The following is a 55794-nucleotide window of genomic DNA, read 5'->3' on the forward strand; positions in this document are numbered from 1 at the left end:
GCTGGCCAGTTGCTGTTGCAGTTGGGCGATTTCGGCCTGCTGCTCGCTGCTGGGGCTGTCGAGTTTTTCCAGCTTGCGTAGCTGGGCCTTGAGCATGGCGGCTTCGATCTTGGCTTTTTTCAGCGCCTCGTCCTGGCCGGCGGGAGCAGCGGCTGGCGGTGTGCTGGGCGTGCTGGCCTGGGCGGCCTGCAGGGCCTGTTCGGCCGCCTGGGCCGCAGCGCGTAGCTCGCTGACCTGGTTCTGCAGCTCGGCGGTGTCGTGGATGGCCAGCTGTTTTTCCGCTTTTTTCAACGCCACCTGAGCCATGCTCGCGGCAATCTTCAGGCGCTTGAGTTGCTCATCGGCAGGTGTGGTCTCGGCTGCCGGTGCAGGGCTGGCGGCTTGGGCTGCCTTGGCCTTGGCTGCACGTTCTGCGCGTGCCTGGCGTTCGGCTTCCTTTTGCTCTTCGGCACGGCGCAGGCGTTCCTGACGCTGCTCAAAGCGCTGTTTGGAGTGTTCGGCCTTGAGTTGCTTTTGTTCCAGCTCGCGGATTTCCGCTTTGGCCGCGCGGTAGTACTGCACCAGCGGGATGCTCGAAGGGCAAACATAGGCACAGGCGCCACACTCGATGCAGTCGAACAGGTTGTGTGCCTTGAGCTGTTCATGCTGTTGGCCGAGGGCAAAGAAATGCAGTTGCTGCGGCAACAGGCTGGCCGGACAGGCGTCGGCGCATTCGCCGCAACGAATACACGGCAATGCGGGCGGCGCTGGCGGCAGTTCCTCGCGGGTGACGGCCAGCAGGCAGTTGCTGGTCTTGATCAGCGGGACATCCAGAGAGGGCAGGCTAAAGCCCATCATCGGCCCGCCCATGATCAGGCGGTCGAGGCGCTGCTCTGCCAGACCGGCAAAGGCCAGCAGTTCGCCAACCGGGGTGCCGATCAGCGCCTGCACATTGCCCGGGCGCGTCAGCGCTTCGCCAGTGAGGGTGGTGACGCGCGAGATCAGCGGCTTGCCCAGTACCACGGCATCATGGATGGCAACACAGGTGCCGACGTTCTGGCAGAGCATGCCGATATCGGCAGGCAAGCCACCGGATGGCACTTCTTTGCCGGTGAGGATCTGGATCAGTTGTTTCTCGCCACCCGAGGGATACTTGGTGGGGAATACCTTGAGCGTGTAGCTGCGTTGCTGCAGGGCCTGACGCAGTGCGGCAATGGCTTCAGGCTTGTTGTCCTCGACACCAATCAGCACCTGGTTGGGCTGGATCAGTTGCACCAGGATGTCGATACCGGAGACCAGCTCGCTGGCGCGTTCGCGCATCAGTACATCGTCAGCGGTGATGTACGGCTCGCATTCGGTGCCGTTGATGATCAGCGTGTGGATCTTCTGCGAGGGGCGCGCGGTGAGCTTGGCCGCGCTGGGGAAGCCGGCGCCACCCAGGCCACTGATGCCGGCCTGGCGGATTTTCTCCAACAGCTCGCTGGCCGAGAGGTGCCGGTAGTCGGCACAGGGTTCTAGCTCGCACCAGGTGTCCTGGCCGTCGGTATCGATGACGATGGCCGGCGCACTGAAGCCCGATACATGCGGATAGGGTTGCTCGCCGATGAAGCTTACGGTGCCGGAGCTGGGAGCGTGTACGGCCGCGCTGATCAGGCCGTTGGCGGCGGCGATCAACTGGCCTTTGAGTACCTGTTCGCCAACCTGTACGCACGGCTCGGCGGGCGCACCAATATGCTGGGTGAGCGGCACAATCAGGCGGGCCGGCAGGGGCGCGGCGATGATCGGTGTGCGGTTGGACAGTGCCTTCTGTTCCGGCGGATGGATGCCGCCGGGAATATCCCAGATACGCAGTTCGGCATTCATGCAGCATGCTCCCGGTCGGTGGCGATCAGTTGGCCGGGAGCCAGTGGCAGGCTCCATTTCCAGCCTTGCAGCGACTGGCCAAGCGGGATCATATCGATGCAATCCACCGGGCAAGGCTCCACGCAGAGGTCGCAGCCGGTGCATTCACTGCTGATCACTGTGTGCATCTGTCGCGCGGCACCGACGATGGCATCTACCGGGCAGGCCTGGATGCACTTGGTACAGCCGATGCACTCGGCCTCGCGAATGAAGGCCACCATGGGCGGTTTTTCACCTTCGGCAGCGTCCAGGGGCTCGGCTTCCACGTCGAGCAGGTCGGCCAGCGCCTGGATGGTCGCTTCACCGCCGGGTGGGCATTTATTGATCTTGTCGCCGTTGGCGATGGCCTCGGCGTAGGGCTTGCAGCCAGGGTAGCCACATTGGCCGCACTGGGTTTGTGGTAGCAGGGCATTGATCTGCTCGGCGATGGGGTCGCCCTCTACCTTGAAACGTACCGCGGCGAAACCGAGGATGGCGCCGGCCAGCAGACACAGGACAAGCAGTGCCGCAACGGCAATCAGCACCAGGCTCATAGCTTGATCAACCCGGCAAAGCCCATGAAGGCCAGTGACATCAGGCCGGCGGTGATCATGCCGATGGAGGCGCCCTGGAAGGGCTTGGGCACATCGGCAATGGCGATACGCTCACGCAGCGCTGCGAACAGCACTAGCACCAGAGAGAAGCCCAGGCCGGCGGCAAAACCGTTGAGGCTGGCGCTGAGGAAGGTGTATTCGCTGCGGTTGGCATTAAGCAAGGCCACCCCCAGAACGATGCAGTTGGTGGTGATCAGCGGCAGGAAGATGCCCAGCACCCGATACAGCAACGGACTGGTCTTTTGCACCACCATCTCGGTGAACTGCACCACCACGGCAATGACCAGAATGAAACTCATGGTGCGCAGGTATTCCAGGTCCAGCGGCTTGAGCACATAGTGCTGCAGCAGATAGCTGCAGATGGCCGCCAGGGTCAGCACGAAGGTGGTGGCCAGCGACAAACCAAGCGCGGTCTCGATCTTCTTCGATACGCCCATGAACGGGCACAGGCCGAGGAACTGCACCAGTACGAAGTTGTTCACCAGAATGGCGCTCACCATGATCAGGGCGAGTTCGGTCATGCGCTGTGCCTCATGCAAAAGAGCATCGCAGATGGGCCTGGGGGAGAAAATTAGGCGGCTTATTATCTGGAGAAGCCGCCATGTGCTGCAAGCTGCAAGTGACTGCCCGCCCGTGGCATGGCATCGCTTGCGCCTGCTGCCCGCGGCGTAGCTATTTGACCCGTTGTCCCGGCTTGGCGCCGCTGTCCGGGCTGAGCAGGTAGATTTCGCTGCCGCCGGGGCCGGCGGCCAGCACCATGCCTTCGCTGATGCCGAACTTCATCTTGCGCGGGGCCAGGTTGGCCACGTACAGGGTCAGGCGGCCTTCCAGCTCGCTCGGGTTCGGGTAGGCGCTCTTGATGCCGCTGAACACGTTGCGCTTGGCGTCGCCGATATCCAGGGTCAGGCGCAGCAGTTTGTCGGCGCCTTCGACGAACTCGCACTTCTCGATCAGCGCGATGCGCAGGTCGACGGCGGCAAAGGCGTCGAAGTTGATCTCGGCGGCCAGCGGGTCCTTGCTCAGTTCGCCATTGCCGGCGGCGGCCGGTGCGGCGTTCTCGGCGGCGAGGTCTTCCTTGGAGGCTTCGATCATGGCGTCGATTTTTGCCGGCTCGATGCGGGTCAGCAGCGGGTTGAACGGATTCAGTTGGTGGTTGGCCAGCGGCGTGGCCAGATCGGCCCAGCTCAGTGGCGCTACATTGAGGAAGGCCTCGGCATCGGCAGCCAGCTTGGGTAGCACGGGTTTCAGCATGATCACCAGCTGGCGGAACAGGTTGACGCCCAGGGCGCAGATTTCCTGCACTTCGGCCTGCTTGCCTTCCACCTTGTTCAGTGACCACGGCGCCTTGTCGGCGATCCAGGCATTGGCGCGGTCGGCCAGGGCCATGATTTCGCGCATGGCGCGGGCGAAGTCGCGGGCCTCGTAGGCGTCGGCAATGCTCGGCGCGGCGGCCTGGAAGGCGTCCCACAGTTCCGGCTCGGGATTGGCGCTGACCAGTACGCCGTTATTGCCCTTGTGGATAAAACCGGCGCAGCGGCTGGCGATGTTGACCACCTTGCCGACCAGGTCAGCATTGACCTTCTGCACGAAGTCCTCGAGGTTGAGGTCGAGGTCATCGACGCTGCGGCCCAGCTTGCTGGCGTAGTAGTAACGCAGGTATTCCGGGTTCAGGTGATCCAGATAGGTGCGCGCCTTGATGAAGGTGCCGCGCGACTTGGACATCTTCTGGCCGTTGACGGTCAGGTAGCCGTGCACGTTGACCGCGGTGGGCTTGCGGTAGCCGGCGCCTTCGAGCATGGCCGGCCAGAACAGGGCGTGGAAGTTGACGATATCCTTGCCGATGAAGTGGTACAGCTCGGCGGTGGAGTCCGGGGCCCAGTAAGCGTCGAAATCCAGCTCCGGGCGCTTGGCGCAGAGGTTCTTGAAGCTGGCCATGTAGCCGACCGGGGCGTCCAGCCAGACATAGAAGTACTTGCCCGGCTCATCGGGAATCTCGAAGCCGAAGTAGGGCGCGTCGCGGGAGATGTCCCACTCCTGCAGGCCACCATCCAGCCATTCGGCGATCTTGTTGGCCACGGCATCCTGCAGGGTGCCGCTGCGCGTCCAGCTTTTCAGCATGGCTTCGAAGTCGGGCAGCTTGAAGAAGAAGTGCTTGGATTCCTTGAGCACCGGCACGGCGCCGGAAATGGCCGAGCGTGGGTTCTTCAGGTCGGTCGGCGCGTAGGTGGCGCCACACTTCTCGCAGTTGTCGCCGTACTGGTCCTCGGCTGCGCACTTGGGGCAGGTGCCCTTGATGAAGCGGTCGGCGAGGAACATGCCCTTCTCGGGGTCGAAATACTGGGTTACCGAACGGGTGGCGATGTGGCCCTTGTCGCGCAACGCCAGGTAGATGCCCGAGGCCAGCTCGCGGTTTTCTTCGGCGTGGGTCGAGTGGTAGTTGTCGAAGTCGACCAGGAAGTCGGCGAAGTCGGCGCTGTGCTCGGCCTGCACGTTGGCGATCAGCTGTTCCGGGGTAATCCCTTCCTTCTCGGCGCGCAGCATGATCGCCGAACCGTGGGCGTCGTCGGCGCAGACGTAGGTGCACTGGTTGCCGCGCAGTTTCTGGAAACGCACCCACATGTCGGTCTGGATGTACTCGAGCATGTGGCCCAGGTGAATGGAGCCATTGGCGTAGGGCAGGGCGCTGGTAACGAGAATCTTGCGGGCTTCGGACATGGTGAGCGGGCCATCGGGTGTTACAAAGGAAGTCGGGCACTATAAAGCAGCCGCCAGTTGCAAGCCACCCGCCGTGCGCTCGCTGTGGCGCGCGCTGCTGGTATGATGCCCGCCTGTTTTGCTCAGTCTTTTGGAGTTGCCCCATGAGCGCCGTTACCCGCCAAGCGGTCGAAGCCTGCCTGCGTCAGTTCACCGATCCTCATCTCAATCAGGACCCCGTCTCTGCCGGCTGTCTGCGTGAGGTCGATATCCAGGGCGAACGGCTGAGCGTGCGCCTGGAACTTGGCTATGCCGCCGGGCTATTCAAGAGTGGCTGGGCGCAAATGTTGCAAATGGCCCTGGAGAATCTGCCGGGAGTGAGTGCGGCGCAGGTGCAGGTCGATGTGCAGATTGCTGCGCATGCTGGAGCAGGCCAGGTGCCGGCACTGGCTGGAGTGAAAAACATCATCGCAGTGGCTTCGGGCAAGGGCGGGGTGGGCAAGTCCACCACGGCAGCCAACCTGGCGCTGGCCCTGGCGCGTGAAGGGGCGCGGGTAGGTATGCTCGATGCGGACATCTATGGCCCCAGCCAGGGCTTGATGTTCGGCATTGCTGAGGGTACTCGCCCGCAGGTGCGTGAGCAGAAGTACTTCGTGCCGTTGCAGGCGCATGGCGTTCAGGTGATGTCCATGGCCTTTCTGGCGGATGACAACACGCCGATGGTCTGGCGTGGGCCGATGGTGTCCGGGGCGCTGATTCAATTGATTACCCAGACAGCCTGGGACGAGCTGGACTACCTGGTCGTCGATATGCCGCCGGGTACCGGCGATATTCAGCTGACCCTGGCGCAGAAAGTGCCGGTTAGCGGTAGCGTGATTGTGACCACGCCCCAGGACATAGCCCTTCTGGATGCCCGCAAAGGCATCGAGATGTTCCGCAAGGTACATATTCCGGTATTGGGTGTTGTGGAAAACATGGCGGTGCATATCTGCAGTAACTGCGGGCATGCCGAGCATCTGTTCGGTGAAGGCGGCGGCGAGAAACTGGCCGCGCAGTATGCTGTCGACCTGCTGGCGTCACTGCCTTTGTCGATGGCCATTCGTATGCAATGCGATGGCGGCCGACCGACCACCATCGCCGATCCGGAAAGCCAGATCGCCATGCTCTACCAGCAGATGGCGCGTACCGTCGGTGCCCGCCTGAGCCAGTTGAGTCAGGCGGGGGTGCCGAGCATCAGTGTCAGTGATGACTGATGGGCATAGGCGGCCTGTGCCGCCTGCTTAGCCGAAGAACTTGCCGAGCATGCGTGAGACAAAGCCCTGGTCCAGGCTTTTTTTCACGCACGGCACATAGTGCTGGTCTTCGCGCTTGATGTGATTGATCAGCCATAGACCGATGTCTACGCGTAGCTCGCGTGCCACGCGCATCGGATCCGCGCCCTGATCAAGCCGCACTGCATAGTTGTTGGCACGTTCACGGAAGGCCTCATGCACTTGTCGGTGAGCTGCCAGCATGGCGTAGCCGGCCTTTTCCATCAGTGACTCTTCGAAGGTGTTGTGGGAAATCGCGTAGTCGATCAGCCCGCGTACGATCAGGCTGACCTGTTCACTGGCTTCGGCGGCAATGGCCGCTTCGATCTCGGCAAAGTAGTCGAACAGGCGTCTGTGTTGCTGGTCGATGATATCGATGCCCGTCTCGAACTCGCTGGACCAACTGATTTCAAAACCCATAGTGCGTGCTTCCATGTCATTTATTGTTGTTGTTGCCGGCTAAAAACCATGCAAAAAGTATGGTGTTTATTTTCTGGCGCTAGCCCTTTGACATGGATCAAGCTCTGGCGCTTTTGCGGGAAGGCTTTTCGGCGCGCATAAAAAAACCCGCCGAAGCGGGTTTTTTCAGTGCGGAGGGGTTCAGATAACCTGAACTTCCTCGGCCTGCATGCCTTTCTGGCCGCGAGTAGCGACGAAAGACACGTTCTGACCTTCTTTCAGGCTCTTGAAGCCGTCGCCTTGGATGGCTTTGAAGTGCACGAACAGGTCGTCACCGGATTGCGGGGTGATGAAGCCGAAGCCTTTCTCATCGTTGAACCACTTGACTACGCCAGTTTGACGATTGGACATGATGTATCTCCTTGAGACGATGGGTATTCCATCTCCGGAACGGCCCGGACATGGACTGAGTGCAGCGAGCAAAAGGAGTCGTCGGATCCAGCGATCAGGTAGCGATTCACGGTGACACAATGCAAACAGGCCGCCACAGTAGCCCCTTTGCGGTCATTAAGCCAGGGAAACTTCGCTTTATTTCCAGAGGCTGCTGGCGCTGGCGGATTGACCGGTGGCGCCAGCCCGTTAAGATGCGCGCTGTTTTCTCTTTTTATCCAGCTTCTCAGGACGCCCGCCATGAGCATCAAATCGGACAAGTGGATTCGCCGCATGGCGCAGGAACACGGCATGATCGAACCCTTCGTCGAGCGCCAGGTGCGTACCGAAGGCAGTGAGCGCCTGATCTCCTACGGCGTGTCCAGCTACGGCTACGATGTGCGCTGCGCCGACGAGTTCAAGGTGTTCACCAATATCCACTCGGCCACCGTGGACCCGAAGAACTTCGATGAGAAGAGCTTTGTCGATGTCAAAGGTCCGGTGTGCATCATTCCGCCGAACTCCTTCGCCCTGGCGCGCACCGTCGAGTATTTCCGTATTCCACGCGATGTGCTGACCATCTGCCTGGGCAAGAGCACCTATGCACGCTGCGGCATCATCGTCAATGTGACGCCGCTGGAGCCGGAGTGGGAGGGGCATGTGACCCTGGAGTTTTCCAATACCACCACGCTGCCGGCGAAGATCTATGCCAACGAGGGCGTGGCGCAGATGCTCTTCCTGCAGTCGGACGAGCCCTGCGAAGTGTCCTACAAGGATCGCGGCGGCAAGTACCAGGGACAGACTGGCGTTACCCTGCCGCGTACCTGATGTGACAAGCCAACAAAAAGCCCCGCCCGGTGTGTGCCGTGCGGGGCTTTTTGTTGGCTGTTACAGGCGTTTGGCGCTGATGATCAGTACCGGTTCTTGTGGCACGTTCTGGTGCATGCCATACATGCCGGTGGGCACCTTGGCGATGGCGTCGACCACCTCCATGCCCTTGACCACCTTGCCGAACACCGCGTAGCCAAAGTCGCGTGCGCCATTGTCGAGGAAGGCGTTATCGGCGTGGTTGATGAAGAACTGGCTGGTGGCCGAGTCGACAGCCTGGGTGCGGGCCATGGCGATGCTGCCGCGCAGGTTCTTCAGGCCATTGTTGGCTTCGTTGCGGATCGGTGCGCGGGTGCGCTTTTGCTGCATGTCCTTGTCAAAACCACCCCCCTGAATCATGAAGTCGGGAATTACGCGATGGAATTGCGTGCCGTCGTAGTGGCCGTCTTCGACATAGGCCAGGAAGTTTTCCACGCTGATCGGTGCCTTGCCGGCATCCAGTTCCAGTTCGATCTCGCCCATGCTGGTGGTAAGCAGCACGCGCGGATTGTCGGCAGCCAGCAGTTGGGCGCTGAAAACCAGGGCGCAGGTGGCGAGCAACAGACGTTTGAGCATGATCAGTCCTTCTTGGTGGTGGGGGAATCGAGTTCATGGAGAAAGGCCAGCAGGCACTGGTTGAAGGCCTCGGGTTGATCCATGGGCGTGGCGTGGCGTGAGTCTTCGATGACCACCAGCCGGCCATGGGGCAACTGTTGCACATAAGCCTGTTTGCTCGCCACTGACGTGTAGTCGCGGTCGGCACTGACCACCAGGCACGGGCAGCTGATGCGCCCCAGGTGTTCGCGCACACTCCAGCCGATGATCGCATCGAGGGCGCTCAGGTAGGCGCGCTTGTCATTTTCCGGCCAGCGTTGCTGGATTTTCTCGCGCAGAGCCTGTTGTTCGGCCTTGGGGAACAGCAGGCGGCCCAGCCCGTTGGCGATTTGTTCCATGCTCAGCAGGCGCGACAGGCTCCAGCGCTTGGCGATTTCCAGCCAGTCACGCAGGCTGTGCGCCTTGACCTCCGGGCCGCTGTTGACCACGGTGAGGCTGCGTAGCAGCTGCGGTTGGTCGACGGCCAACTGGAAGCCGACCATGCCGCCCATGCTGATGCCCACCAGGTGTACCGGCGGAAGCTCTAGGTGGCGGATCAGCGCGCCGACGTCTTCGGCAAAGCCGGCAATGCTGTAACGCTCGCGGGGCTTGTCGGAGCGGCCATGGCCGCGCAGGTCGAGACTGATGACCTGGAAGTGTTGCTTGAGTACCGGTAGCTGGTATTCCCAGTCGCGTGTGCTGGAGCCCAGGCCGTGTACCAGTAGCACGGGCTGGCCGCGGCCATGGATTTCGTAGTGCAGGCGGCAGTCGCCCTGTTTGAACTCAGACATCGGCAGGTTCCTTTGCGGTGAGGGCCGCGGGCGCGGCAAATGCGGCATCCAGCGGCAGGGCATCGAAGGTCTTGATCAGCTCGACCAGAATCTGGCTGGCCGGGCCCAATGGCTTGTCCTTGTGGCAGTACAGGTTGAAACGTGGACGCTTGCGCATACCGCTGGCCAGCGGAAGCGGCTTGAGTCGACCTTCTTCCAGCTCACGCTGCATCAGGTGCCGGGGCAGCCAGGCAAAGCCCAGGCCATTGGCGACGAAGGTTACCGCCGTACTCAGGCTGCTGACCGTCCAGCGTTGCTCGGCACCCAGCCAGCCGACATCGCGCGGGCGTTGCTGGCCGGAGTCGCGAATCACCACCTGCAGCTGGCTCTGCAGGTCTTCCAGGGTGAGTTGCCGCTGCATCTGGTGCAGGGCATGGGCGGGGTGAGCCACGGCGATGAACTCCACTTCGCCCAGTTCATGGCCCAGGTAGCCGACGATGCTCAGGCTGCTGATCGCCAGGTCGGCAGTGCCGTCGAGCAGGACTTCCTCGACGCCGGAGAGTACTTCTTCGCGCAGGCGTACCCGGCAGCCGCGGCTTTGCGGCATGAAAGCTGCCAGGGCACGCAGCAGGCGTTCGGTGGGGTAGGCGGCATCGACCACCAGGCGTACTTCAGCCTCCCAGCCCTGTTCCATGTTGCTGGCCAGGTCTTCCAGTTGTTTGGCCTGCAGGAGCAGCTGGCGCGAGCGGCGCAGCAGTACCTCGCCGGCTTCAGTGAGCACCGCCTTGCGCCCCTCGATGCGCAGCAGCGGGACGCCCAGTTGCTCCTGCATGCGCGCCACGGTGTAGCTGACCGAGGACTGCGAGCGGTGGATGGCTTCAGCGGCCTGGGCAAAGCCGCCATGATCGACCACGGCTTGCAAGGTGCGCCATTGTTCCAGGGTCACGCGCGGCGCTTTCATCATTGCCCCCTTGTGGCCTAAGCTGGGCGCCCCCGATGCTGGAGGCCCTCCATGAAACGAATCATCTGTTGTGCGCTGCTGCTCATGCCCTTGCTGGCGCAAGCCTTTCCCAAAGAGATCGAGAAGCAGCTCAACGGTAGCGAAATTTCGGCCAGCGTGATTGCCATCGATCACAACCTGGCAGGTTTGCAGCTCTATAACTATGGCGGCCAGGCCGCGCAGTGCGAGGCGCGCTTTCGCAGCGGTCCGGAAGCGCCCAAGGTGCGGCGCGCCGAGTTGGCGCCGGGGGCCAGTGCCAACTTCAGCGTGCGCTTTACGCGCAGTGTGCTGCGTTTGCGTGTGCAGTTGACCTGTAAGCCGTTAGCTCAAGATTAAATCGATTTTATCGATCTTTAAAAGCGATTAATTGCGCTATTTAATCGTTTTTTTGCGGGATAACCTGTTCTCTATCGCATCCCCACCGCTGGAGAAAAGCCCATGTCCCGTATGCTCGTCATTGAAAGCAGTGCCCGCCAGGAAGGTTCGGTATCCCGTCAGTTGACCCGTCGCCTGGTCGATGCCTGGCAGGCCCGGCATGCCGCTGACACGGTGGTCTGGCGAGATCTGGCTGCGCAACCTGTGCCGCATCTCGATGCCGATCTGTTGCAGGCCTGGATGCAGCCGGCAGACCAGCTCAGCACTCCGCAGCAACAGGCGCTGCAGCGCTCCGACAGGCTGATTGAGGAGTTGCTGGCGGCTGATGTGCTGGTTATTGCCGCGCCCATGTACAACTTCATGATTCCCAGCACCCTCAAGGCCTGGTTCGACCACGTGCTGCGTGCCGGGGTGACCTTCCGTTACGGCGCCAATGGCCCGGAAGGCTTGCTGCGCGGCAAACGGGCCGTGGTGTTGACTGCGCGCGGGGGTATCTATGCCGGTGGCCCGCAGGATCTGCAGGAGGCTTATCTGCGCCAGTTGCTGGCCTTTATCGGTATCCATCAGGTTGATTTCGTACATGCCGAAGGGCAGAGCCTGGGCCAGCCGTTGCAGCAGGAGGGGCTGGACAAGGCGCTAGGCCAGTTGGCCGCGCTGGGTTGATTGACTGCTTGCCGTTTGCTCCTTTGCGGCATAGCCGCCGTGTTGCCGGAGTGTCGCAATCAGCGGCGAAGATGGCGGACATGGCGGCTTTTTTTGTGCCGCCAGTCGGCTATTTTCACGGTAAGACCATGGTCGAATGGCCCGCACCGAGGCTGCCGACTACAACTGTAGACATACAAAAACAACAACGTCTCGAGGTTCCGTGTCATGAGCGCCACCCTGTATCCGGTTCGCCCGGAAGTCGCCGCCAATACCTTTACCGATGAAGCCACCTACAAGGCCATGTACCAGCAGTCGGTGATCAATCCCGATGGTTTCTGGCGCGAGCAGGCCAAGCGGCTCGATTGGATCAAGCCGTTCAGCAAGGTCAAGCAGACCACCTTCGATGACCATCATGTGGACATCAAGTGGTTCGCCGATGGCACCCTGAACGTGTCGGCCAACTGCCTGGATCGTCATCTGGAAACTCGCGGTGACCAGTTGGCGATCATCTGGGAGGGCGATGATCCGGCCGAGCACCGGCATATCACCTATCGCGAGCTGCACGAGGAAGTCTGCAAGCTGGCCAACGCCTTGCGTGGCCAGGACATCCATCGCGGTGACGTGGTGACCATCTACATGCCGATGATTCCGCAGGCCGTCGTCGCCATGCTGGCCTGCGCGCGTATCGGCGCGATCCACTCGGTGGTGTTTGGTGGTTTCTCGCCGGAAGCCCTGGCCGGACGCATCATCGACTGCAAGTCCAAAGTGGTGATTACCGCCGACGAAGGCTTGCGTGCCGGCAAGAAGATTCCCCTGAAGGAAAACGTCGACGAGGCGCTGACCAACCCGGAAACCGCCAGCGTGCAAAAGATCATCGTGGTCAAGCGCACGGGCGGCAACATCAAGTGGCACCAGCACCGTGACATCTGGTACGACGACCTGTTGAAGGTGGCGGGTAGCGTCTGCGCACCCAAGGAAATGGGCGCGGAAGAAGCGTTGTTCATCCTTTACACCTCCGGCAGCACGGGCAAGCCCAAGGGCGTGCTGCACACCACCGGTGGTTATCTGCTGTATGCCGCACTGACTCATGAGCGAGTGTTCGACTATCGCCCTGGCGAGGTCTACTGGTGTACCGCCGATATTGGTTGGGTGACCGGGCATAGTTACCTGGTCTATGGTCCGCTGGCCAACGGCGCGACCACCCTGATGTTCGAAGGTGTGCCCAACTACCCGGATGTGACCCGGGTGGCGAAAATCATCGACAAGCACAAGGTCAACATCCTCTACACGGCACCTACCGCCATCCGCGCCATGATGGCCGAGGGCAAGGCGGCGGTGGAAGGAGCGGATGGCTCCAGTCTGCGTCTGCTGGGTTCGGTGGGTGAGCCGATCAACCCGGAGGCCTGGCAGTGGTACTACGAGACAGTGGGGCGCTCGCGCTGCCCGATCGTCGATACCTGGTGGCAGACCGAAACCGGTGCCTGCCTGATGAGCCCCTTGCCGGGAGCACATGCTCTCAAGCCAGGCTCCGCAGCACGGCCGTTCTTTGGTGTGCAGCCTGCGCTGGTGGATAACTTGGGCAACATCCTGGACGGTGCCACCGAGGGTAATCTGGTGATCACCGATTCCTGGCCGGGGCAGGCGCGGACGCTGTTCGGCGATCATGATCGTTTCGTTGATACCTACTTCAAGACCTTCAAGGGCATGTACTTCACCGGCGATGGTGCGCGTCGCGATGAGGACGGCTACTACTGGATCACCGGGCGGGTGGATGACGTGCTCAATGTCTCCGGGCACCGCATGGGCACTGCCGAGGTGGAGAGCGCCATGGTTGCGCATCCCAAGGTGGCCGAGGCAGCGGTGGTGGGCGTGCCGCATGACATCAAGGGGCAGGGCATTTATGTGTACGTGACGCTGACGTCGGGCGAGGAGCCTTCCGAACAGCTACGTCAGGAACTGAAGAATTGGGTGCGCAAGGAAATCGGTCCCATCGCCACGCCGGATGTCATCCAGTGGGCGCCAGGGCTGCCTAAGACCCGCTCGGGCAAGATCATGCGCCGTATTCTGCGCAAGATCGCCGTCGCCGAATACGATGCCCTCGGCGACATCTCCACGCTGGCCGATCCCGGCGTGGTGCAGCAGCTCGTCGAAACGCATCGTCAGATGCAAGCCGCCTGATCCGTGTGGCGGGCTGCCCAGGTGGCCCGTCGCGAAGCGATCCGGCACATTCCGGTCACAAGCCGGGATGCCCAGCGCCCTGCGCGACTCAGTCGCGTGGGGCGTTGTCTTTATGGCTGCCGTTGTAGAGCGGGCCGCCCTGTTGCCGATAGCAGTGCAGCAACTGGCGGGCCTGCTGGGCGGCCAGCCCGCCACGCACCTGTATGCCGCGCTCGCGCAGCTGATTTGCCCAGTGGGCGGGTTTGTCGCCTTCGTCAAAGCCGATGGCGCGTACGTCAGCATCGCTGGCGGCATACAACAGGCTGCTGATTCCCGCCCAATGCAGGGCGCCCAGGCACATGCTGCAGGGTTCGGCACTGCTGACCAGTTGCGCGCCAACCCTGGTCAGCTGGTAGTCCCCCAGGTGCTGCTCAGCCATGGCCATGGCCAGGACTTCGGCGTGCGCCAGCGATTGTTGCTGGCGCGTGACCTGGTTGACGCCAGCGCCCAGCAGGCGTCCTTGCGCGTCGAACACGGCGGCGGCGAAAGGACCGTCACCGGCCTCGATGTTGCGCCGCGCCAGTTCCAGCACCAGTTGCATGCGTTGTGCGTCACTTGGCCAGTGGCTGGGCTGGCTGGCCAGGTAGTCACGTAGCCAATGCGGTAGTGTCAGGTGCAGCAGGCTGGGCAGGGGCATGAGCAGGCTCCCGGATAAGGCTTGGGCGTAATGCTCCGCCGGATAGGCGTGTGAGGGCAAGAGGCGCCCTGAATGGGGGCATGTCTGGGAGGTGTTGGTTTTTTTTGGTGCTTTTATCGATTTAAATCGGTTGTTCGGGCGGTTGGCTCATGAGGTGTTACCGAGCGTAGCCGGGCCGCTACCGGCTGTCACACCAGGCTTTGGCAGTGGTTTTGGAAGATTATGGAAAGCCTTGGATAGGCTGGTAATGGCCAGTGTGGCTCGGTTCTTGAAAGGATTTACAGATTTTTATTCCTGTCTTGTTGGTCATTTTTTTGCTGCGCTGTCAAGGCGCTGTTCTGCTGGCGCAGGTTGTTCTGTAATTAGTTGTCGCATTCAGGAAATATCGGACTGCGACCTGTCGCTAGAATGCCGGCCTACTGGCGGGTCGTCGCCGGCGCCGTGTTCCCCGCGCCGACAGCCCGTCTCCGCTCATTTTTGCAGGGTGCAGGCCTGGCCTGGCGCTGCCACTGTTTCGCAGGAGTTGCCACGATGAATAAGCTCGCTGTGCTGGGCGCCGTTGCCCTGTCGCTGTTTGCCGGCCTGGCCCAGGCGGAGAAACCGCTGCGTATTGGTATCGAGGCGGCTTTCCCGCCCTTTGCCTTCAAGACCCCGCAAGGGCAGATCAGTGGTTTCGACTATGACATCGGCAATGCGCTGTGTGCGCAAATGCAGGCCAAGTGCCAGTGGATCGAGCAGGAGTTCGACGGGCTGATTCCGGCGCTCAAGGTGCGCAAGTTCGACGCCGTGTTGTCCTCCCTGTCGATCACCGAGGATCGCCTGAAGTCGGTGGACTTTACCGACAAGTACTACCACACCCCGGCCAAGCTGGTGATGAAAGAGGGCAGCGCGCTGGGCGAGTTGCCGCAAGCGCTCAATGGCAAGAAGATCGGTGTGCAGCGTGCCTCGGTGTACGACCGCTTCGCCACCGAGCGCTTTGCTCCGGCTGGCGCGCAGATTGTTCGCTACAGCTCGCAGAACGAAGTATTCCTCGACCTGGCTGCCGGCCGTTTGGATGCCAGCCTGGCTGACGTGGTCAATATCGACGAAGGCTTCCTGGCCACTGACGCCGGCAAGGGCTTTGCTCTGGTGGGGCCTGACTTCACCGATCATGATTATTTCGGTCTGGGCATCGGCATTGCCGTGCGCAAGGGCGACCGGGCGCTGGCTGAGCGTTTCAACAAGGCGATCGCCGAGATTCGTGCCAATGGCACTTATCAGCAGGTTCAGGACAAGTACTTCAAGTACGATATCTACGGCCAGTGATCACCCGCCTACGGGCGCGCGCCGGAGCCTCTGGGAGCCGGTGCGCGCCCGTGGCGTTTGAGGAACGCAACTTATGCTTCACGGTTATGCGCCCACCATTCTTGAAGGTGCCTGGCTGACCTTGCAACTGGCCTTGCTGTCTATGCTGGTGGCCATTGCCCTTGGCCTGCTCGGTGCTGCGCTGCGTCTGTCGCCGCTGCGCTGGCTTGCCCTGCTGGGTGAGGTGTATGCCACGGTAATTCGTGGTATCCCCGATCTGGTGCTGATCCTGTTGATCTTTTTTGGTGGGCAGCAGCTGGTCAACCAACTGGCGCCACTGGTTGGCTACGAGGACTACATCGATATCGACCCGTTCTGGTCTGGCGTGCTGACCCTGGGGTTCATCTTTGGTGCCTACCTGTCTGAGACCTTTCGTGGCGCCTTTCTCGGTATTGCCGCCGGGCAGGGCGAGGCCGGATTGGCCTACGGCATGAGCCGCCTGCAGGTGTTCTTGCGCATTCTGGTGCCGCAGATGGTGCGCCTGGCGATCCCCGGCTTTACCAATAACTGGCTGGTGCTGACCAAGGCGACCGCGCTGGTGTCGGTGGTTGGCCTGCAAGACATGATGTTTCGTGCCAAGAATGCGGCTGACGCGACGCGCGAGCCTTTTACCTTCTTTCTGGCCGTGGCTGCGCTCTACCTGCTGCTGACCAGCGTGTCGCTGCTTTTACTGCGTTTCGTCGAGAAGCGCTACAGCGCCGGCGTCAAGCTGGCCGAACTGTGAGGGCGCCGCGATGAGTTTCGATATCGCCCTGGTCTGGGCCAACCTGCCGATGTATGGCCAGGGCATTCTGGTGACCCTCAAGCTGTTGCTGATTGCCCTGGCAGTTGGCTTGTTGCTGGCCGTGCCGTTGGCGCTGATGCGTGTATCGCGGCGGCCCTGGGTGAATTTCCCGGCCTGGCTGTATACCTATGTGATTCGTGGCACACCGATGCTGGTACAGCTGTTCCTGGTCTATTACGGCCTGGCGCAGTTCCACAGCGTGCGTGAGAGCTGGCTGTGGCCCTGGTTATCGGATGCCACCTTCTGCGCCTGTCTGGCCTTTGCCATCAATACCAGTGCCTACACCGCGGAGATCCTTGCCGGTAGCCTGAAAAGCACCGCGCATGGCGAAATCGAAGCGGCGCGGGCCATGGGCATGTCGCCCGGCCTGCTGTATCGGCGCATCCTGTTGCCTTCGGCCTTGCGCCGTGCGCTGCCGCAGTACAGCAATGAGGTGATCATGATGCTGCATACCACCAGCCTGGCATCGATCGTGACGCTGATGGATATCACCGGTGCGGCGCGAACCTTCAATGCGCAGTACTACCTGCCGTTCGAGGCCTTCATCACCGCCGGGCTCTGCTATCTGCTGCTGACCTTCGTATTGGTGCGCCTGTTCAAGCTCGCCGAGCGGCGCTGGCTGGCCTACCTGGCACCGCGCCGGCACTGATCTGATCTTTGTTTTGTGCCCGCCGCTTGCCGCGAGCGGGTTGGGAGACTGGCATGTACAAGCTAGAAGTCGACGATTTGCACAAGCGCTACGGCAGCAACGAAGTGCTCAAGGGCGTCTCGCTGGCGGCGCGTGCCGGTGATGTCATCAGCATCATCGGCTCCAGCGGCTCGGGCAAGAGTACCTTCCTGCGCTGTATCAACCTGCTCGAGCAGCCACATGCCGGACGTATCTTGCTCAATGGCGAGCAATTGCGCCTCAAGGCCGGCAAGGACGGTGCGTTGCATGCGGAGGATGCCCGCCAGTTGCAGCGCATGCGTTCGCGACTGGCCATGGTGTTCCAGCATTTCAATCTGTGGTCGCACATGAGTGCGCTGGATAACGTCATGGAAGCCCCGGTGCATGTGCTGGGCATGGCCAAGCGTGAGGCGCGCGAGAAAGCCGAGTACTACCTGGCCAAGGTGGGGGTTGCCCACCGCAAGGAGGCTTATCCGGCACACATGAGTGGCGGTGAGCAGCAGCGCGTGGCGATTGCCCGGGCGCTGGCCATGGAGCCGGAGGTGATGTTGTTTGACGAGCCCACCTCGGCACTCGACCCCGAGCTGGTAGGCGAAGTGCTCCGGGTGATGCAGGACCTGGCCCTGGAGGGCCGCACCATGGTGGTGGTAACCCACGAGATGGGCTTTGCCCGCGAAGTTTCGAACCAGTTGGTGTTCCTCCATAAGGGGCTGGTCGAGGAGCGTGGTTGCCCCAAGGAAGTGCTGGCTAATCCGCAGTCCGAGCGCTTGCGCCAGTTTTTGTCCGGCAGTCTCAAGTGAAGCGCGGCTACACTGTGCGTGTTGCCTTGTCTGTGCCCCTGCGGGCGCAGCTGGCGTCTGGCCTTTATCGTCGGTCGCTCAACGCGCCGGCCCGCCCTGGTCGATAACCCTGCTCATGACTCATAGCGCCCACCGCATTGCTTTTCTCTACTGGCCGGGTACCCGCCCGGTCACGCTGGCCTTGGCCGAAGAGGCCTTGCAGACGGCGCGTCGCGTACAGCCGCAGCTCAGTTATGAAGTGCTGTTCATGCAGGCCGAACCCTGTGCCGAGGGTGCCTGGGGGTTGCCCGGGCAGTTGTGGGATGAGCGTCTGGAGAGTTGTGGGCGCGTCATCCTGCTGGCTGATGAGCCGCCCGCCGGTGTCTCGCCAGCACTTGCCCAATGTTTGCGTCAGCAGGTGCGGGCTGGCGTGCTGCTCGGGGCGTTCTCGGCCGGGGTCTATGCACTGGCCCAGTTGGGGCTGCTGGATGGTTACCGTTGTGCCGTGCATTGGCGCTGGCAGGATGATTTTGCCGAGCGTTTCCCCAAGGTCATTGCCACCAGCCACCTGTTCGATTGGGATCGTGACCGTTTCACGGCCTGCGGCGGCCTGGCAGTGCTGGACCTGTTGCTGGCCATGCTGGCGCGCGACCAGGGTGCCGAGCTGGCGGGTGCGGTCAGCGAGGAGTTGGTGGTCGAACGTATTCGCGAAGGGGGTGAGCGCCAGCGCATTCCGCTGCAGAACCGGCTGGGTTCGAGCCATCCCAAGCTGACCCAGGCCGTGCTGTTGATGGAGGCGAATATCGAGGAGCCGTTGACCACCGACGAGATCGCCCAGCATGTCTGCGTATCGCGTCGTCAGCTGGAGCGTATCTTCAAGCAATACCTCAATCGTGTGCCCAGTCAGTATTACCTGGAGCTGCGCTTGAACAAGGCTCGCCAGCTGCTCATGCAGACCAGCAAGTCGATCATTCAGATCGGCCTGTCCTGCGGCTTTTCCTCTGGGCCGCATTTCTCCAGTGCCTACCGTAATTTCTTTGGTGCTACGCCGCGCGAGGACCGCAACCAGCGTCGTGGTGCCAGCCAGGCCGAGGCTGCGGGCAGCGAACGCGGCTGATCCGTGCCGGCAAACGCTGCGCGCCAGGCGGCACAGGGTTTACACTGCGCCTTTGCATAGCTTTCTGTCGCATCCGTGCAAGCTGGCAAAAAAGCCGGTTTGCCGCTGTAACAAGTTGTCGCTTGGCGGCAATGCCCCGGCTCATGCAGTCCCTACAATCCTTTCATCGCTAGCCCTAACCGGCAGGAGAATCCTTGATGTCCGCTGAGCATGTGTCCGTAGCCCGCGCTGATTTCGACCAGTACCTGGTGCCCAACTACGCCCCGGCCGCTTTCGTGCCGGTGCGCGGCCAGGGGTCTCGCGTGTGGGACCAGAGTGGACGCGAGCTGATCGACTTTGCCGGCGGTATCGCCGTCAACGTGCTTGGGCATTGCCACCCGGCGCTGGTGGCGGCGCTGACCGAGCAGGCCCAACAGCTCTGGCATATTTCCAACGTGTTCACCAACGAGCCGACCCTGCGCCTGGCCCGCAAGCTGGTCGAAGCGACCTTTGCCGAGCGGGTGTTTTTTTGCAACAGCGGTGCCGAGGCCAATGAGGCCGCTTTCAAGCTGGCGCGGCGTGTAGCCCATGACCGCTACGGTGAGGACAAGTACGAGATCATTGCGGCATTCAACAGTTTCCACGGACGTACCCTGTTTACCGTCAACGTCGGCGGGCAGCCCAAGTATTCGGATGGCTTCGGGCCGAAGATCAGCGGCATCACCCATGTGCCTTACAACGACCTGGAAGCACTCAAGGCGGCTATTTCCGAGAAGACCTGCGCTGTGGTGCTGGAGCCTATCCAGGGCGAGGGCGGCGTGCTGCCGGCCGAACGGGCCTACCTGGAGGGCGCGCGCGCACTGTGCGATCAGCACAATGCGCTACTGGTCTTCGATGAAGTGCAAAGCGGTATGGGACGTAGTGGCGAGTTGTTTGCCTACATGCACTACGGTGTGACCCCGGACATTCTGTCCAGTGCCAAAAGCCTGGGTGGTGGTTTTCCGATCGCCGCCATGCTGACCACCAGCGAGCTGGCCAAGCATCTGGCCGTCGGTACCCATGGCACTACCTACGGGGGCAACCCGCTGGCCTGTGCGGTCGGCGAAGCGGTGATCGATATCGTCAATACGCCGCAGGTGCTGGACGGCGTCAAGGCGCGCAGCGAGCAGTTCCGCGAGCGTTTGCAGGCCATGGGGCAGCGTCATGGCCTGTTCGAAGAGGTGCGCGGCCTGGGGCTGTTGCTTGGTGCAGTGCTCAATCCGGCCTGGCAGGGTAAAGCCAAGCAGGTTCTCGATGCCGCCGTGGCAGAAGGGCTGCTGGTGTTGCAGGCTAGCCCGGACGTGGTGCGCTTTGCGCCCAGCCTGGTGATCGAGCAGGCCGATATCGATGAAGGCCTGGCCCGTTTCGAGCGTGCCCTGGCGCGCCTTAGCCAGGCTTGATCCTGGCGCCCGCTGTTTTCAAGGAGTTTGCCGATGCTCGTCCTGCGTCCTGCTCAACTGGCCGACCTGGCCGATGTCCGTCGCCTGGCGGCGGACAGCCCGGTGGGGGTGACCTCGCTGCCGGATGACGACGAGCGCCTGCGCGAGAAGATCGTGGCCTCGGAGGCGTCGTTTGCCGCCGAGGTCAGTTTCAATGGCGAGGAAAGTTATTTCTTCGTGCTTGAAGATACCGAGCAGGGCCGCCTGGTCGGCTGCTCGGCGATCGTCGCCTCGGCCGGCTATTCCGAACCGTTCTACAGTTTTCGTAATGAGACCTTTGTGCATGCCTCGCGCTCGCTGGGTATTCACAACAAGATCCATGCCCTGTCGCTGTGTCATGACCTGACCGGCAACAGCCTGCTGACCAGCTTCTACATTGAGGCAGCGCTGGTGCAAAGCGCCTATGCCGAGCTGGTTTCGCGTGGTCGTCTGATGTTCGTGGCCAGTCACCCGGAACGCTTTGCCGATGCGCTGGTGGTGGAGATCGTTGGCTACAGCGACGAGCACGGCGACTCGCCGTTCTGGGATGCGGTGGGGCGCAACTTCTTCGATATGAACTACACCGAGGCCGAGCGCTTGTGTGGCCTGAAGAGTCGCACCTTCCTGGCTGAGCTGATGCCTCACTATCCGATCTATGTGCCGCTGCTGCCGGATGCCGCCCAGGAGTCCATGGGCCAGGTGCACCCGCGTGCCCAGGTGACCTTCGATATCCTCATGCGTGACGGTTTCGAGACCGACCGCTACATCGATATCTTCGATGGCGGGCCGACCTTGCATGCGCCTACTTCAGGGATTCGCTCGATTGCGCAGAGTCGTGTCGCGGCCGTGCGGGTGGACAGCGAGACGGCGCCGGGCCATGCCTGCCGTCCGTACTTGCTGTGCAATGGTCTGTTGCAGGATTACCGCGCCCTGGTGGCTGAGCTGGACTGGGCACCGGGGCGTCCGGTCAGCCTGACCCCGGCGATGGCCGAGGCCCTGGGGGTGGCGGCAGGCGACAGCGTACGCCTGGTGGCCGTGTGAAGGCTGCCGAGCAGCCCGTCTGATATCCATTCGCGGCGCGTCGCCAGTCGCCGATAGCTGATCCGGAGGATCCATGATCGTTCGTCCCGTCCGTAGCGCCGATCTTCCCGCGCTGCTCGAGCTGGCCAGCAGCACAGGTGCCGGCCTGACTACGCTGCCGGCCAATACCGAGCGCCTGCAGCACCGCATCAGCTGGGCCGAGCGCGCCTTTCGGGGCGAGGCCGAGCGGGCCGACGCCGACTACCTGTTCGTGCTTGAGGCCGATGACGGTCGGGTGGTGGGTATTTCCGCGATCGCCGGGGCGGTGGGCAAGCGCGAGCCCTGGTTCAACTACCGTATAGGCCTGACGGTCAGCGCTTCGCAGGAGCTGGGGATTCATCGGGAAATTCCCACGCTGTTCCTCGCCAATGACCTGACCGGTAACTCGGAGCTGTGTTCGTTGTTCCTGCAGAGCGAGCAACGCAATGGCTGCAATGGCCGCCTGCTGTCCAAGGCACGTCTGCTGTTCATCGCCGAGTTCCGCGAGCTGTTTGCCGATAAGGTGATTGCCGAAATGCGCGGCAATTCCGATGACAAGGGGCGTTCGCCGTTCTGGGAAAGCCTGGGCCGGCACTTTTTCAAGATGGATTTCTCCCGCGCCGATTACCTGACCGGGCTGGGCAACAAGTCCTTCGTCGCCGAGTTGATGCCCAAGTTTCCGCTCTATACCTGTTTTCTCTCCGCGGAGGCGCGCGCCACCCTGGGACGTGTGCATCCGGATACCGAACCGGCATTGGCCATGCTGCAGGCCGAAGGCTTCCGTTACCAGGGTTATGTCGACATCTTCGATGCGGGGCCGGCCATCGAGGCGGAGACCGACAAGATTCGTGCGGTACGTGATAGCCAGACCTTGTTGCTGGCCATCGGTACGCCGGGTGACGAGGCTATCCCGTATCTGATTCATAACCGCAAGCGCGAGGAGTGCCGGATCACCGCAGCCGCGGCTCGCCAGGCGGCGGGTACCCTGGTGGTTGATGCGCAGACCGCGCGGCGCCTGCAGTTGTGTGCGGGCTGCCAGGTGCGTGCTGTACCGCTTTCGGCACGTGGAGACAGGACATGACGACGCACTACATCGATGGTCAGTGGCTGGTCGGGCAGGGCGAACCCTTAGATTCGCTCAACCCGCTCACCCAGGAAGCCGTGTGGCGTGGTCAGGCGGCCTCTGCCGTGCAGGTCGAGCAGGCCGTCGCCGCTGCCCGTGCAGCTTTCCCGGCATGGGCGCGCCGCCCGCTGGGGGAACGTATTGCCGTTCTCGAACAGTTCGCCGCCACACTCAGGGCGCACAGTGACGAGTTGGCCCGCACCATCGGCGAGGAGACCGGCAAGCCGCTCTGGGAATCCGCCACCGAGGTGACCAGCATGGTCAACAAGGTCGCCATCTCCATTCAAAGCTACCGCGAACGTACCGGTGAGAAGAGCGGCCCGCTGGGCGACGCCACGGCCATGCTGCGCCACAAGCCGCATGGCGTGGTGGCGGTGTTCGGCCCGTATAATTTCCCCGGCCACTTGCCCAACGGCCACATCGTGCCGGCGTTGCTGGCCGGCAACGTGGTCCTGTTCAAACCCAGCGAGCTGACCCCCAAGGTTGCCGAGCTGACCGTGAAGTGCTGGATCGAGGCCGGCCTGCCGGCCGGTGTGCTCAATTTGTTGCAAGGCGCCCGCGAAACCGGCGTGGCCCTGGCCGCCAGTGCCGGCATCGACGGCCTGTTCTTCACCGGCTCGAGCCGCACCGGCAACTTGCTGCACGCCCAGTTCGCCGGTCGCCCGGAGAAGATCCTGGCGTTGGAAATGGGGGGCAACAACCCGCTGCTGGTGGACGAGGTCAAGGACATCGATGCCGCCGTTTACACCATCATCCAGTCCGCTTTCATCTCCGCCGGCCAGCGCTGCACCTGTGCGCGGCGCCTGCTGGTGCCGCTCGGCGAGTGGGGCGATGCCCTGCTGGCGCGTCTGGTAGCGGTCAGTTCAACGATCAAGGTTGGCGCCTTCGACGAGCAGCCGGCGCCGTTCATGGGCTCGGTGATTTCCCTGGTTGCCGCCGAACATCTGCTCAAGGCCCAGCGTCACCTGATCGACAAGGGCGCCGAGGTGTTGCTGGAGATGATCCAGCCAGTGCCGAATGCCGCGCTGCTGACCCCCGGTATTCTCGACGTGACCCAGGTCGCCGAGCGCAGCGACGAGGAGTTTTTCGGTCCGCTGCTACAGGTGATCCGCTATGACGGCTTCGATGCCGCCATCGTTGAGGCCAACAATACCCGTTACGGCCTGGCGGCCGGCCTGCTCTCGGATGCCGCCGAGCGCTACCAGCAGTTCCTCATCGAGAGCCGTGCCGGCATCGTCAACTGGAACAAACCGCTGACCGGGGCGGCCAGCAGTGCGCCGTTTGGCGGGGTGGGGGCCTCGGGTAATCACCGGCCGAGCGCCTACTATGCCGCCGACTATTGCGCCTATCCGGTGGCATCGCTGGAAAGTGCCACGCTGTGCCTGCCGGCCAGCCTGACCCCGGGAGTGAACCTCTGATGCCTGCCTACGAGATGAACTTCGACGGCCTGGTCGGGCCGACCCATAACTACGGTGGCCTGTCCTACGGCAATGTCGCCTCGCAGAACAACAGTCAGACGCTATCCAGTCCTCGTCAGGCCGCCAAGCAGGGCCTGGCGAAGATGAAGGCACTGATGGACATGGGCTTCAAGCAGGGGGTGTTCGCCCCGCAGGAGCGCCCGGATGTGGCTACCCTGCGTCGTCTGGGGTTCACGGGTAGCGACGCGGCCGTGATCAACCAGGCGGCGAAGCAGGCGCTGCCGCTGCTTGCTGCGGTCAGTTCGGCATCCTGCATGTGGACAGCCAACGCCTGTACGGTCAGCCCCAGTGCCGATACCGCCGACGGCCGGGTGCACTTCACCGCGGCCAATCTCAACTGCAAGTTCCATCGCAGCATCGAACATCCGACAACCAGCCGCATACTGCGCGCCATGTTTGCTGATTCGCGCTATTTTGCCCACCACGCTGCGCTGCCCGATACCAGTCAGTTTGCTGACGAGGGCGCTGCCAACCATACCCGCCTGTGTCGTGACTATGGTGAGCCCGGCGTGGAGTTCTTTGTCTTTGGGCGCAGCGCCTTCGATGCGCGCTACCCGGCACCGCAGCGTTATCCGGCGCGGCAGACCCTGGAGGCCAGCCAGGCGATTGCCCGTCTGCATGGTCTGGATGAGGCTGGCGTGGTGTATGCCCAACAAAATCCGGCGGTGATCGATCAGGGCGTGTTCCACAACGATGTGATTGCGGTGGGGAATGGCCCGGTGCTGTTTTATCACCAGCAGGCTTTCCTCGACAGTCCGCGGGTGCTGGCCGAGTTGGCAGACAAGCTGGCCCGGCGTGGTGCTGAGTTGCAGGCGATCTGCGTGCCAGAGGCGCTGGTCGGCGTGGAAGACGCCGTGCGCTCCTACCTGTTCAACAGCCAGTTGCTCAGCCGGGCCGACGGCGGCATGTTGTTGATCGTGCCGGAAGAGTGTCGCTACAACGAGCGGGTCTGGCAGTATCTCAACACACTGACCAGCTCGTCGGGAGCAATCCGCGAAGTGCAGGTGTTCGACCTCAAGCAGAGTATGCAGAACGGCGGAGGACCTGCCTGCCTGCGCCTGCGTGTGGCCTTGCGCGAGGAGGAGTTGGGCGCGGTCAATCCGGCCGTGATCATGACGCCCGAGCTGTTCACGACGCTGAATGACTGGGTTGATCGCCATTATCGAGACCAGCTCAGCGAAGCGGATCTGACCGATCCGCAGTTGCTTGTCGAAAGTCGCAACGCCTTGGATGAACTGACGCAGATCCTTAAACTGGGTTCGGTCTATCCTTTCCAAATCAACTGACTTATCTCGCCTGGCCGAAGCGTAATGAGCCGCTGCTCGCCCGCTTTGCTGGTGCAACGCCCGGAGCCTGTTTATGAGCCTGCAACTGATTCTTGAAGATACCGACGGCACCCAGCTGGAAACCTCCTGCAGCCGCTTCGCCGTGGTCTGGCAGGGCCGGGAAGTGTGGATCCAGCCGGTGGGTGATCAGTTACTGATCGGTGTGGATGTGGAGGAAGGCGATACCGAGTACGCCAACCTGTTGCTGCGCCCACAGGCCACCAATCTGGTCAGCCTGCAACTGGAAATGGAAGCGATCGACGCTGACGACGCAGGTGACCATGTGCATGGGCCGGACTGCAACCACTGAGGGAGACTGCCTATGCTCGCCCTGGGCCGCCTGCTTGAACTGACCCTGGCCGGTCGCGAACCGACGGAAAAAATCCAGCTGCTGGGCGAACATGTGCGCCTGCATTGGCTCGACGAAGGCGTGCTGGAAGTTAGTCTGGTGGGTGCTCAGGATTGTGGTCTGGACCTGGTGCTGTCGGCAGGTATCCATGGCAACGAAACGGCGCCGATCGAATTGCTTGACGAGTTGCTGCAGGCTATCGCACGGGGTGACCTGCAACCACGGGCCCGGCTGCTGGTGGTGTTCGGTAACCCCGAAGCCATGCGACGTGGCGAGCGTTTCGTCGAGCAGGACCTCAACCGGCTGTTTGCTGGGCGACATGCCGAACAGGTGGGGTTCGAGGCGATGCGTGCCAACGACCTGGAACACCACCTGAGTAATTTCTTCAGTCGCCCCGGGCGGCAGCGTTTGCACTACGACCTGCACACCGCTATCCGCGGTTCAAAGATCGAGCAGTTTGCCCTGCAACCTTATGCCGTGGGGCGCTCACCCTGCCCGCAGCAACTGGCGCGCCTGGCGCAAGCCGGTATCGCCGCAGTCCTGCTGCAAGACAAGCCAGGCATTACCTTCAGTGCCTTTAGCTATGCCCATTTGCAGGCCGAGGCCTTTACCCTGGAACTGGGTAGGGCACGCCCGTTTGGGCGTAACCAGCAGGTCGATCTACAGGCTCTGCGGCAGTCCCTCTGGCAATTGATCGAAGGTAGCGAAACACCGACTGATCCGGCTGCGCTCGAGCGTCTGCAGTTGTTCCGGGTGTCGCGTGAGTTGATCAAGCACAGCGATGCCTTCCGCCTGCACTTGCCTGATACGGTGGAAAACTTCTCTGAATTGGCGCAGGGCAGCCTGCTGGCGGAGGATATCGCCGGAAGCCGCTGGCTGGTCGAGGAAGCGCAGGCACGCATCATTTTCCCCAATCCGCGTGTGGCCAATGGCTTGCGTGCCGGTTTGCTGGTGGTGCCGACCACCCTGGATGCCTGGCCTGGATAGCTTTTTTCTATCCAAAATCGCGGAACACAGGCTGTCCAGGCGATGCGGGGCCGATATAATGCGACCCTTTGCCGGCGTTTGCCGTGCTGTCGTTTGCCTGGATGAAATCAATGAAAAGCGCAGAAATCCGTGAAGCCTTCCTCCGCTTCTTCGAAGAGAAGGGGCACACCCGCGTCGCCTCCAGTTCGCTGATCCCGGCGAACGACCCGACCCTGCTGTTCACCAACGCCGGCATGAACCAGTTCAAGGACTGCTTCCTCGGTCTGGAAAAGCGCGCCTACACCCGCGCCACCACCAGCCAGAAATGCGTACGTGCCGGCGGCAAGCACAACGACCTGGAAAACGTCGGCTACACCGCGCGTCACCACACGTTTTTCGAGATGCTGGGTAACTTCAGCTTCGGCGACTATTTCAAGCGCGATGCCATTACTTACGCCTGGGAGTTCCTGACCAGCGACAAATGGCTGAACCTGCCCAAGGAAAAGCTCTGGGTCACCGTCTACGCCAGCGACGACGAGGCCTATGACATCTGGACCCAGGAAGTCGGCATCCCGGCCGAGCGCATGGTGCGCATCGGTGACAACAAGGGCGCGCCTTACGCCTCCGACAACTTCTGGGCGATGGGCGACACTGGCCCGTGCGGCCCGTGCACCGAGATCTTCTTCGATCACGGCGAGCACATCTGGGGCGGCCCGCCCGGATCAAAGGAAGAAGACGGCGACCGCTACATCGAGATCTGGAACAACGTGTTCATGCAGTTCAACCGTACCGCGGACGGCGTGCTGCACCCGCTGCCGGCGCCGAGCGTGGACACCGGCATGGGCCTGGAGCGCATCAGCGCCGTGCTGCAGCACGTCAACTCGAACTACGAGATCGACCTGTTCCAGAGCCTGCTGAATGCCGCGGCCAAGGCCATCGGCTGCGCCAACGAAGGCCAGGCTTCGCTGAAAGTCGTTGCCGACCACATCCGCTCCTGCGGTTTCCTGATCGCCGACGGCGTGACCCCGTCCAATGAAGGCCGTGGCTACGTGCTGCGCCGCATCATCCGCCGCGCCTGCCGTCACGGCAACAAGCTGGGCGCCAAGGGCAGCTTCTTCTACCAGATCGTCGCCGCGCTGGTGGCCGAGATGGGTGAAGCCTTCCCCGAACTGAAACAGCAGCAGGCGCATATCGAACGCGTGCTGAAGACCGAAGAAGAACAGTTCGCCAAGACCCTGGAGCAGGGCCTGAAGATCCTCGAGCAGGACCTGGCCGAGCTCAAGGGCAGCGTCATTCCCGGCGACGTGGTGTTCAAGCTGTATGACACCTACGGCTTCCCGGTCGACCTGACCGGCGACATCGCCCGCGAGCGCGAGCTGAGCCTCGACGAGGAAGGCTTCGAGCGCGAGATGCAGGCCCAGCGCGAGCGCGCCCGTTCTGCCAGCGCCTTCGGCATGGACTACAACAGCCTGGTCAAGGTCGACAGCGACACCGTCTTCCTCGGCTACCAGGGCACCAGCGGCAGCGGCAAGATCGTCGCCCTGTTCAAGGCCGGCGCCGCCGTCGACAGCCTCGCCGAGGGCGAGGAGGGCGTGGTGGTGCTCGACCAGACCCCGTTCTACGCCGAGTCCGGCGGCCAGGTCGGTGATTGCGGTTACCTTGAGAGTGCCGGTGTGCGCTTCGATGTGCGCGATACCACCAAGGCTGGCGGCGCCTTCCTGCACCACGGCGTGGTGGCCAAGGGTGGCCTGTCCGTCGGCACGGCGCTGCAGGCCGAGGTCGACGCCTCGGTACGCCAGGCCACCGCGCTGAACCACTCGGCCACCCACCTGCTGCACGCCGCGCTGCGCCAGGTGCTCGGCGAGCACGTGCAGCAGAAGGGCTCGCTGGTCGATAGCCAGCGCCTGCGCTTTGACTTCAGCCACTTCGAGGCGATCAAGCCTGAGCAGCTGAAGCAGCTGGAAGAGCTGGTCAACGCCGAGATTCGCAAGAACTCCGCGGTCGAGACCGAAGAAACCGACATCGAAACCGCCAAGGCCAAGGGCGCCATGGCGCTGTTCGGCGAGAAGTACGGCGATGACGTGCGCGTGCTGACCATGGGTGGCGGCTTCTCCGTCGAGCTGTGCGGCGGTACCCACGTGTCGCGTACCGGCGACATCGGCCTGTTCAAGATCACCAGCGAGGGCGGCGTGGCCGCCGGCGTGCGTCGTATCGAAGGCGTCACCGGCGCCGCGGCGCTAGCCTGGCTGAACGGCGCGGAAGAGCAGCTGAAAGAGGCCGCCGCGCTGGTCAAGGGCAGTCGCGACAATGTGCTGGATAAGCTGGGCGCGCTGGTTGAACGCAACCGCCAGTTGGAAAAAGAACTGGAGCAGCTCAAGGCCAAGGCCGCCAGTGCCGCCGGCAACGACCTGGCCGGCTCGGCCGTGGACATCAAGGGTGTCAAGGTGCTGGCCGCGCGTCTCGACGGCCTGGATGGCAAGGCCCTGCTGGCACTGGTCGACCAGTTGAAGAACAAGCTGGGCTCGGCGGTCATCCTGCTCGGTGGCGTGCTGGACGACAAGGTCGTACTGGTCGCGGGTGTTACCCAGAACCTGACCGGCAGTCTGAAGGCCGGTGAGCTGATGAAACAGGCGGCGGCAGCTGTGGGCGGCAAGGGCGGCGGCCGGCCGGACATGGCTCAGGGTGGCGGTACCGACCTGGCCGCCGTCGAGGCGGCTTTGGCGTTAGCCCAGCCTTTTGTTGAACAAAGACTCTGAGGCTGTCAGGCGTGCCCGGGCGATACGCTGCGGGCCTTGGCAGTCATCCTGCTTGCATGTTTAATGGGTGCCCTAGACGGGCTTAGGCGGCTTTGAAATGGCTTTGATCGTACAGAAATTTGGTGGGACTTCGGTCGGCAGTGTCGAGCGAATCCAGCAGGTGGCCGAAAAGGTCAAGAAGTTCCGCGAGCGCGGTGATGATGTGGTTGTTGTGGTCTCGGCGATGAGTGGTGAGACCAATCGTCTGATCGATCTGGCCAAACAGATCAGTGGTGATCAGCCGGTGGCGCGTGAGCTGGATGTGATGGTGTCCACCGGGGAACAGGTGACCATTGCTCTGTTGGCCATGGCGCTGATCAAGTGCGGCGTTCCGGCAGTGTCCTATACCGGTGCGCAGGTGCGCATCCTCACCGACAGTGCATTCAACAAAGCACGTATCCTGCACATTGACGAGCAGAACATCCGTGCCGATCTGAACGCTGGCAAGGTCGTGGTGGTCGCCGGCTTCCAGGGTGTGGATGAGCAGGGCAATATCACCACCCTCGGGCGGGGCGGCTCGGACACCACGGGTGTCGCCCTGGCTGCAGCGCTCAAGGCCGATGAATGCCAGATCTATACCGATGTGGATGGTGTCTATACCACAGACCCGCGGGTAGTCCCGCAGGCACGTCGACTGGAAAAGATTACCTTCGAAGAGATGCTGGAAATGGCCAGTCTCGGTTCCAAGGTGCTACAGATCCGCTCGGTGGAGTTCGCCGGCAAATACAACGTCCCGCTGCGCGTCCTGCACAGCTTCCAGGAGGGTCCGGGCACCCTCATTACCCTTGATGAAGAGGAATCCATGGAACAGCCGATCATCTCCGGCATCGCTTTCAACCGCGACGAAGCCAAGCTGACTATCCGTGGCGTACCCGATACCCCCGGCGTGGCTTTCAAGATTCTTGGCCCGATCAGCGCAGCCAACATCGAAGTGGACATGATCGTGCAGAACGTTTCGCACGATAACACCACCGACTTTACCTTCACGGTGCATCGCAACGATTACCAGAATGCGCTGGCGGTGCTGGAAAACACCGCCCGTGAGATCGGTGCGCGTGAAGTCAGTGGCGATACCAAGATCACCAAGGTATCGATCGTCGGCGTTGGCATGCGCTCGCACGCGGGTGTGGCCAGTCGTATGTTCGAAGCGCTGGCCAAGGAGAGCATCAACATCCAGATGATTTCCACATCCGAGATCAAGGTATCGGTGGTCATTGAAGAGAAGTACCTGGAGTTGGCTGTGCGTGCCTTGCACACCGCTTTCGAACTGGATGCCTCCGCCCGACAGGGTGCCTGAGGCGGTACAGCAAAGGCGCGGGCGAAGATCCGCGCCTTTTTCGTTGCTCGGCCCTTGGCAAGGCTGTTCTTTTTGCCGGGCTGGTCAATACTGGGGGGAGGGTGCAATCATGACGAGCGTGCCTGCCACACCCTTTTTATTTTCTGCAGATTGTTGTCCTGAACTGAAATCCGTGAGGAGAAAGGAATGCTGATTCTGACTCGCCGGGTCGGAGAGACCCTGATGGTTGGTGATGATGTAACCGTAACCGTGCTGGGTGTGAAAGGTAACCAGGTACGTATCGGTGTGAATGCGCCGAAGGAAGTGGCTGTGCACCGTGAGGAAATCTACCAGCGTATCCAGAAAGAAAAAGACGACGAACCAAACCACTAATTTTTCTCGAAATTTTGGTTTGCAAACGGGGAAAACATGAGTATCATGCGCCCCGTGTTGCGGAGAGGTGGCCGAGTGGCCGAAGGCGCTCCCCTGCTAAGGGAGTACACCTCAAAAGGGTGTCGGGGGTTCGAATCCCCCCTTCTCCGCCATATTTAGTGTTGTAGGTTGTAAGCGCTAAGTCGTTGAATTGATTGAATTTAAAGACTTGATAAAGCCTTGGATAAGCCTATAATGCAGCGTACACGGACTCATAGCTCAGCTGGATAGAGTACTCGGCTACGAACCGAGCGGTCGGAGGTTCGAATCCTCCTGAGTCCGCCAAATACGGCAACCCTGCATGGCAGGTTAGTCGGGCACCAGAGGTGATCTGGTATAAAAGCACCACACGGACTCATAGCTCAGCTGGATAGAGTACTCGGCTACGAACCGAGCGGTCGGAGGTTCGAATCCTCCTGAGTCCGCCATATCAAAGGGCCTGCAGCAATGCAGGCCCTTTTTCATTGTCCCGGCAAAAGCCGCTGCTTCTTGGGAGCGCTTGGTCATGACCCTGCAACCCGGTATCTATCAGCATTACAAGGGCGCCCGCTATCGCGTGCTGGGCCTGGCGCGTCACTCCGAGAGCGAGGAATGGCTGGTGGTTTATCAGGCACTCTATGGAGAGCGGGGCATGTGGGTGCGGCCGCTGACGATGTTTTGCGAGACGGTCGAGGTTGAGGGGGGCAGTTGCCCGCGCTTTGCGTTGATCGAAGCAGCCGATGCACCGTTGATATGGCCGGGCGCTTGACCTCGGGACGAGCACCACTATATATAGCGGTGCCTTGCATCCAGGCAGCCTGCCAGTCGACCATTGCGCCGTGAGCTTGTAGCCTGTCGCGCAACCCGGTTGTTCTTCTTTTCGTTTAGGAATCTTCCATCCCATGGGCAAATCGCTGGTCATCGTGGAATCCCCGGCCAAGGCCAAGACTATCAACAAGTACTTGGGCAACCAGTACGTGGTGAAGTCGAGCATCGGCCACATCCGTGACCTGCCCACCAGTGGTTCGGCCGCAACCAAAGAGCCGGTCAAGCGAGGCAAGGCGGCTGCCGAGGGAGTCGTGTTGAGCCCCAAGGAGAAAGCCAAACGGCAGTTGTTTGCGCGTATGGGGGTTGATCCCGAGCACGGCTGGAAGGCGCATTACGAGATCCTGCCCGGCAAGGAAAAGGTCATCGACGAACTGCGTCGCCTGGCCAAGGATGCCGATACCATTTATCTCGCAACCGACTTGGATCGCGAAGGGGAAGCCATTGCCTGGCACCTGCGCGAAGCCATTGGTGGTGATGACAGCCGCTACAAACGCGTGGTGTTCAACGAAATCACCAAGAAGGCTATCCAGGAAGCCTTCTCCCAGCCCGGCGAACTGGACATCAACCGGGTCAACGCCCAGCAGGCGCGACGTTTCCTTGATCGCGTGGTGGGCTATATGGTTTCGCCGCTGCTGTGGGCCAAGATCGCCCGTGGCCTATCCGCTGGTCGTGTACAGTCGGTAGCGGTGAAGCTGGTGGTCGAGCGCGAGAAAGAGATTCGCGCCTTCGTTCCGGAAGAGTACTGGGAGGTGCACGCCGATCTCGGTACGGCGAAGAACGCCAATGTGCGCTTCGAGGTGGTGCGCGAGCACGGCGAAGCCTTCAAGCCGATCAACGAAGCCCAGGCCATGGCTGCGCTGGAAAAGCTTAAGGCGTCCGCCTACCGCATTGCCAAGCGTGAGGACCGGCCGACCAGCAGCAAGCCGTCTGCTCCTTACATCACCTCGACCTTGCAGCAGGCGGCAAGCAATCGTCTTGGTTTCGGTGTGAAAAAGACCATGATGATGGCCCAGCGTCTCTATGAGGCCGGCTATATCACTTATATGCGTACCGATTCGACCAACCTCTCGGCCGATGCCGTGGAGATGGTGCGCGGCTTCATCGAGAGCGAATACGGCAAGAAGTACCTGCCGGCCAAGCCGAATGTCTATTCGAGCAAGGAGGGCGCCCAGGAGGCGCACGAAGCGATTCGTCCGTCTGACGTCAACCTGCGCCCTACGCAGATTTCCGGCATGGAGCGTGACGCGGAGCGTCTCTACGAGTTGATCTGGCGCCAGTTCGTCGCCTGTCAGATGCCGCCAGCCGAATACCTGTCGACCAGCGTCACGGTCGCCGCTGGCGCCTTCGAACTGCGCGCCAAGGGACGTATCCTCAAGTTTGATGGCTATACCAGGGCGCAGCCGCAGCAGAGCAAGCCGGGTGAAGATGACGTGTTGCCGGAGATGAGCGAGGGCGAGGCACTCAAGCTGCTCAAACTCGACCCCAGTCAGCACTTCACCAAGCCCCCTGCGCGCTTTTCCGAAGCCAGCCTGGTCAAGGAACTGGAAAAGCGTGGCATAGGTCGCCCCTCTACCTATGCAGCAATCATTTCCACGATCCAGGAACGTGGTTACGTGACGGTGCATAACCGCCGTTTCTACGCGGAAAAAATGGGTGACATCGTTACTGAGCGCCTTAGCGAAAGCTTTGCCAACCTGATGGATTATGGTTTCACGGCAGGCATGGAGGAGCAGTTGGATGGTGTGGCACAAGGTGCCAGCGACTGGAAGCAACTGCTTGACCAGTTCTATGCCGATTTCCGCAAGAAGCTGGAGGCCGCCGAGTCGGCAGAACAGGGCATGCGTGCCAACCAGCCGACGCTTACCGATATTGCTTGTCGCGATTGCGGCCGGCCAATGATGATTAGGACCGCTTCCACCGGTGTGTTCCTGGGCTGTTCGGGCTACGCGTTGCCACCCAAGGAGCGCTGCAAGGCGACCATCAACCTGGTGCCCGGTGACGAAATTGCCGCAGATGACGAGGGCGAGTCCGAGTCACGGGTGTTGCTGGGTAAGCATCGTTGCCCGATCTGCAGTACTGCGATGGATGCCTATCTGCTGGATGAAACCCGCAAGTTGCATGTCTGCGGCAACAACCCGGACTGCGCGGGTTATGAGATCGAGCAGGGGCAGTATCGCATCAAGGGCTATGAAGGGCCGAGCCTGGAGTGTGACAAGTGCGGCAGCCAGATGCAGCTCAAGACCGGCCGTTTCGGCAAGTTCTTCGGTTGCACCAATGCCAGCTGCAAGAATACTCGCAAATTGTTGAAGAACGGCGAGGCAGCTCCCCCCAAGTGCGAGCCGATTCGTATGCCCGAGCTGCGCTGCGAGAAGGTCGACGATACCTATGTGTTGCGTGATGGTGCTTCCGGCTTGTTCTTGGCCGCCAGTCAGTTCCCCAAGAAGCGTGAGACGCGCGCTCCTCTGGTCATCGAGCTGTTGCCTCACGCCGATGAACTGGACAGCAAGTACCATTTCCTCCTGCAGGCGCCGCAGCGCGATCCTGATGGGCGTCCGGCGGTGATTCGCTTCAGTCGCAAGACCAAGGAGCAGTACGTGCAGAGCGAGCAGGACGGCAAGCCGACAGGTTGGCGTGCATTCTACGATAATGGTCGCTGGGTCGTTGAAGACAAGCGCTAGGGCGTATTCGAGGAGGCGTGATCATGGCTTACGAGCCGTATACCCGCACCAATCAGAAGTTGCATTTCTGTGGTCTGGCCTTGGAGAACTGGCTGCGGGCCGAGCGTGACAGCAGCTTTGCTTCTGCTGCGCAGATCCAGGCTGAGCGTGAGGCCGCGTTATTCCACCTGCACGGCGCGCTGCTTGCGTTGTGCCACGAGATTGCCCATAGCTATCGCCTGCCGGATGCCAGTTGGCCTGCCCTGGAGCATTTTCTCGACGAACATTACCTGAGTCGCTCGCCTTGTCCTGAGCTGTCCGAACTGTTTGAGCTGAGTCGTCAGTCCGACAGTTGGCTGGCGGGCGCTTGCGCAGCCTATCGTCTACTCCTGTTGCCACCCCAGGCGCCGCGCAAGATCAAGCAGGATGCCACCCTGGCATTGATTCAGGCGGTCAATCTCGATGAGCAGGAAGACGAGCCGCCGCTGTCCCGCGAAACTATTCAGCAGTGGCGTGGCCAGTTGAAAGCGCTGGTTTTGCGTTTTCGCGACAGCCTGACGGAAATCTGAGGCTGGCTGGGGTTTGCCGGGCGAGTGCTGATACAATGCTCGGCCTTTTGCGGAGAGCGCCTGGATGTCTACGTCATTTCTGGAAATCGTCGAGTTGCCTGATGGGCGTATCGTGCTGCGTCGCGCCGAAGATGAAGTGACGTTGGTAACTCTGGATTTTTCTGCAGATGCACGCGCCTTTCTGCAGGGGCAGCATATCGAAGTCGCCAAGGCGATGTTCAATGTGGGTGTGCAGATGGCGGGTCGCCTGGCCGAGGGCGAAGGCGAGTGGCATAGCGAGGACGAAGGGCCGCGCGTACTGCACTAAAGGGCTGCTGGGGCGGAATTTACCGTTCCGCCCGTCTCGCCGGGTTAGCGACGGATTACCCCGACGCTGAGCCCTTCGATGCTCAGGGATTGCTGACTCAGGTCGACCTTGATGGGCTGGAATTCCGGGTTTTCCGCCAACAGCCAGACCAGATTGCCTTCGCGCTTGAAGCGCTTGACCGTTACTTCGTCATCGATACGGGCGACGACCACCTGGCCGTTACGCACATCCTGAGTACGGTGTACGGCCAGCAGGTCGCCGTCGAGAATGCCAATATCCTTCATGCTCATGCCACTTACACGTAACAGATAGTCGGCCCTCGGGTGGAAAAACTCCGGGCTGATGCGGCAGGATTCTTCAATGTTCTGTTGCGCAAGAATGGGTGCTCCGGCGGCCACTCGACCGATGACCGGCAGGCTCTGTTCGTCGCGCTCCTCGCTTTCAAAGCCAGGAATGCGGATGCCCCGCGAAGCGCCCGGAATCATTTCGATGGCGCCCTTGCGGGCCAGGGCCTTGAGGTGTTCCTCCGCAGCGTTGGGTGACTTGAAGCCTAGATGCTGGGCAATTTCCGCGCGGGTAGGTGGGTAGCCGCTGTCTTCTAGGTAGCGTTTGACGAAATCAAGGATTTCGCTTTGCCGGGGGGTTAGCTTGATCATGGCGGCCTCTGTTTTTTTATACAGTGGCTGTGATTATATCCAGTACCCTTGCCAGAACAAGCCTGTAGCGGTTATTTAGCGCTAGCTGGAAGTGGCGCACGGGTCATGGCTTGACAAGCCAGTCGCCTGAAACGTATGTTTCAAACAAGTGTTTGTCAGGCGTGGACTCATGGCTCAGTCGGAAACTGTAGAACGTATCCTGGATGCAGCGGAACAGCTGTTTGCCGAAAAGGGGTTTGCAGAGACTTCGCTGCGCCTGATTACCAGCAAGGCAGGTGTCAATCTGGCAGCTGTCAACTATCACTTCGGTTCGAAGAAGGCGCTGATCCAGGCGGTCTTCTCGCGATTCCTCGGGCCTTTCTGCATCAGCCTGGAGCGTGAGTTGGATCGGCGCATGGCCAATCCGGATAACAAACCACAACTGGAAGCCCTTCTGGAGCTGCTGGTCGAGCAGGCGTTGGCCGTCAAGCCGCGCAGTGGCAACGACCTGGCCATCTTCATGCGTCTGCTGGGGCTGGCGTTCAGTCAGAGCCAGGGGCACCTGCGCAAGTACCTCGAAGAAGTCTACGGCAAGGTCTTCCGTCGCTACATGCTGCTGGTGCATGAGGCGGCACCGCGTATTCCACCCCTGGAGCTATTCTGGCGGGTGCATTTTATGTTGGGTGCTGCAGCATTCAGCATGTCCGGGATCAAGGCCTTGCGCGCCATGTCCGAGGCTGATTTCGGAGTCAACACCTCGCTGGAGCAGGTGATGAGTCTGATGGTGCCTTTCCTGGCCGCCGGCATGCGTGCAGAGGCTGCACTCAACGACCCCCAGCTGGCTGCAGCGGTGCTGCGTCCGCGCAAGCCGCAGCCTGCTGCGAAAGGCTGAGCAAGCCCGAGGTAAAGCGGTAGGCTTGCTGATGCCCTTGGGCTAAGCTTGGCGCCATGCTTGCTCTTGACCTGCTGCACATCTCTCTCGCCGATCAAATACTCTATGGCTTCATGGACGGGCGCCTTTGCGTGCGCCTGCCGGTGTCCACCGGGCGAGCCGGTGCGGGGGAACGCAATGGCTCCGGCTGCACCCCGCGAGGCTGGCATCAGGTGCGTGCACGTATCGGTGACGGCCTGCCGCTGGGGGCGGTGTTGCGTGGCAGGCGCTGGACTGGCGAGGTATACAGTGCCGAGCTGCAGGCCGCTCACCCCGAGCGGGACTGGATTCTCACGCGGATTCTCTGGCTCAGTGGCTGTCAACCGGGCTACAACCGCTTGGGCAGCGTGGATACCTTCCGTCGCTATATCTACATCCATGGCACTCCGGACAGCGAGCCGCTCGGCGTGGCGCTGTCACATGGCTGTGTGCGGATGAACAACGCTCAGTTGGTCTGGTTGTTCGAACGGGTGCCTGCCCACTGTCGGGTATTGATCGACGAGGCCGCTTGCCCGCAATGGGCCGGCAGGTGGCTGATGGCTGACGAGGATATGAAATGAGTGAAACCCTGCAGGGCGCGTTGATGCTGGATATCGCCGGAACCTGGCTGTGTGCCGAGGATCGGCAGATTCTTCGCCAGCCCGAAGTAGGTGGTGTGATTCTGTTTGCCCGGAATATCGAAACGCCGTGCCAGGTACGTGAGTTGTGCGCAGCAATTCGTCGTCTGCGCCCGGACGTGCTGCTGGCGGTTGATCAGGAAGGTGGGCGCGTGCAGCGTCTGCGCCGTGGTTTTCAACGTTTGCCGTCGATGGCCTCGTTTGCCAGCCTGGCCCAGGCTGAGCAGCTGGCAGAGGATTGCGGCTGGCTGATGGCCAGTGAAGTACTGGCAGCCGGGCTGGATCTGAGTTTTGCGCCGGTACTGGACTTGCAACATGGGCGCAGCGCAGTGATTGGTGAGCGTGCCTTCAGTGGCGATGCCGAGCAAGCGATTACCCTGGCCGGCGCCTTTATCCGCGGCATGCATGCGGCAGGTATGGCGGCAACCGGCAAACATTTTCCCGGGCATGGCTGGGCCGAGGCCGACTCCCATGTGGCGATGCCGCGGGATGAACGTAGCCTTGCCGAGATTCGCCGCGTCGACCTGCAACCTTTTGCCCGCCTGGCCGGGGTACTGGATGCCGTCATGCCGGCGCATGTCATCTATCCTCAGGTAGACGAGCAGCCGGCCGGTTTCTCGCGGCGCTGGCTGCAGGACGTATTACGCGGCGAACTGGGCTTTACCGGCGTGTTGTTCAGCGATGACTTGTCGATGACTGGCGCGCAGGTGGCAGGCGATGCCGGGCAGCGTATCGAGGCGGCGCTGCGCGCCGGCTGCGATATGGGCCTGGTATGCAATGATCGTGGTGCTGCCGAGTGTGCCCTGCAGCGCCTACAGCATTTACGCCTGCACACGCCGACACGCTTGGCGCATATGCGCCGCCGGGCTTTCATGGGCCCGGCCTATAAGGAACATCCCCGCTGGCTGGCGGCGCTGGCACGGCTACGTGCTGCTGGCCTGATCGCATAAGGAAACCAGGCAATGACCGTATACGCAATTATTGGTGGCACCGGGCTGGCTCAGCTTGACGGGCTGGAGATTCGTGAGGCGGTATATGTGGAGACGCCCTACGGCGCGCCGTCCGCCGACGTACTGCGCGGCGTTTATGCGGGTGAGGAGGTGCTGTTCCTGGCACGCCATGGTCAGCCGCATCGTATTCCGCCGCACCAGGTAAATTACCGCGCCAACCTGTGGGCGCTGCGTCAGCTTGGCGCACGCGCCGTGCTGGCGATCAACGCGGTAGGCGGCATCACTCCCTCCATGACCACGGGGCAACTGGTTGTGCCGCACCAGATCATTGATTACACCCATGGTCGCGCACAGACGCTGTTTGAGGGTGAGCTGGACCATGTGACCCATGTCGACTTCAGTCACCCCTACGACGAAGCCCAGCGCCAGCTGCTGATCGCGGCCTTGCGCGCCTGTGGCTATCCGTTCAGTGAGCGTGCGGTGTATGGCTGTACCCAGGGCCCCCGCCTGGAAACAGCCGCCGAGATCCAGCGCATGGAGCGTGATGGTTGTGACATCGTCGGCATGACCGGTATGCCGGAAACCGTACTGGCGCGTGAGCTCGAATTGCCCTATGCCTGTCTTTCTCTGGTGGTCAATCCGGCTGCCGGCAAAGGTAAGGGGCCGATTACTATGGCGGAGATTGATGCGGCGCTTGGGCAGGGCATGCTCAAGGTGCGACGCGTACTGCAGCAGTTGCTCGGCGCCTGAGGGCTGTCTGGCGTGGGCCGAGGCGTCGCGCTCGGCCTCAAGCCTGTTCAGCGTGCTATAGGCCGCTGATGCGTACCAGCAATCCCAGGCTGGTGTGATCCAGATAATGCAGGCGGCCAACGCGTAGGCGTGCCTGTTGCTGCAGTTGCTGGCTGTTTTGTAGCAGGCCGTTGCTGGCGAACTGGCTGACCCAGAAATGTGCTTGCGCCTGTACCTGATCGTCCGACTGGCGAAGGGTAAGCGTGCCTTGCACCGGATAATGGCCGCCCAGTTGCGCCTTGCCTTCATGGAGCGTCACACGCAGCGGCTGGCTCGACAGCGTCTGTTTCCAGCTCCGTTGCAGGATGACCTGATAATCCCCTTGTTGCGCCAGTTTGTTGAGGGTCTCCTGCATGGGCAGGCTGGCCGGGCTTGGCGTGATGCTCTGGCCACCTGCGGCCCAATCATCCGGCGGTAACTGGCTGCTGGGAATGACCTCGCCAGCCTGGCGGAACAGGATCAGTTCGACCAGATACAGCGGTTCGGCCAGGGCGGCCGGGCACAGCAGGCTGAGTAGCAGGAGCAGGGCAGGGCGTCGTAACATGATGCATGTGTCCTTAGGAGCTAACGGTCAGCCGATCAAGCAGGGCTTCCAGGGTGTTGAAGCGCTCTTCGCCGCGTTCCATGGGTACTTGGAACTTGAACAGGGTGGCGCCTTCGAATTTGTAGCGGTTGGGCTGGCTCTGGATCAGCTTGATCAGCACCAGCGGGTCGACGCAGGTGTCGGCGGCAAACTCGAGACGCCCGCCCTGGGGCCCGGCGTCGATCTTCTTGATGCCGAGCTTCTCCGCCTGCAGCTTGAGCAGGGTCAGGCGCATCAGGTTCTTGGTCGGCTCCGGCAGCAGGCCGAAGCGGTCGATCATCTCCACCTGCAATTCCTTCAGGCCGTCTTCGTCGGCGGCCGAGGCGATGCGCTTGTAGAGGATCAGGCGGGTATGCACGTCCGGCAGGTAGTCGTCGGGAATCAATGCCGGCACGCGCAGGTTGACCTCCGGCCCACCGCCCAGCGGTTGCTCCAGGTTCGGCTGCTCGCCCTTGCGGATGGCTTTGACGGCCCGCTCCAGCATTTCCATATAGAGGGTGAAGCCGACTGCCTGGATCTGCCCGCTCTGGCCGTCGCCGAGCAGTTCGCCAGCGCCGCGGATTTCCAGGTCGTGGGTGGCCAGGACGAAGCCGGCACCTAGATCCTGGGCGTTGGCGATGGCCTCCAGGCGCTTCTGCGCGTCTTCGGTCATGCCCTTGCGTGGCGGGGTGAGCAGGTAGGCGTAGGCCTGGTGGTGGCTGCGGCCGACGCGGCCGCGCAACTGGTGCAGCTGGGCCAGGCCGAACTTGTCGGCACGCTCGATGAGGATGGTGTTGGCGCTGGGCACGTCGATGCCGGTCTCGATGATGGTCGAGGCCACCAGCACGTTGAAGCGCTTGTGGTAGAAGTCGCTCATCACCCGTTCCAGCTCGCGCTCGTGCATCTGCCCGTGGCCGATGCCGACGCGTGCCTCGGGTACCAGGGCCTGCAGGTCGGCGGCGCACTTCTCGATGGTCTTCACGTCGTTGTGCAGGTAGTACACCTGGCCGCCACGCAGCAGTTCGCGCAGCAGCGCTTCCTTGATCACCGAATCCTGCTGCTCCAGGACGAAGGTGCGCACCGACAGACGGCGGGCCGGCGGGGTGGCGATGATCGACAGGTCGCGCATGCCCGACACCGCCATGTTCAGCGTGCGTGGGATGGGGGTGGCGGTGAGGGTGAGAATGTCGACCTCGCTGCGCAGGGCCTTGAGCTGCTCCTTCTGGCGCACGCCGAAGCGGTGCTCCTCGTCGATGATGCACAGGCCGAGGTCCTTGAAGCGCACATCGTCCTGCAGCAGCTTGTGGGTGCCGATGACGATGTCGATCTTGCCCTCGGCCAGCTTGGCCACCGCCTCGTTGACTTCCTTGGCGGTCTTGAAGCGGCTCATTACCTCCACGGTTACCGGCCAGTCGGCAAAGCGGTCGCGGAAGCTGTTGTAGTGCTGCTGGGCGAGCAGGGTGGTGGGCACCAGCACCGCCACCTGCTTGCCGCTGTGTACGGCGATAAAGGCCGCGCGCATGGCCACCTCGGTCTTGCCGAAGCCGACGTCGCCGCAGACCAGGCGATCCATTGGCTTGCCGGCCAGCATGTCGGCGCGCACCGCGTCGATGGCGGCCTGCTGGTCCGGGGTTTCCTCGAAGGGAAAGCCGGCGCTGAAGGTGGCGTAGTCGACGGCCGGATCCCTGAACGCATGGCCCTCGCGGGCGGCGCGGCGGGCGTAGATATCCAGCAGTTCGGCGGCTACGTCGCGCACCTGCTCGGCGGCCTTGCGCTTGGCCTTCTGCCAGGTCTCCGAGCCGAGGCGGTGCAGCGGCGCCAGGGCGTCGTCGCTGCCGGTGTAGCGGGCAATCAGGTGCAGGCTGGCCACCGGCACGTAGAGCTTGGCTTCCTCGGCGTACATCAGGGCAAGGAATTCGGCGGCCTGGCCATCGAATTCCATGGTCACCAGGCCCAGATAGCGACCGACGCCATGGTCGATATGCACTACCGGCGCGCCTTCGCGCAGCTCGGTGAGGTTCTTGATCACGTTGTCGCCGCCGTCGCGCGACTTCTCGCGGCGGCGACGCTGCATCACCCGTTGGCCGAACAGCGGGCTTTCGGCGATCAGGGCGATCTGGTCGAGCAGCAGGCCTTCGTCCAGCGGGGCGATGCAGATGGCCAGGCGCTCGCGGCTGGCGGTGAATTCATGCCAGTTGGCCACTTCCAGCGGCTTGAGCTTGAGGCGTGCCAGCAGCTCCAGCAGCACCTCGCGGCGGCCGGCGGACTCGGCGCAGAACAGCACGCGGCCCGGATATTCCTCGATAAAGCGACGCAGCGCGGCCAGCGGCTCGCTGGCCTTGGCCTGGATGGCCAGGTCGGGCAGGGCGCGGGCGTCGAAGCGCTCGCGGCCGACGCCGACCTCGACGTCTTCCTGGCTCACCACCACGCGCGGCCATTGCTTGAGGCGGGCGAAGCAGTCCTCCACCGGCAGGAAGATGTCGGCCGGTGGCAGCAGTGGGCGTTCCGGGTCGACGCGGCGGTCCTCGTAGCGGGTGCGCGCATCCAGCCAGAACTGCTCGGCGGCCTGCTCGATGCCCGGCAAGGAGAACACCTGGGTGTCGCCCGGTAGGTAATCGAACAGGGTGCCGGTTTCCTCGAAGAACAGCGGCAGGTAGTACTCGATGCCGGCCGGGGTGATGCCGGAGGCGAGGTCCTGGTAGATCGGGCAGCGGCGATAGTCGACGTCGAAGCGCTCGCGGAAACGCCCGCGGAAGTCGGTGACGGCCTTTTTCTCCAGTGGGAATTCGCGGGCCGGCAGCAGGCGGATCGACTCGACCTTGTCCACCGAGCGCTGGGTCTCGGGGTCGAAGGTGCGCAGCGTCTCGATTTCGTCGTCGAACAGGTCGATGCGGTAGGGCGTCTCGCTGCCCATGGGGAACAGGTCGATCAGCGCGCCGCGCACGGCGAACTCACCGTGCTCGTAGACGGTGTCCACGCAGCGGTAGCCCGCGGCCTCCAGGCGCGCGCGCATCTCCTCGACATCGAGCTTCTGGCCGACGTCCAGCAGCAGGCCCGAACCGAGCAGGAAGCGGGTCGGCGCCAGGCGATGCAGGGCGGTGGCGATCGGTACCACCAGCACGCCGTGCTTGATCTCCGGCAGGCGGTAGAGGGTGGCGATGCGCTGGGAGATGATGTCCTGGTGCGGCGAGAAGACGTCGTAGGGCAGGGTTTCCCAGTCGGGGAAGTGCAGCACCGGGAGGTCGGGGGCGAAGAACGCCAGTTCTTCCTGCAGGCGCTCGGCGCTTTGGCTATCGGCGGTCAGCAGCAGGGTGAAGCGTTTGGCGGCGCTGGCCGCCTCGGCCACGGCCAGGCTTAGCGCGGCGCCGGGCAGGTTGCCCCAGTGCTGTTTGCCGGCGGCGGCGGGAAGTTTGGGTAGGCGCAGAACGGACACGGGTGGTTCGACCCCAGGCAAATGGAGCGGCGATTGTAGCGAGCGTTCCCGCGTGGCGCACGGGCAGCGTGCCGTCTGGCGCAGCGGATTGCCCGGCAGGTATGGGTGCGGGCATAATGTAGCCCCTTTTTTCAGCCCCTACATGTGGAAGGTATTGCCCGTGACTCAGAAGCCCGACCAGTGTCTCGGTGAATGGATCGATCGTGAAGCGCTTGCTGAAGCGATGATTCCGCTGATTGGCCAGCTGTACCGCAATAACAATGTGGTGACCTCGATCTACGGCCGTGGCCTGATCAACCGTTCGGTTATCGATATCCTCAAGGCGCATCGCTTCGCCCGTCATCGCCTGGCTGATCAGGCTGAGCTGTCGGTGCATGACACCTTCCCGATGCTCAAGGCGATGAGCGAACTCAAGCTGGGTGCTGCTTCGGTCGACCTGGGCAAGCTGGCCGGCAAGTTCAAGGCCGAGGGCAATGGCCGCAGCGTCGAGCAGTTCGTCAAGGACGAACTGGCTGTCGTGGTCGGTCAGCAAGGCGTGAACAAGCGTCAGGGTACCGATGTGGTGCTTTACGGCTTCGGTCGTATTGGTCGCCTGCTGGCGCGCATTCTGGTCGAGAAGACCGGTGGTGGCGACGGCCTGCGTCTGCGCGCCATCGTGGTGCGCAAAGGCGCCGAGAATGATCTGGTCAAGCGTGCCAGCCTGCTGCGTCGTGATTCGGTACATGGTCCGTTCAACGGCACCATCACCATCGATGAAGCCAGCAACACCATTACCGCCAACGGCAACCTGATCCAGGTGATCTACTCCAACGATCCGGCGTCCATCGACTACACCCAGTACGGCATCAACAATGCCCTGCTGGTCGACAACACCGGCAAATGGCGTGACGCCGAGGGCCTGGGCCAGCACCTGAAGTGCCCGGGTATCGACCGCGTGGTGCTCACCGCTCCGGGCAAGGGCGCGCTGAAGAACATCGTGCATGGCATCAACCATGGCGATATCAGCGCCGATGACAAGATCATCTCCGCGGCGTCCTGCACCACCAACGCCATCGTGCCGGTGCTCAAGGCGGTGAATGACCAGTACGGTATCGTCAACGGTCATGTCGAAACCGTTCACTCGTACACCAACGACCAGAACCTGATCGACAACTTCCACAAGGGCAGTCGTCGTGGCCGCAGCGCCGCGCTGAACATGGTGATCACCGAGACCGGTGCTGCTACTGCCGCTGCCAAGGCCCTGCCGGTGCTGAAAGGCAAGCTGACCGGCAACGCCATTCGCGTGCCGACGCCGAACGTGTCCATGGCCATTCTCAACCTGAACCTGGAGAAGGCCTGCACTCGCGAAGAGATCAACGAGTACTTGCGCCAGATGGCCATGCACTCGGATCTGCAGAAGCAGATCGACTTCGTCAGCTCGCAGGAAGTGGTATCCACCGACTTCGTCGGCTCGCGTCACGCCGGTGTGGTCGATGCCGAAGCCACCATTGCCAACGACAATCGCGTGGTGCTCTACGTGTGGTACGACAACGAGTTCGGCTACAGTTGCCAGGTGGTACGCGTGATGGAAGACATGGCTGGGGTCAACCCGCCGGCCTTCCCGCGCTGAGTGTCTGGCAGGGGCGGCTAACCTGCTTCGGCGGTTGTGCGGCCCCTGGCTGGCGTGAAAAGAAACGGGGGCTGCGGCTCCCGTTTTTCGTTGAGGTCTCTCGTGGGTGATCCCCAAGGGAGCGGTTTTTCACCGGGCACTACCCGTGCCAGGTTCTACAGGTACTGACAATGGATACTTCCATGCAGGGTGGCGAGCTCAAGCGCGGCTTGCAGAATCGCCATATCCAGCTGATCGCCCTGGGTGGCGCGATTGGCACCGGGCTGTTTCTCGGCTCTGCCGGCGTGCTGCGTTCGGCCGGGCCTTCGATGATTCTTGGCTATGCGATTGCCGGTTTCATCGCCTTCCTGATCATGCGTCAACTGGGTGAAATGATCGTCGAAGAGCCGGTCGCCGGTTCTTTCAGTCACTTTGCGCATAAGTACTGGGGCGGCTACGCCGGCTTTCTGTCCGGTTGGAACTACTGGGTGCTTTATGTGCTGGTAGGCATGGCCGAGCTGACGGCGGTGGGTAAGTACGTGCAGTTCTGGTGGCCAGAGATTCCTACCTGGGCGACCGCGGCGGCCTTCTTCGTGCTGATCAATGCCATCAACCTGACCAATGTGAAGGTGTTTGGCGAAACCGAGTTCTGGTTCGCGCTGATCAAGGTAGTGGCGATCATTGGCATGATCCTGCTGGGGGTGTTCCTGCTGGTTTCCGGTAAGGGTGGCGAGCAGGCGGCAGTCAGTAACCTGTGGGCGCATGGCGGTTTCTTCCCCAATGGCTGGCAGGGCCTGCTGATGGTCCTGGCGATCATCATGTTCTCCTTCGGCGGCTTGGAGTTGGTGGGGATTACTGCGGCAGAAGCCGAAGAGCCGCGCAAGGTCATTCCCAAGGCGATCAATCAGGTGATCTGGCGGATTCTGATTTTCTATATCGGAGCGCTCAGCGTGCTGCTGATGCTCTATCCCTGGGATCAGTTGCTGGAAACCCTGGGCGCAGCGGGCGATCCCTACAGCGGCAGTCCGTTCGTGCAGATCTTCTCGCTGATTGGCAGTGATACGGCGGCGCATCTGCTCAACTTCGTGGTGCTGACGGCGGCACTGTCGGTCTACAACAGTGGTGTGTACTGCAATAGTCGCATGCTGTATGCGCTGGCCGAGCAGGGTGACGCACCCAGGTCGCTGATGAAGGTCAACCGCCGTGGGGTCCCGGTGCTGGCGCTGGGTGTATCGGCGTTGATTACCCTGCTGTGCGTAGTGGTCAACTACCTGGCACCGCAACAGGCTCTGGAGATGCTCATGGCGCTGGTGGTCGCTTCGCTGGTGATCAACTGGGCGATGATCAGTCTGTCGCACCTGAAGTTTCGCAAAACGCTGCAGGCGCAGGGTGTGCGTCCGCACTTCCGGGCGTTTTGGTATCCCTTTGCCAACTACCTGTGTCTGGCGTTCGTGGGGCTGATCCTCTGGGTGATGCTGCAGATTCCCGGAATCCACCTGTCGGTCTATGCCATTCCGCTCTGGCTGCTGCTGCTCGGTTTTTGTTACTGGCTGCGGCAGCGTCGCGGTACTGCCTGAAGCGCGTTGCAAGGCTTGATCCGCCTTGTGCGGATGAACGCCCCGTCGTCTGTGCGGGGCGTTTTCGCGCGTGTTGCGTGGGGCTCAAATTCCTCGGTATTGCTGCGCTAGCCTGGTCTCTGGCGAAATGCAGCAAGATCTTTGATAGGCATGATTTGGATCATTCCCTGGTGGGCGCTTTGTCTGTTATGGGGATGACAATATGTCGCACATAAAGGGCTTGAACCTTCCGGCGAGTCTGTCTTTTCGGGCAGAAAAAGCACTGTCTCGGGTGGCCAGTTAGGGTGCCCGCCTCTATAATCCGAGGGTTTTTTGCTCCGGGTCCCGCGGTTGTCTGTGGTGTCATCCCGTCAGGATGCGCCCTTGCCAACATGCAAGCGACGACCTGACCCGGGAAAAGTTCACAACAGTGATTAGGCGAACCCTATGATAACAATCAAGCGTGGTTTGGACCTGCCTATCACCGGCACGCCCGCGCAGCGTATCGAGGCCGCTCGGCCGGTACGTAGCGTGGCCATTGTCGGCTTCGACTATCACGGTATGAAGCCAACCATGAACGTGCAGGTAGGTGACCGGGTTAAACTCGGCCAGGTTCTATTCTCCGACAAGAAAAATCCCGGCGTGGTCTTCACGGCGCCCGGTGCGGGCGTGGTGAGTGCTATTCATCGTGGCCAGCAGCGTGTTCTGCAGTCCGTGGTGATCGACCTAGATGGCGATGAGCAGGAAACCTTTGCCAGCTATAGCGCTGCGCAACTGGATACCCTGGATGCTCAGGCTGTGCGCGACAACCTGCAGCAGTCCGGCCTGTGGACGGCGCTGCGCACGCGCCCCTACAGCAAGGTGCCGGCAGTCGATGCGGTGCCCAGTTCGATCTTTGTGACCGCCATCGACACCCATCCGCTGGCCGCTGATCCGGCATTGGTGATTGCCGAACAGGCCGAGGCTTTCGAGCAGGGTCTCAAGGTGCTGAGTCGCCTGGCGCGGGTTTTCCTGTGCAAGGCGCCTGGCGCCGCACTGCCCGGTGAGAATCTGTCGCAGGTCAAGACCGAGAGCTTTGCCGGTCCGCACCCGGCCGGCCTGGCTGGCACACATATCCATTTCCTAGATCCGGTGAGTGCCAATAAAACGGTCTGGAGCATTGGCTATCAGGACGTCATCGCTGTCGGCAAACTCTTTACTACCGGTCAGCTCTCTGTTGAGCGCGTAGTGGCTCTGGGTGGTCCGGTGGTTGAGCAGCCGCGTTTGCTGCGTACCCGTCTGGGCGCCTGCCTGAACGAGCTGACCGCCGGTGAGCTTAAGCTGGGTAACAACCGGGTGATTTCCGGTTCGGTGTTTGGCGGTCGCAATGCTCGTGGTGCTTTTGCCTATCTGGGGCGCTATCACCAGCAGGTCAGTTGCCTGGCTGAAGGCAATGATCGCGAGATGCTGCATTACCTGCGTGCCGGTGTGAACAAACACTCGGTACTCAACGTGTTCGTTTCCAAACTGATGGGCGGCAAGCGCTTCGACTTTACCACCACGACCAATGGCAGTCCGCGTGCCATGGTGCCGGTGGGTAACTATGAAAAAGTCATGCCGCTGGACATCCTGCCCACCCAGTTGCTGCGCCTGCTGATCGTCGGCGATACCGAGATGGCCCAGAAGCTTGGCTGCCTTGAGCTGGATGAGGAAGACCTGGCCCTGTGCAGCTACGTCTGTGCAGGCAAGTACGAGTACGGTCCGATCCTGCGTGACAACCTCACCCGTATCGAGAAGGAGGGTTAAGCCATGGGGATTCGTCAGTTCCTCGACAAGATCGAACACAACTTCGAGAAGGGGGGCAAGTACCAGAACTGGTATGCGCTCTACGAAGCCGTCGATACCTTCTTCTATCGTCCGGGTAGCGTAACCAAGACAACGGCCCATGTGCGTGACGGCATTGACCTCAAGCGCATGATGATTACCGTTTGGTTGTGTACCTTCCCGGCGATGTTCTTCGGTATGTGGAACATCGGCTTCCAGGCCAACAGCATCTTTGCCAGTAATCCCGAGTTGTTGGCGGCACAGGACGGCTGGCGCTTCGGCCTGGTCGGTGCGCTGGCAGGATTCGATGCCGGCAGCCTGTGGGACAACCTGATCCAGGGTGCTGCCTACTTCCTGCCGGTGTACCTGACGGCGTTTATCGTGGGTGGTTTCTGGGAAGTCTTGTTTGCCTCGATTCGCAAGCACGAAGTCAACGAAGGTTTCTTCGTAACCTCGATCCTGTTTGCCCTGATTCTGCCGCCGAGCATTCCGCTGTGGCAGGTAGCGCTGGGCATCAGCTTCGGCGTGGTGATCGGCAAGGAAGTGTTTGGTGGTACCGGCAAGAACTTCCTCAACCCGGCCCTTACGGGTCGTGCCTTCCTGTTCTTTGCCTACCCGGCGCAGATGTCCGGTGACATGGTATGGACGGCCGTCGACGGCTTTGCTGGCGCTACTGCGCTGAGCCTGGCTGCGGCGGGGGGTATCGAGAACGTGATTGGCCAAGGCATCAGCTGGAGCCAGGCGTTCATCGGTACCGTGCAGGGCTCGATGGGTGAGACCAGCACGTTGGCCATTCTTATCGGTGGTTTCTTCCTGCTGCTGACCCGTATCGCGGCCTGGCGCATTGTCGCCGGGGTGATGATTGGCATGGTGGGGCTGTCGACGCTGTTCAACCTGATCGGCTCCGACAGCAATCCGATGTTCGCCATGCCCTGGTATTGGCACCTGGTCGTCGGCGGTTTCGCCTTCGGCATGATCTTCATGGCCACTGATCCGGTGTCGGCGTCCATGACCAATACCGGCAAGTGGTTCTTCGGCGCACTGATCGGGGTGATGGTGGTATTGATCCGTGTGGTCAACCCGGCCTTCCCCGAGGGCATGATGCTGGCGATTCTGTTCGCCAACCTGTTTGCCCCGCTGATCGACCATTTCGTCATTCAGGCCAATATCAAGCGGAGGCTGGCACGCAATGTCTAGTCAAAAAGAATCCACCGTCCGTACGCTGACGGTGGCGGTTCTGGTGTGCCTGGTGTGCTCGGTATTCGTCGCCGGCGCGGCCATTGCCCTGAAACCGACACAAATCGAGAACCGTGTCCTCGACAAGCAGCGCAGTATCCTCAGCATCGCTGGCCTCGGTCAGCCGGGGATGTCGGCACGCGAGGTCAAGGCGCTGTACAAGAGCAGCATCAAGGCCCGCATTGTCGACCTGCAGACGGGTAAGTTCAGCGACGCACAAAACGTTGCGACCTTCGACCCGCTCAAGGCAGCCAAGGATCCCAAACTGTCCAAGGTTCTTCCGGGTGGTGAGGATATTGCCGGTATCAAGCGTCAGGAACGCTACAGCACGGTTTACATGGTAGAGAAAGACGGTCAGCTGGAAACGCTGATTCTGCCGGTGCGTGGCTATGGGCTGTGGTCGACCCTGTACGGTTTCATGGCCATCAAGGGTGATCTGAATACCGTGGTTGGCATGGGTTTCTACCAGCATGGGGAAACTCCCGGCCTGGGCGGCGAAGTAGACAATCCGAAGTGGAAGGGCCTGTGGCCTGGCAAGACCCTGTTCGATGCCGATGGCAAACTGGCCGTTGGCGTTGTCAAGGGGGCTCAGGGTGACCACCAGGTGGACTCCCTGGCCGGGGCCACGTTGACCAGTAATGGTGTCCACAATCTGTTGCAGTTCTGGCTTGGCCAGAGCGGCTTCGGTCCCTTCATCGCCCATCTGCGTGCAGGGGAGGCTTGATCATGTCGCAACCAACCATCAAGGAAGTTCTGCTTAATCCGATTTTCAACAACAACCCGATCGGCCTGCAGATTCTCGGTATCTGTTCCGCTCTGGCGGTTACCTCCAACCTCAAGACAGCACTGGTGATGTCGCTAGCGCTGACCCTGGTGACCGGCTTCTCCAACCTGTTCATCTCGATGATCCGCAGCCAGATCCCCAGCTCGATCCGCATGATCGTGCAGATGGTGATCATCGCTTCATTGGTGATCGTGGTTGATCAGGTGCTCAAGGCCTATGCCTACTCGCTGTCCAAACAGCTGTCGGTCTTCGTCGGCCTGATCATCACCAACTGCATCGTGATGGGCCGTGCTGAAGCCTTTGCCATGCAGAACCCGCCGGTACTGTCGTTCTTCGACGGTATCGGTAACGGTCTGGGCTACAGTGCCATGTTGATCGTGCTGGGAACCGTGCGTGAGCTGTTTGGCGCCGGCAAGCTGCTGGGCTACGAGATCATCCCGGTAGTCAATGATGGTGGCTGGTATCAGCCCAATGGTCTGTTGCTGTTGCCACCTTCGGCGTTCTTCCTGATTGGCCTGATCATCTGGGCATTGCGCAGCTGGAAAAAGGATCAACTGGAAAAGCCGGCTTTCCGCATGGCACCGCATGTCTCGGATAAGGAGGCTTACTAATGGAACATTACATTAGCCTGTTCGTGAAGGCAGTGTTCATTGAGAACATGGCGCTGGCCTTCTTCCTGGGCATGTGTACCTTCATCGCCATTTCCAAGAAGGTCGAAACAGCGATTGGCCTGGGCATTGCGGTTGTCGTGGTGCAAACCATTACCGTGCCTGCCAACAACCTGATCTATGCCTATCTGCTCAAGGATGGCGCCCTGGCCTGGGCAGGTCTGCCGGAAGTCGATCTGTCCTTCCTCGGTTTGCTCAGCTATATCGGGGTGATCGCGGCGATCGTACAGATCATGGAAATGCTCCTGGATAAGTACGTGCCCTCGCTGTACAACGCCTTGGGTGTTTTCCTGCCGCTGATCACCGTGAACTGCGCCATCATGGGTGGCACGTTGTTCATGGTCGAACGGGACTACAACCTTTCCGAGAGTGTCGTCTACGGTGTCGGCTCCGGCTTTTCGTGGGCGCTGGCCATTGCCTTGCTGGCTGGCATTCGTGAAAAGTTGAAGTACAGCGATGTGCCTGATGGCCTTCAGGGGTTGGGCATCACCTTCATCACCATCGGCCTGATGTCGCTGGGCTTCATGTCCTTCTCCGGCGTGCAGCTGTAAGGAACGGGTGAGCATATGATCAACTTTGAAATTTTTCTTGCCATCGGCATGTTCACCGCCATTGTCCTGGCGTTGGTGCTGGTGATCCTGGTTGCACGTGCCAAGCTGGTATCCAGTGGTGATGTGACCATCGAGATCAATGGCGAAAAAACCATTACTGTTCCTGCGGGGGGTAAGCTGCTGCAGACCCTGGCAGATAACAGCATCTTCCTGTCTTCTGCCTGTGGTGGTGGCGGTACCTGCGCGCAGTGCAAGTGCGTAGTCGAGTCGGGTGGTGGCGAAATGCTGCCGACCGAGGAGTCGCACTTCACCAAGCGCGAGGCCAAGGCCGGCTGGCGCCTGTCCTGTCAGACCCCGGTCAAGCAGAACATGAAGATCGAGGTGCCGGAAGAAGTCTTCGGCGTGAAGAAGTGGGAATGCACGGTGGAATCCAACCCCAACGTGGCCACCTTCATCAAGGAGCTGACTCTCAAGCTGCCGGAAGGCGAGAACGTCGACTTCCGCGCCGGTGGTTATGTGCAGCTGGAGTGCCCGCCGCATGTGGTCAACTACAAGGACTTCGATATCCAGCCGGAATACCGCGGCGACTGGGACAAGTTCAACATGTGGCGCTACGTGTCCAAAGTCGACGAGACGGTGATTCGTGCCTACTCGATGGCGAACTATCCGGAAGAGCGCGGCCTGGTCAAGTTCAATATCCGTATTGCTTCGCCGCCCCCCGGCAAGGATGAGATTCCGCCGGGCAAGATGTCGTCTTATGTGTTCAGCCTCAAACCGGGCGACAAGATCACTGTGTACGGTCCCTTTGGTGAGTTCTTTGCCAAGGATACCGACAACGAGATGGTGTTCATTGGTGGCGGTGCCGGTATGGCGCCGATGCGTTCGCACATCTTCGACCAGCTCAAGCGTTTGAAATCCAAGCGTAAGATCAGCTTCTGGTACGGTGCGCGCTCCATGCGCGAAGCGTTCTATGTCGAGGAATATGACCAGCTGCAGGCCGAGAACGACAACTTCAAGTGGCATTTGGCGCTGTCTGATCCGCAGCCCGAGGACAACTGGAATGGTCTGACTGGTTTCATCCACAACGTGCTGTACGAGAACTACCTGCGTGATCATCCGGCACCGGAAGATTGCGAGTTCTACATGTGCGGCCCGCCCATGATGAACGCAGCGGTCATCAAGATGTTGCTGGACCTGGGTGTAGAGCGCGAGAACATTCTGCTGGACGACTTCGGCGGCTGACATGTTCCCACGCTGGTTTGGCCCTCTCGCTGCCGTCGTCCTGACGGCGGCAACCCTGGCAGGCTGCTCCGACACCCTGGAGCAGTTTGCCGGGCCGACCATGGGCAGTACCTACTCGATCAAATACGTGCGCAGTTCGCAGGCGCCGACGGTCGGGGAGGTGCGTGCCGCGGTCGACGACATTCTTTCCACGCTTGATCGACAAGTGTCTACCTACCGTAGCGACTCCGACCTGCAGCGCTTCAATGCGTTGCCAGCAGGGCAGTGCCTGGCTATGCCGCCAAGCGTTGTGCAGCTGACCGCCTTCGGGCAGAGCCTGGCGCAACGCAGCGCAGGAGCGTTCGACCTGACCCTGGAGCCTTTGCTCAATCTATGGGGCTTCGGCCCGCAGTCGCGTGGCCAGCAGGTGCCGGATGCGGCAGCGATTGCCGGTGTTCTGCAACAGATTGGCTTGCAGCATGTGCGTATCGAGGGTGAGCAGCTGTGCAAGGATATTGACCTGCAACTGGAGTTCAACAGCATTGCCGCCGGTTATGCCGTTGATCAGGTATCTGCCTACCTGCGTAGCCAGGGTATTCACAACTATCTGGTGGAAATTACCGGCGAGTTGCAGGCCCGTGGTCATAAGCCCGATGGTTCTTCCTGGCGTATCGGTGTCGAAGCACCGCGCGAGGATCGCCAGGTGGCCCAGCAGGTACTGAACATCGACGGTTGGTCGGTGTCGACTTCAGGTGACTACCGCAATTACTACGAGGAAAACGGTGTGCGACTGTCGCATACCCTCGACCCGCGTACCGGACATCCGGTGAGCCATGCCCTGGCGGCGGTCACCGTGCTGCATGAGTCGGCGTTGCAAGCCGATGGCCTGTCTACCCTGCTCATGGTGCTGGGGCCGGAGCAAGGCCTGGCCTATGCGGAGAAGGAACAACTGGCGGCGTTGTTCGTCAGTCGCGTCAAGGGTGAGTTTGTCTCACAGGCGAGTAGTGTGTTTACCCAACGCTTCGCTACAGAGGAGAACTGAGCATGACCTGGCTACTGGTTTTTTTGTTTATGCTGCTGGTGGTGCTGGCCATGGCGGTCGGCGTGATCATGGGGCGCAAGCCGATCGCCGGTTCCTGTGGTGGGATCGCCAATCTGGGCATCGAAAAGGAGTGCTCGATTTGCGGCGGCGTGCGTGAGAAGTGTGAAGAAGTGAATCGCGACAAATCCGCGCAGCCGGAGGCTCAGGCCTACGACGCGACCAAGCGCTAATGGCGCCCGGCTGTCTGCCGGCGTAGCCTGGCAGCAGCTACCTATAACAATCAGGCGATGCCTGGCTTGTGCCCACAAGGCGCCCGGCATTTCCCCAAGGAGTAAGCATGGCTGTCTATAACTACGATGTAGTGGTGCTGGGGACTGGCCCGGCGGGCGAGGGGGCGGCGATGAATGCCGCCAAGGCAGGGCGCAAGGTGGCGGTGGTGGACAACCGTCCGCTGGTCGGTGGCAACTGCACGCACCTCGGTACCATTCCCTCCAAGGCCTTGCGCCACTCTGTGCGACAGATCATGCAATACAATACCAACCCGCTATTTCGCCAGATTGGTGAGCCACGTTGGTTTTCCTTTCCGGATGTATTGAAAAGTGCCGAGCGGGTGATCAGCAAGCAGGTGGCCTCGCGCACCGGCTACTACGCGCGTAACCGGATCGACAGTTTTTTCGGAACCGCCAGTTTTGCCGATGAGCACAGTATCGAGGTGGTTTGTCTCAATGGCGTGGTTGAGCGCTTGGTCGCCAAGCAAATCGTCATCGCTACCGGATCACGTCCCTACCGGCCGGCAGATATCGATTTCACTCACCCGCGTATCTATGACAGCGATACCATCCTGACGCTTAGCCATACCCCGCGGCGCATGATCATCTATGGTGCCGGGGTGATTGGTTGCGAATATGCCTCCATCTTCAGCGGGCTTGGCGTGCTGATCGACCTGATCGACAACCGCGATCAGCTGCTTAGCTTCCTGGATGATGAGATCTCCGATGCGTTGAGCTATCACCTGCGCAACTCCAATGTGATCATCCGTCACAACGAGGAGTACGAACGTATCGAGGGGGTGGAAAACGGTGTCGTGCTGCACCTGAAGTCGGGCAAGAAGATCAAGGCCGATGCATTGCTCTGGTGCAACGGCCGGACCGGCAATACTGACTCGCTGGCACTGGAGAATATCGGTATCGAAGTCAACAGCCGTGGGCAGATCAAAGTTGACCAGCATTACCGTACCGAAGTCAGCAATATCTACGCCGCCGGCGATGTGATTGGCTGGCCGAGCCTGGCCAGTGCCGCCTATGACCAGGGGCGCTCGGCCGCGGGCAGTATCGTCGAGAATGACAGTTGGCGTTTTGTCGATGACGTGCCGACCGGTATCTATACCATTCCGGAGATCAGCTCAATCGGCAAGACCGAGCGTGAGCTGACCCAGGCCAAGGTGCCTTATGAAGTAGGTAAGGCCTTCTTCAAGGGTATGGCCCGTGCGCAGATTGCCGTTGAGCCGGTGGGCATGCTGAAGATCCTCTTCCATCGGGAAACCTTGCAAGTGCTGGGTGTGCACTGCTTTGGCTACCAGGCCTCGGAGATCGTGCATATTGGCCAGGCGATCATGAACCAGCCAGGCGAAGCCAATTCGCTGAAGTACTTCGTCAATACCACCTTCAACTACCCGACCATGGCTGAAGCCTATCGGGTAGCGGCGTTTGATGGGCTCAATCGGCTTTTTTGAGCGGCTCCGGCTGGC

At 61.4% G+C, this 55794-nt stretch carries 52 protein-coding genes and 3 tRNA genes; 42 read left to right on the forward strand and 13 right to left on the reverse strand.

Going from position 1 to position 55794, the window contains the following annotated elements:
- The 4 genes from rsxC to metG form a co-directional block, all read right to left on the reverse strand.
- The coding region (gene rsxC / locus CFY91_RS14875; RefSeq protein ID WP_093987174.1) for an electron transport complex subunit RsxC at positions 1–1842 on the reverse strand (1842 nt) is incomplete at its 3' end.
- Positions 1839–2414 (reverse strand): electron transport complex subunit RsxB, encoded by a 576-nt coding sequence (gene rsxB, locus CFY91_RS14880; protein WP_093987175.1) that lies wholly within the window; start codon positions 2412–2414, stop codon positions 1839–1841. The genes rsxC and rsxB, both read right to left, overlap by 4 nt.
- On the reverse strand, positions 2411–2995 hold the full coding sequence (gene rsxA / locus CFY91_RS14885; protein WP_093987176.1) for an electron transport complex subunit RsxA: 585 nt from the start codon (positions 2993–2995) through the stop codon (positions 2411–2413). The genes rsxB and rsxA overlap by 4 nt, the downstream gene beginning before the upstream one ends.
- 151 nt (positions 2996–3146) lie before the next feature.
- Entirely contained in the window at positions 3147–5189 is a 2043-nt protein-coding gene (gene metG, locus CFY91_RS14890) for a methionine--tRNA ligase (RefSeq protein WP_093987177.1), read from the reverse strand.
- A gap of 143 nt (positions 5190–5332) precedes the next feature.
- On the opposite strand from metG, the gene apbC reads away from it, so the two are divergent.
- A complete protein-coding gene (apbC, locus tag CFY91_RS14895; protein WP_093987178.1) occupies positions 5333–6421 on the forward strand; it encodes an iron-sulfur cluster carrier protein ApbC in 1089 nt (362 codons plus the stop codon).
- Between the two features lie 27 nt (positions 6422–6448).
- On the opposite strand, the gene CFY91_RS14900 is transcribed toward apbC, so the two are convergent.
- A complete protein-coding gene (locus tag CFY91_RS14900) occupies positions 6449–6898 on the reverse strand; it encodes a bacteriohemerythrin (protein WP_093987179.1) in 450 nt (149 codons plus the stop codon).
- Positions 6899–7078: 180 nt separating this feature from the next.
- On the reverse strand, positions 7079–7288 hold the full coding sequence (locus tag CFY91_RS14905; protein ID WP_093987180.1) for a cold-shock protein: 210 nt from the start codon (positions 7286–7288) through the stop codon (positions 7079–7081).
- A 279-nt stretch (positions 7289–7567) separates the two neighbouring features.
- Between CFY91_RS14905 and dcd the strand changes: the two genes are divergently transcribed.
- On the forward strand, positions 7568–8134 hold the full coding sequence (gene dcd / locus CFY91_RS14910; RefSeq protein WP_093987181.1) for a dCTP deaminase: 567 nt from the start codon (positions 7568–7570) through the stop codon (positions 8132–8134).
- Positions 8135–8194: 60 nt separating this feature from the next.
- Here dcd and CFY91_RS14915 read toward each other — a convergent pair whose 3' ends face one another.
- Genes CFY91_RS14915 through CFY91_RS14925 form a run of 3 tightly spaced genes read right to left on the reverse strand, consistent with a single transcriptional unit; the run spans position 8195 to position 10498 of the window.
- Complete coding sequence (locus CFY91_RS14915; protein ID WP_093987182.1) at positions 8195–8749, reverse strand: peptidylprolyl isomerase; 555 nt, start codon at positions 8747–8749, stop codon at positions 8195–8197.
- Between the two features lie 2 nt (positions 8750–8751).
- Positions 8752–9558, reverse strand: coding sequence for an alpha/beta fold hydrolase (locus CFY91_RS14920; RefSeq protein ID WP_093987183.1), 807 nt, complete (start codon positions 9556–9558; stop codon positions 8752–8754).
- Positions 9551–10498, reverse strand: a complete 948-nt coding sequence (locus tag CFY91_RS14925; protein ID WP_093987239.1) for a LysR family transcriptional regulator — start codon at positions 10496–10498, stop codon at positions 9551–9553. Before CFY91_RS14925 ends, CFY91_RS14920 begins: the two co-directional genes overlap by 8 nt.
- A gap of 51 nt (positions 10499–10549) precedes the next feature.
- On the opposite strand from CFY91_RS14925, the gene CFY91_RS14930 reads away from it, so the two are divergent.
- The 3 genes from CFY91_RS14930 (at position 10550) to acs (ending at position 13735) form a co-directional block, all read left to right on the forward strand.
- The gene (locus CFY91_RS14930; RefSeq protein ID WP_093987184.1) at positions 10550–10873 is read left to right on the forward strand and encodes a 3-phosphoglycerate kinase; all 324 of its coding nucleotides are present in this window, start codon (positions 10550–10552) and stop codon (positions 10871–10873) included.
- A 102-nt stretch (positions 10874–10975) separates the two neighbouring features.
- Complete coding sequence (locus CFY91_RS14935; RefSeq protein ID WP_093987185.1) at positions 10976–11575, forward strand: FMN-dependent NADH-azoreductase; 600 nt, start codon at positions 10976–10978, stop codon at positions 11573–11575.
- A 207-nt stretch (positions 11576–11782) separates the two neighbouring features.
- Complete coding sequence (gene acs, locus CFY91_RS14940; RefSeq protein WP_093987186.1) at positions 11783–13735, forward strand: acetate--CoA ligase; 1953 nt, start codon at positions 11783–11785, stop codon at positions 13733–13735.
- 88 nt (positions 13736–13823) lie between these two features.
- Here the strand turns inward: acs and CFY91_RS14945 are convergent, their stop codons facing one another.
- The gene (locus CFY91_RS14945; RefSeq protein ID WP_093987187.1) at positions 13824–14411 is read right to left on the reverse strand and encodes a nucleoside deaminase; all 588 of its coding nucleotides are present in this window, start codon (positions 14409–14411) and stop codon (positions 13824–13826) included.
- Between the two features lie 531 nt (positions 14412–14942).
- Here CFY91_RS14945 and CFY91_RS14950 point away from each other — a divergent pair.
- From CFY91_RS14950 to CFY91_RS15055, 22 genes are all read left to right on the forward strand, one after another.
- Complete coding sequence (locus CFY91_RS14950; protein ID WP_093987188.1) at positions 14943–15716, forward strand: ABC transporter substrate-binding protein; 774 nt, start codon at positions 14943–14945, stop codon at positions 15714–15716.
- 73 nt (positions 15717–15789) lie between these two features.
- Complete coding sequence (locus CFY91_RS14955; protein WP_093987189.1) at positions 15790–16479, forward strand: ABC transporter permease; 690 nt, start codon at positions 15790–15792, stop codon at positions 16477–16479.
- A gap of 10 nt (positions 16480–16489) precedes the next feature.
- The gene (locus CFY91_RS14960) at positions 16490–17188 is read left to right on the forward strand and encodes an ABC transporter permease (protein WP_093987190.1); all 699 of its coding nucleotides are present in this window, start codon (positions 16490–16492) and stop codon (positions 17186–17188) included.
- 53 nt (positions 17189–17241) lie between these two features.
- Positions 17242–18006, forward strand: a complete 765-nt coding sequence (locus CFY91_RS14965; RefSeq protein ID WP_093987191.1) for an ABC transporter ATP-binding protein — start codon at positions 17242–17244, stop codon at positions 18004–18006.
- A gap of 115 nt (positions 18007–18121) precedes the next feature.
- Complete coding sequence (locus CFY91_RS14970; RefSeq protein ID WP_093987192.1) at positions 18122–19102, forward strand: GlxA family transcriptional regulator; 981 nt, start codon at positions 18122–18124, stop codon at positions 19100–19102.
- A gap of 197 nt (positions 19103–19299) precedes the next feature.
- Positions 19300–20520: an aspartate aminotransferase family protein gene (locus CFY91_RS14975; RefSeq protein ID WP_093987193.1), complete on the forward strand. Its 1221-nt coding sequence runs from the start codon at positions 19300–19302 to the stop codon at positions 20518–20520.
- Positions 20521–20553: 33 nt separating this feature from the next.
- Positions 20554–21579 (forward strand): arginine/ornithine succinyltransferase subunit alpha, encoded by a 1026-nt coding sequence (aruF, locus tag CFY91_RS14980; RefSeq protein WP_093987194.1) that lies wholly within the window; start codon positions 20554–20556, stop codon positions 21577–21579.
- A 73-nt stretch (positions 21580–21652) separates the two neighbouring features.
- Complete coding sequence (astA, locus tag CFY91_RS14985) at positions 21653–22678, forward strand: arginine N-succinyltransferase (protein ID WP_093987195.1); 1026 nt, start codon at positions 21653–21655, stop codon at positions 22676–22678.
- Positions 22675–24138, forward strand: coding sequence for a succinylglutamate-semialdehyde dehydrogenase (astD, locus tag CFY91_RS14990; RefSeq protein WP_093987196.1), 1464 nt, complete (start codon positions 22675–22677; stop codon positions 24136–24138). The genes astA and astD overlap by 4 nt, the downstream gene beginning before the upstream one ends.
- Positions 24138–25484, forward strand: coding sequence for an N-succinylarginine dihydrolase (astB, locus tag CFY91_RS14995; protein WP_093987197.1), 1347 nt, complete (start codon positions 24138–24140; stop codon positions 25482–25484). The genes astD and astB overlap by 1 nt, the downstream gene beginning before the upstream one ends.
- Before the next feature lie 73 nt (positions 25485–25557).
- A complete protein-coding gene (locus CFY91_RS15000) occupies positions 25558–25833 on the forward strand; it encodes a topoisomerase II (RefSeq protein ID WP_371870529.1) in 276 nt (91 codons plus the stop codon).
- Positions 25834–25845: 12 nt separating this feature from the next.
- The gene (astE, locus tag CFY91_RS15005; protein ID WP_093987199.1) at positions 25846–26859 is read left to right on the forward strand and encodes a succinylglutamate desuccinylase; all 1014 of its coding nucleotides are present in this window, start codon (positions 25846–25848) and stop codon (positions 26857–26859) included.
- 110 nt (positions 26860–26969) lie between these two features.
- Positions 26970–29594: an alanine--tRNA ligase gene (alaS, locus tag CFY91_RS15010; protein ID WP_093987200.1), complete on the forward strand. Its 2625-nt coding sequence runs from the start codon at positions 26970–26972 to the stop codon at positions 29592–29594.
- Positions 29595–29691: 97 nt separating this feature from the next.
- Positions 29692–30930, forward strand: a complete 1239-nt coding sequence (locus CFY91_RS15015) for an aspartate kinase (protein ID WP_093987201.1) — start codon at positions 29692–29694, stop codon at positions 30928–30930.
- A gap of 186 nt (positions 30931–31116) precedes the next feature.
- Positions 31117–31302 carry a carbon storage regulator CsrA gene (gene csrA, locus CFY91_RS15020; protein ID WP_093987202.1) on the forward strand — a complete coding sequence of 62 codons (186 nt, stop codon included), beginning with the start codon at positions 31117–31119 and terminating at the stop codon, positions 31300–31302.
- Between the two features lie 61 nt (positions 31303–31363).
- Positions 31364–31454, forward strand: a tRNA-Ser gene (locus CFY91_RS15025).
- A 95-nt stretch (positions 31455–31549) separates the two neighbouring features.
- Positions 31550–31626: transfer RNA gene (locus CFY91_RS15030), tRNA-Arg, on the forward strand.
- A gap of 66 nt (positions 31627–31692) precedes the next feature.
- A tRNA-Arg gene (locus tag CFY91_RS15035) sits at positions 31693–31769 on the forward strand.
- A 77-nt stretch (positions 31770–31846) separates the two neighbouring features.
- A complete protein-coding gene (locus tag CFY91_RS15040) occupies positions 31847–32089 on the forward strand; it encodes a DUF1653 domain-containing protein (RefSeq protein ID WP_093987203.1) in 243 nt (80 codons plus the stop codon).
- Positions 32090–32222: 133 nt separating this feature from the next.
- The gene (topA, locus tag CFY91_RS15045) at positions 32223–34826 is read left to right on the forward strand and encodes a type I DNA topoisomerase (protein ID WP_093987204.1); all 2604 of its coding nucleotides are present in this window, start codon (positions 32223–32225) and stop codon (positions 34824–34826) included.
- A gap of 23 nt (positions 34827–34849) precedes the next feature.
- Positions 34850–35374, forward strand: coding sequence for a DUF6586 family protein (locus CFY91_RS15050; protein WP_093987205.1), 525 nt, complete (start codon positions 34850–34852; stop codon positions 35372–35374).
- A gap of 64 nt (positions 35375–35438) precedes the next feature.
- On the forward strand, positions 35439–35681 hold the full coding sequence (locus CFY91_RS15055; RefSeq protein WP_093987206.1) for a hypothetical protein: 243 nt from the start codon (positions 35439–35441) through the stop codon (positions 35679–35681).
- Between the two features lie 44 nt (positions 35682–35725).
- On the opposite strand, the gene lexA is transcribed toward CFY91_RS15055, so the two are convergent.
- A complete protein-coding gene (gene lexA, locus CFY91_RS15060; RefSeq protein WP_093987207.1) occupies positions 35726–36337 on the reverse strand; it encodes a transcriptional repressor LexA in 612 nt (203 codons plus the stop codon).
- A 169-nt stretch (positions 36338–36506) separates the two neighbouring features.
- Here lexA and CFY91_RS15065 point away from each other — a divergent pair, with 169 nt between their 5' ends.
- Genes CFY91_RS15065 through CFY91_RS15080 form a run of 4 tightly spaced genes read left to right on the forward strand, consistent with a single transcriptional unit; the run spans position 36507 to position 39564 of the window.
- Complete coding sequence (locus tag CFY91_RS15065; protein WP_093987208.1) at positions 36507–37208, forward strand: TetR/AcrR family transcriptional regulator; 702 nt, start codon at positions 36507–36509, stop codon at positions 37206–37208.
- A gap of 56 nt (positions 37209–37264) precedes the next feature.
- Entirely contained in the window at positions 37265–37807 is a 543-nt protein-coding gene (locus CFY91_RS15070; protein WP_093987209.1) for a L,D-transpeptidase, read from the forward strand.
- Positions 37808–37815: 8 nt separating this feature from the next.
- Entirely contained in the window at positions 37816–38814 is a 999-nt protein-coding gene (gene nagZ, locus CFY91_RS15075) for a beta-N-acetylhexosaminidase (protein WP_229727180.1), read from the forward strand.
- Between the two features lie 12 nt (positions 38815–38826).
- Entirely contained in the window at positions 38827–39564 is a 738-nt protein-coding gene (locus CFY91_RS15080) for an S-methyl-5'-thioinosine phosphorylase (protein ID WP_093987210.1), read from the forward strand.
- Positions 39565–39619: 55 nt separating this feature from the next.
- Here CFY91_RS15080 and CFY91_RS15085 read toward each other — a convergent pair whose 3' ends face one another.
- Positions 39620–40147: a CsiV family protein gene (locus CFY91_RS15085; protein ID WP_093987211.1), complete on the reverse strand. Its 528-nt coding sequence runs from the start codon at positions 40145–40147 to the stop codon at positions 39620–39622.
- Positions 40148–40160: 13 nt separating this feature from the next.
- On the reverse strand, positions 40161–43598 hold the full coding sequence (gene mfd / locus CFY91_RS15090; RefSeq protein WP_093987212.1) for a transcription-repair coupling factor: 3438 nt from the start codon (positions 43596–43598) through the stop codon (positions 40161–40163).
- Between the two features lie 142 nt (positions 43599–43740).
- On the opposite strand from mfd, the gene CFY91_RS15095 reads away from it, so the two are divergent.
- From CFY91_RS15095 to sthA, 11 genes are all read left to right on the forward strand, one after another.
- Positions 43741–45207: a glyceraldehyde-3-phosphate dehydrogenase gene (locus CFY91_RS15095; RefSeq protein WP_093987213.1), complete on the forward strand. Its 1467-nt coding sequence runs from the start codon at positions 43741–43743 to the stop codon at positions 45205–45207.
- Between the two features lie 170 nt (positions 45208–45377).
- Complete coding sequence (locus CFY91_RS15100) at positions 45378–46763, forward strand: amino acid permease (RefSeq protein ID WP_165765339.1); 1386 nt, start codon at positions 45378–45380, stop codon at positions 46761–46763.
- Positions 46764–47189: 426 nt separating this feature from the next.
- Entirely contained in the window at positions 47190–48527 is a 1338-nt protein-coding gene (locus tag CFY91_RS15105; protein WP_093987215.1) for a Na(+)-translocating NADH-quinone reductase subunit A, read from the forward strand.
- Positions 48528–48530: 3 nt separating this feature from the next.
- Entirely contained in the window at positions 48531–49742 is a 1212-nt protein-coding gene (locus CFY91_RS15110) for an NADH:ubiquinone reductase (Na(+)-transporting) subunit B (protein ID WP_093987216.1), read from the forward strand.
- A complete protein-coding gene (locus tag CFY91_RS15115) occupies positions 49735–50505 on the forward strand; it encodes a Na(+)-translocating NADH-quinone reductase subunit C (RefSeq protein WP_093987217.1) in 771 nt (256 codons plus the stop codon). The genes CFY91_RS15110 and CFY91_RS15115 overlap by 8 nt, the downstream gene beginning before the upstream one ends.
- Positions 50502–51176 (forward strand): NADH:ubiquinone reductase (Na(+)-transporting) subunit D, encoded by a 675-nt coding sequence (locus CFY91_RS15120; RefSeq protein ID WP_170307353.1) that lies wholly within the window; start codon positions 50502–50504, stop codon positions 51174–51176. The genes CFY91_RS15115 and CFY91_RS15120 overlap by 4 nt, the downstream gene beginning before the upstream one ends.
- The gene (gene nqrE, locus CFY91_RS15125; protein WP_093987219.1) at positions 51176–51784 is read left to right on the forward strand and encodes an NADH:ubiquinone reductase (Na(+)-transporting) subunit E; all 609 of its coding nucleotides are present in this window, start codon (positions 51176–51178) and stop codon (positions 51782–51784) included. The genes CFY91_RS15120 and nqrE overlap by 1 nt, the downstream gene beginning before the upstream one ends.
- Positions 51785–51799: 15 nt before the next feature.
- The gene (gene nqrF, locus CFY91_RS15130) at positions 51800–53026 is read left to right on the forward strand and encodes an NADH:ubiquinone reductase (Na(+)-transporting) subunit F (protein ID WP_093987220.1); all 1227 of its coding nucleotides are present in this window, start codon (positions 51800–51802) and stop codon (positions 53024–53026) included.
- A 1-nt stretch (position 53027) separates the two neighbouring features.
- Positions 53028–54047 carry an FAD:protein FMN transferase gene (locus tag CFY91_RS15135; protein WP_093987221.1) on the forward strand — a complete coding sequence of 340 codons (1020 nt, stop codon included), beginning with the start codon at positions 53028–53030 and terminating at the stop codon, positions 54045–54047.
- A 2-nt stretch (positions 54048–54049) separates the two neighbouring features.
- Positions 54050–54277 carry a (Na+)-NQR maturation NqrM gene (gene nqrM / locus CFY91_RS15140; RefSeq protein ID WP_093987222.1) on the forward strand — a complete coding sequence of 76 codons (228 nt, stop codon included), beginning with the start codon at positions 54050–54052 and terminating at the stop codon, positions 54275–54277.
- Positions 54278–54384: 107 nt separating this feature from the next.
- A complete protein-coding gene (gene sthA, locus CFY91_RS15145) occupies positions 54385–55779 on the forward strand; it encodes a Si-specific NAD(P)(+) transhydrogenase (RefSeq protein WP_093987223.1) in 1395 nt (464 codons plus the stop codon).
- Positions 55780–55794 lie beyond the last annotated feature (15 nt).

Source organism: Pseudomonas fluvialis (assembly GCF_002234375.1).
GTDB lineage: Bacteria > Pseudomonadota > Gammaproteobacteria > Pseudomonadales > Pseudomonadaceae > Aquipseudomonas > Aquipseudomonas fluvialis.

What these genes read in the sequence shown, in the direction of transcription:
- CFY91_RS14955 (WP_093987189.1), top strand. Translation starts at nt 15,790, where the DNA reads ATGCTTCACGGTTATGCGCCCACCATTCTTGAAGGTGCCTGGCTGACC.
- nqrE (WP_093987219.1), top strand. Translation starts at nt 51,176, where the DNA reads ATGGAACATTACATTAGCCTGTTCGTGAAGGCAGTGTTCATTGAGAAC.
- CFY91_RS15095 (WP_093987213.1), top strand. Translation starts at nt 43,741, where the DNA reads ATGTGGAAGGTATTGCCCGTGACTCAGAAGCCCGACCAGTGTCTCGGT.
- metG (WP_093987177.1), bottom strand. Translation starts at nt 5,189, where the DNA reads ATGTCCGAAGCCCGCAAGATTCTCGTTACCAGCGCCCTGCCCTACGCC.
- apbC (WP_093987178.1), top strand. Translation starts at nt 5,333, where the DNA reads ATGAGCGCCGTTACCCGCCAAGCGGTCGAAGCCTGCCTGCGTCAGTTC.
- CFY91_RS15110 (WP_093987216.1), top strand. Translation starts at nt 48,531, where the DNA reads ATGGGGATTCGTCAGTTCCTCGACAAGATCGAACACAACTTCGAGAAG.
- astD (WP_093987196.1), top strand. Translation starts at nt 22,675, where the DNA reads ATGACGACGCACTACATCGATGGTCAGTGGCTGGTCGGGCAGGGCGAA.
- sthA (WP_093987223.1), top strand. Translation starts at nt 54,385, where the DNA reads ATGGCTGTCTATAACTACGATGTAGTGGTGCTGGGGACTGGCCCGGCG.
- acs (WP_093987186.1), top strand. Translation starts at nt 11,783, where the DNA reads ATGAGCGCCACCCTGTATCCGGTTCGCCCGGAAGTCGCCGCCAATACC.
- CFY91_RS15015 (WP_093987201.1), top strand. Translation starts at nt 29,692, where the DNA reads ATGGCTTTGATCGTACAGAAATTTGGTGGGACTTCGGTCGGCAGTGTC.
- csrA (WP_093987202.1), top strand. Translation starts at nt 31,117, where the DNA reads ATGCTGATTCTGACTCGCCGGGTCGGAGAGACCCTGATGGTTGGTGAT.
- CFY91_RS14970 (WP_093987192.1), top strand. Translation starts at nt 18,122, where the DNA reads ATGACTCATAGCGCCCACCGCATTGCTTTTCTCTACTGGCCGGGTACC.
- nqrF (WP_093987220.1), top strand. Translation starts at nt 51,800, where the DNA reads ATGATCAACTTTGAAATTTTTCTTGCCATCGGCATGTTCACCGCCATT.
- CFY91_RS14900 (WP_093987179.1), bottom strand. Translation starts at nt 6,898, where the DNA reads ATGGGTTTTGAAATCAGTTGGTCCAGCGAGTTCGAGACGGGCATCGAT.
- CFY91_RS14935 (WP_093987185.1), top strand. Translation starts at nt 10,976, where the DNA reads ATGTCCCGTATGCTCGTCATTGAAAGCAGTGCCCGCCAGGAAGGTTCG.
- CFY91_RS15000 (WP_371870529.1), top strand. Translation starts at nt 25,558, where the DNA reads ATGAGCCTGCAACTGATTCTTGAAGATACCGACGGCACCCAGCTGGAA.
- astE (WP_093987199.1), top strand. Translation starts at nt 25,846, where the DNA reads ATGCTCGCCCTGGGCCGCCTGCTTGAACTGACCCTGGCCGGTCGCGAA.
- nqrM (WP_093987222.1), top strand. Translation starts at nt 54,050, where the DNA reads ATGACCTGGCTACTGGTTTTTTTGTTTATGCTGCTGGTGGTGCTGGCC.
- rsxB (WP_093987175.1), bottom strand. Translation starts at nt 2,414, where the DNA reads ATGAGCCTGGTGCTGATTGCCGTTGCGGCACTGCTTGTCCTGTGTCTG.
- astA (WP_093987195.1), top strand. Translation starts at nt 21,653, where the DNA reads ATGATCGTTCGTCCCGTCCGTAGCGCCGATCTTCCCGCGCTGCTCGAG.
- dcd (WP_093987181.1), top strand. Translation starts at nt 7,568, where the DNA reads ATGAGCATCAAATCGGACAAGTGGATTCGCCGCATGGCGCAGGAACAC.
- CFY91_RS14920 (WP_093987183.1), bottom strand. Translation starts at nt 9,558, where the DNA reads ATGTCTGAGTTCAAACAGGGCGACTGCCGCCTGCACTACGAAATCCAT.
- CFY91_RS15040 (WP_093987203.1), top strand. Translation starts at nt 31,847, where the DNA reads ATGACCCTGCAACCCGGTATCTATCAGCATTACAAGGGCGCCCGCTAT.
- astB (WP_093987197.1), top strand. Translation starts at nt 24,138, where the DNA reads ATGCCTGCCTACGAGATGAACTTCGACGGCCTGGTCGGGCCGACCCAT.
- CFY91_RS14915 (WP_093987182.1), bottom strand. Translation starts at nt 8,749, where the DNA reads ATGCTCAAACGTCTGTTGCTCGCCACCTGCGCCCTGGTTTTCAGCGCC.
- CFY91_RS14950 (WP_093987188.1), top strand. Translation starts at nt 14,943, where the DNA reads ATGAATAAGCTCGCTGTGCTGGGCGCCGTTGCCCTGTCGCTGTTTGCC.
- CFY91_RS15065 (WP_093987208.1), top strand. Translation starts at nt 36,507, where the DNA reads ATGGCTCAGTCGGAAACTGTAGAACGTATCCTGGATGCAGCGGAACAG.
- rsxA (WP_093987176.1), bottom strand. Translation starts at nt 2,995, where the DNA reads ATGACCGAACTCGCCCTGATCATGGTGAGCGCCATTCTGGTGAACAAC.
- CFY91_RS14930 (WP_093987184.1), top strand. Translation starts at nt 10,550, where the DNA reads ATGAAACGAATCATCTGTTGTGCGCTGCTGCTCATGCCCTTGCTGGCG.
- CFY91_RS14960 (WP_093987190.1), top strand. Translation starts at nt 16,490, where the DNA reads ATGAGTTTCGATATCGCCCTGGTCTGGGCCAACCTGCCGATGTATGGC.
- alaS (WP_093987200.1), top strand. Translation starts at nt 26,970, where the DNA reads ATGAAAAGCGCAGAAATCCGTGAAGCCTTCCTCCGCTTCTTCGAAGAG.
- CFY91_RS14905 (WP_093987180.1), bottom strand. Translation starts at nt 7,288, where the DNA reads ATGTCCAATCGTCAAACTGGCGTAGTCAAGTGGTTCAACGATGAGAAA.
- CFY91_RS15135 (WP_093987221.1), top strand. Translation starts at nt 53,028, where the DNA reads ATGTTCCCACGCTGGTTTGGCCCTCTCGCTGCCGTCGTCCTGACGGCG.
- CFY91_RS15085 (WP_093987211.1), bottom strand. Translation starts at nt 40,147, where the DNA reads ATGTTACGACGCCCTGCCCTGCTCCTGCTACTCAGCCTGCTGTGCCCG.
- aruF (WP_093987194.1), top strand. Translation starts at nt 20,554, where the DNA reads ATGCTCGTCCTGCGTCCTGCTCAACTGGCCGACCTGGCCGATGTCCGT.
- CFY91_RS15050 (WP_093987205.1), top strand. Translation starts at nt 34,850, where the DNA reads ATGGCTTACGAGCCGTATACCCGCACCAATCAGAAGTTGCATTTCTGT.
- CFY91_RS15070 (WP_093987209.1), top strand. Translation starts at nt 37,265, where the DNA reads ATGCTTGCTCTTGACCTGCTGCACATCTCTCTCGCCGATCAAATACTC.
- CFY91_RS15105 (WP_093987215.1), top strand. Translation starts at nt 47,190, where the DNA reads ATGATAACAATCAAGCGTGGTTTGGACCTGCCTATCACCGGCACGCCC.
- CFY91_RS15100 (WP_165765339.1), top strand. Translation starts at nt 45,378, where the DNA reads ATGGATACTTCCATGCAGGGTGGCGAGCTCAAGCGCGGCTTGCAGAAT.
- CFY91_RS15055 (WP_093987206.1), top strand. Translation starts at nt 35,439, where the DNA reads ATGTCTACGTCATTTCTGGAAATCGTCGAGTTGCCTGATGGGCGTATC.
- CFY91_RS14975 (WP_093987193.1), top strand. Translation starts at nt 19,300, where the DNA reads ATGTCCGCTGAGCATGTGTCCGTAGCCCGCGCTGATTTCGACCAGTAC.
- CFY91_RS15080 (WP_093987210.1), top strand. Translation starts at nt 38,827, where the DNA reads ATGACCGTATACGCAATTATTGGTGGCACCGGGCTGGCTCAGCTTGAC.
- lexA (WP_093987207.1), bottom strand. Translation starts at nt 36,337, where the DNA reads ATGATCAAGCTAACCCCCCGGCAAAGCGAAATCCTTGATTTCGTCAAA.
- topA (WP_093987204.1), top strand. Translation starts at nt 32,223, where the DNA reads ATGGGCAAATCGCTGGTCATCGTGGAATCCCCGGCCAAGGCCAAGACT.
- CFY91_RS14965 (WP_093987191.1), top strand. Translation starts at nt 17,242, where the DNA reads ATGTACAAGCTAGAAGTCGACGATTTGCACAAGCGCTACGGCAGCAAC.
- CFY91_RS14945 (WP_093987187.1), bottom strand. Translation starts at nt 14,411, where the DNA reads ATGCCCCTGCCCAGCCTGCTGCACCTGACACTACCGCATTGGCTACGT.
- CFY91_RS14925 (WP_093987239.1), bottom strand. Translation starts at nt 10,498, where the DNA reads ATGAAAGCGCCGCGCGTGACCCTGGAACAATGGCGCACCTTGCAAGCC.
- CFY91_RS15115 (WP_093987217.1), top strand. Translation starts at nt 49,735, where the DNA reads ATGTCTAGTCAAAAAGAATCCACCGTCCGTACGCTGACGGTGGCGGTT.